Origin of the sequence: Streptomyces sp. NPDC047869 (assembly GCF_040704065.1) — a bacterium.
Taxonomy (GTDB): domain Bacteria; phylum Actinomycetota; class Actinomycetes; order Streptomycetales; family Streptomycetaceae; genus Streptomyces.
Window position 1 is genome coordinate 1 of the sequence record NZ_JBEYRK010000050.1, and the last position, 40417, is coordinate 40417.

General features: G+C 69.8%; 39 protein-coding genes and 4 pseudogenes. 16 read left to right on the forward strand and 27 right to left on the reverse strand.

Going from position 1 to position 40417, the window contains the following annotated elements; genetic code table 11:
- The 3 genes from AB0924_RS37100 to AB0924_RS37110 all read right to left on the reverse strand — a co-directional run.
- Nucleotides 1-903, reverse strand: a 903-nt coding sequence (locus tag AB0924_RS37100; RefSeq protein ID WP_366913830.1) for a hypothetical protein, incomplete at its 3' end; no start/stop codon positions are given.
- Between the two features lie 457 nt (nucleotides 904-1360).
- Nucleotides 1361-1699: a hypothetical protein gene (locus AB0924_RS37105; protein ID WP_366913831.1), complete on the reverse strand. Its 339-nt coding sequence runs from the start codon at nucleotides 1697-1699 to the stop codon at nucleotides 1361-1363.
- A gap of 577 nt (nucleotides 1700-2276) precedes the next feature.
- The gene (locus AB0924_RS37110) at nucleotides 2277-5012 is read right to left on the reverse strand and encodes an AAA family ATPase (RefSeq protein WP_366913832.1); all 2736 of its coding nucleotides are present in this window, start codon (nucleotides 5010-5012) and stop codon (nucleotides 2277-2279) included.
- Between the two features lie 482 nt (nucleotides 5013-5494).
- Here AB0924_RS37110 and AB0924_RS37115 point away from each other — a divergent pair, with 482 nt between their 5' ends.
- The 3 genes from AB0924_RS37115 to AB0924_RS37125 all read left to right on the forward strand — a co-directional run bounded on the left by AB0924_RS37115 (nucleotide 5495) and on the right by AB0924_RS37125 (nucleotide 7277).
- Nucleotides 5495-6244: a hypothetical protein gene (locus AB0924_RS37115; protein WP_366913833.1), complete on the forward strand. Its 750-nt coding sequence runs from the start codon at nucleotides 5495-5497 to the stop codon at nucleotides 6242-6244.
- 317 nt (nucleotides 6245-6561) lie between these two features.
- Nucleotides 6562-6795, forward strand: a complete 234-nt coding sequence (locus AB0924_RS37120; protein ID WP_366913834.1) for a heavy metal-associated domain-containing protein — start codon at nucleotides 6562-6564, stop codon at nucleotides 6793-6795.
- Nucleotides 6796-6821: 26 nt separating this feature from the next.
- Nucleotides 6822-7277, forward strand: coding sequence for a hypothetical protein (locus tag AB0924_RS37125; RefSeq protein ID WP_366913835.1), 456 nt, complete (start codon nucleotides 6822-6824; stop codon nucleotides 7275-7277).
- Nucleotides 7278-7504: 227 nt separating this feature from the next.
- Here the strand turns inward: AB0924_RS37125 and AB0924_RS37130 are convergent, their stop codons facing one another.
- Nucleotides 7505-7849 (reverse strand): hypothetical protein, encoded by a 345-nt coding sequence (locus tag AB0924_RS37130; RefSeq protein ID WP_366913836.1) that lies wholly within the window; start codon nucleotides 7847-7849, stop codon nucleotides 7505-7507.
- Nucleotides 7850-8296: 447 nt separating this feature from the next.
- On the opposite strand from AB0924_RS37130, the pseudogene AB0924_RS37135 reads away from it, so the two are divergent.
- The 3 genes and pseudogenes from AB0924_RS37135 to tgmC all read left to right on the forward strand — a co-directional run.
- A pseudogene (locus AB0924_RS37135) lies at nucleotides 8297-8395 on the forward strand (transposase); the annotation flags it as partial.
- A 101-nt stretch (nucleotides 8396-8496) separates the two neighbouring features.
- Nucleotides 8497-9303 carry an aminoglycoside phosphotransferase gene (locus AB0924_RS37140; protein ID WP_366913857.1) on the forward strand — a complete coding sequence of 269 codons (807 nt, stop codon included), beginning with the start codon at nucleotides 8497-8499 and terminating at the stop codon, nucleotides 9301-9303.
- Nucleotides 9304-9534: 231 nt separating this feature from the next.
- A complete protein-coding gene (gene tgmC, locus AB0924_RS37145; protein WP_366913837.1) occupies nucleotides 9535-10677 on the forward strand; it encodes an ATP-grasp peptide maturase system methyltransferase in 1143 nt (380 codons plus the stop codon).
- A 1180-nt stretch (nucleotides 10678-11857) separates the two neighbouring features.
- Here tgmC and AB0924_RS37150 read toward each other — a convergent pair.
- Nucleotides 11858-12238, reverse strand: a complete 381-nt coding sequence (locus tag AB0924_RS37150; protein ID WP_366913838.1) for a hypothetical protein — start codon at nucleotides 12236-12238, stop codon at nucleotides 11858-11860.
- 204 nt (nucleotides 12239-12442) lie between these two features.
- Here AB0924_RS37150 and AB0924_RS37155 point away from each other — a divergent pair, with 204 nt between their 5' ends.
- The 3 genes and pseudogenes from AB0924_RS37155 to AB0924_RS37165 all read left to right on the forward strand — a co-directional run.
- Entirely contained in the window at nucleotides 12443-12745 is a 303-nt protein-coding gene (locus tag AB0924_RS37155; RefSeq protein WP_366913839.1) for a hypothetical protein, read from the forward strand.
- A 10-nt stretch (nucleotides 12746-12755) separates the two neighbouring features.
- Nucleotides 12756-13364 (forward strand): annotated as a pseudogene (locus AB0924_RS37160) (restriction endonuclease); the annotation flags it as partial.
- 454 nt (nucleotides 13365-13818) lie between these two features.
- Nucleotides 13819-14322, forward strand: a pseudogene (locus AB0924_RS37165) (ATP-binding protein); the annotation flags it as partial.
- 84 nt (nucleotides 14323-14406) lie between these two features.
- Here the strand turns inward: AB0924_RS37165 and AB0924_RS37170 are convergent.
- From AB0924_RS37170 to AB0924_RS37195, 6 genes are all read right to left on the reverse strand, one after another.
- Nucleotides 14407-14934 carry a DinB family protein gene (locus tag AB0924_RS37170; protein ID WP_366913840.1) on the reverse strand — a complete coding sequence of 176 codons (528 nt, stop codon included), beginning with the start codon at nucleotides 14932-14934 and terminating at the stop codon, nucleotides 14407-14409.
- A 357-nt stretch (nucleotides 14935-15291) separates the two neighbouring features.
- Nucleotides 15292-16662: an MFS transporter gene (locus tag AB0924_RS37175; protein WP_366913841.1), complete on the reverse strand. Its 1371-nt coding sequence runs from the start codon at nucleotides 16660-16662 to the stop codon at nucleotides 15292-15294.
- A gap of 23 nt (nucleotides 16663-16685) precedes the next feature.
- Nucleotides 16686-17693 (reverse strand): 2Fe-2S iron-sulfur cluster-binding protein, encoded by a 1008-nt coding sequence (locus AB0924_RS37180; protein ID WP_366913842.1) that lies wholly within the window; start codon nucleotides 17691-17693, stop codon nucleotides 16686-16688.
- Between the two features lies 1 nt (nucleotide 17694).
- The gene (locus AB0924_RS37185; protein ID WP_358940196.1) at nucleotides 17695-18669 is read right to left on the reverse strand and encodes a 4-hydroxythreonine-4-phosphate dehydrogenase PdxA; all 975 of its coding nucleotides are present in this window, start codon (nucleotides 18667-18669) and stop codon (nucleotides 17695-17697) included.
- Nucleotides 18666-19130 (reverse strand): aromatic-ring-hydroxylating dioxygenase subunit beta, encoded by a 465-nt coding sequence (locus AB0924_RS37190; RefSeq protein WP_366913843.1) that lies wholly within the window; start codon nucleotides 19128-19130, stop codon nucleotides 18666-18668. Before AB0924_RS37190 ends, AB0924_RS37185 begins: the two co-directional genes overlap by 4 nt.
- Complete coding sequence (locus AB0924_RS37195) at nucleotides 19130-20428, reverse strand: aromatic ring-hydroxylating dioxygenase subunit alpha (RefSeq protein ID WP_366913844.1); 1299 nt, start codon at nucleotides 20426-20428, stop codon at nucleotides 19130-19132. The genes AB0924_RS37190 and AB0924_RS37195 overlap by 1 nt, the downstream gene beginning before the upstream one ends.
- Before the next feature lie 113 nt (nucleotides 20429-20541).
- Between AB0924_RS37195 and AB0924_RS37200 the strand changes: the two genes are divergently transcribed.
- The 3 genes from AB0924_RS37200 to AB0924_RS37210 all read left to right on the forward strand — a co-directional run bounded on the left by AB0924_RS37200 (nucleotide 20542) and on the right by AB0924_RS37210 (nucleotide 23385).
- Nucleotides 20542-21291, forward strand: a complete 750-nt coding sequence (locus tag AB0924_RS37200; RefSeq protein WP_358940199.1) for an IclR family transcriptional regulator C-terminal domain-containing protein — start codon at nucleotides 20542-20544, stop codon at nucleotides 21289-21291.
- An 80-nt stretch (nucleotides 21292-21371) separates the two neighbouring features.
- Nucleotides 21372-21746, forward strand: coding sequence for a hypothetical protein (locus AB0924_RS37205; RefSeq protein ID WP_366913845.1), 375 nt, complete (start codon nucleotides 21372-21374; stop codon nucleotides 21744-21746).
- Nucleotides 21747-22209: 463 nt separating this feature from the next.
- Nucleotides 22210-23385, forward strand: coding sequence for a hypothetical protein (locus tag AB0924_RS37210; RefSeq protein WP_366913846.1), 1176 nt, complete (start codon nucleotides 22210-22212; stop codon nucleotides 23383-23385).
- Between the two features lie 810 nt (nucleotides 23386-24195).
- Here the strand turns inward: AB0924_RS37210 and AB0924_RS37215 are convergent.
- The 4 genes from AB0924_RS37215 to AB0924_RS37230 form a co-directional block, all read right to left on the reverse strand.
- On the reverse strand, nucleotides 24196-24366 hold the full coding sequence (locus tag AB0924_RS37215) for a hydrophobic protein (protein ID WP_070029835.1): 171 nt from the start codon (nucleotides 24364-24366) through the stop codon (nucleotides 24196-24198).
- 171 nt (nucleotides 24367-24537) lie between these two features.
- Nucleotides 24538-24834 (reverse strand): hypothetical protein, encoded by a 297-nt coding sequence (locus tag AB0924_RS37220; RefSeq protein ID WP_366913847.1) that lies wholly within the window; start codon nucleotides 24832-24834, stop codon nucleotides 24538-24540.
- A 106-nt stretch (nucleotides 24835-24940) separates the two neighbouring features.
- Nucleotides 24941-25093: a hypothetical protein gene (locus AB0924_RS37225; RefSeq protein WP_366913848.1), complete on the reverse strand. Its 153-nt coding sequence runs from the start codon at nucleotides 25091-25093 to the stop codon at nucleotides 24941-24943.
- A 106-nt stretch (nucleotides 25094-25199) separates the two neighbouring features.
- A complete protein-coding gene (locus tag AB0924_RS37230; RefSeq protein ID WP_358940203.1) occupies nucleotides 25200-25598 on the reverse strand; it encodes a VOC family protein in 399 nt (132 codons plus the stop codon).
- 94 nt (nucleotides 25599-25692) lie between these two features.
- On the opposite strand from AB0924_RS37230, the gene AB0924_RS37235 reads away from it, so the two are divergent.
- From AB0924_RS37235 to AB0924_RS37245, 3 genes and pseudogenes are all read left to right on the forward strand, one after another.
- On the forward strand, nucleotides 25693-26691 hold the full coding sequence (locus tag AB0924_RS37235) for a YafY family protein (RefSeq protein ID WP_366913849.1): 999 nt from the start codon (nucleotides 25693-25695) through the stop codon (nucleotides 26689-26691).
- A 377-nt stretch (nucleotides 26692-27068) separates the two neighbouring features.
- On the forward strand, nucleotides 27069-27440 hold the full coding sequence (locus AB0924_RS37240) for a VOC family protein (RefSeq protein WP_366913850.1): 372 nt from the start codon (nucleotides 27069-27071) through the stop codon (nucleotides 27438-27440).
- An 860-nt stretch (nucleotides 27441-28300) separates the two neighbouring features.
- Nucleotides 28301-28425: pseudogene (locus tag AB0924_RS37245) on the forward strand (IS630 family transposase); the annotation flags it as partial.
- 29 nt (nucleotides 28426-28454) lie between these two features.
- On the opposite strand, the gene AB0924_RS37250 reads toward AB0924_RS37245, so the two are convergent.
- Together AB0924_RS37250 and AB0924_RS37255 are read right to left on the reverse strand one after the other, a co-directional pair.
- A complete protein-coding gene (locus AB0924_RS37250; protein ID WP_366913859.1) occupies nucleotides 28455-29177 on the reverse strand; it encodes a hypothetical protein in 723 nt (240 codons plus the stop codon).
- 132 nt (nucleotides 29178-29309) lie between these two features.
- Complete coding sequence (locus AB0924_RS37255; protein WP_366913860.1) at nucleotides 29310-29474, reverse strand: hypothetical protein; 165 nt, start codon at nucleotides 29472-29474, stop codon at nucleotides 29310-29312.
- Between AB0924_RS37255 and AB0924_RS37260 the strand changes: the two genes are divergently transcribed.
- The gene (locus AB0924_RS37260; RefSeq protein WP_366913851.1) at nucleotides 29424-29933 is read left to right on the forward strand and encodes an FG-GAP repeat protein; all 510 of its coding nucleotides are present in this window, start codon (nucleotides 29424-29426) and stop codon (nucleotides 29931-29933) included. The two genes, AB0924_RS37255 and AB0924_RS37260, sit on opposite strands and share 51 nt — an antisense overlap.
- Before the next feature lie 317 nt (nucleotides 29934-30250).
- Here AB0924_RS37260 and AB0924_RS37265 read toward each other — a convergent pair whose 3' ends face one another.
- The 10 genes from AB0924_RS37265 to AB0924_RS37310 all read right to left on the reverse strand — a co-directional run bounded on the left by AB0924_RS37265 (nucleotide 30251) and on the right by AB0924_RS37310 (nucleotide 40277).
- On the reverse strand, nucleotides 30251-31870 hold the full coding sequence (locus tag AB0924_RS37265) for a fused response regulator/phosphatase (protein ID WP_366913852.1): 1620 nt from the start codon (nucleotides 31868-31870) through the stop codon (nucleotides 30251-30253).
- Between the two features lie 78 nt (nucleotides 31871-31948).
- Entirely contained in the window at nucleotides 31949-33814 is a 1866-nt protein-coding gene (locus AB0924_RS37270) for an ATP-binding protein (RefSeq protein ID WP_366913853.1), read from the reverse strand.
- On the reverse strand, nucleotides 33811-34851 hold the full coding sequence (locus tag AB0924_RS37275; protein ID WP_366913854.1) for an ATP-binding SpoIIE family protein phosphatase: 1041 nt from the start codon (nucleotides 34849-34851) through the stop codon (nucleotides 33811-33813). Before AB0924_RS37275 ends, AB0924_RS37270 begins: the two co-directional genes overlap by 4 nt.
- Nucleotides 34848-35264 (reverse strand): anti-sigma regulatory factor, encoded by a 417-nt coding sequence (locus AB0924_RS37280; RefSeq protein WP_358940329.1) that lies wholly within the window; start codon nucleotides 35262-35264, stop codon nucleotides 34848-34850. The genes AB0924_RS37275 and AB0924_RS37280 overlap by 4 nt, the downstream gene beginning before the upstream one ends.
- Nucleotides 35261-35629, reverse strand: coding sequence for an STAS domain-containing protein (locus tag AB0924_RS37285; RefSeq protein WP_358940330.1), 369 nt, complete (start codon nucleotides 35627-35629; stop codon nucleotides 35261-35263). The genes AB0924_RS37280 and AB0924_RS37285 overlap by 4 nt, the downstream gene beginning before the upstream one ends.
- Nucleotides 35626-36474: an STAS domain-containing protein gene (locus tag AB0924_RS37290; protein WP_366913858.1), complete on the reverse strand. Its 849-nt coding sequence runs from the start codon at nucleotides 36472-36474 to the stop codon at nucleotides 35626-35628. Before AB0924_RS37290 ends, AB0924_RS37285 begins: the two co-directional genes overlap by 4 nt.
- Nucleotides 36475-37053: 579 nt before the next feature.
- Entirely contained in the window at nucleotides 37054-37533 is a 480-nt protein-coding gene (locus tag AB0924_RS37295; RefSeq protein WP_366913855.1) for an ATP-binding protein, read from the reverse strand.
- A gap of 327 nt (nucleotides 37534-37860) precedes the next feature.
- Entirely contained in the window at nucleotides 37861-38250 is a 390-nt protein-coding gene (locus tag AB0924_RS37300) for an STAS domain-containing protein (protein ID WP_358940332.1), read from the reverse strand.
- Between the two features lie 62 nt (nucleotides 38251-38312).
- Nucleotides 38313-39545, reverse strand: a complete 1233-nt coding sequence (locus AB0924_RS37305) for a GAF domain-containing SpoIIE family protein phosphatase (RefSeq protein ID WP_366913856.1) — start codon at nucleotides 39543-39545, stop codon at nucleotides 38313-38315.
- 387 nt (nucleotides 39546-39932) lie between these two features.
- A complete protein-coding gene (locus tag AB0924_RS37310) occupies nucleotides 39933-40277 on the reverse strand; it encodes a MerR family transcriptional regulator (protein ID WP_358940334.1) in 345 nt (114 codons plus the stop codon).
- Nucleotides 40278-40417: the final 140 nt, after the last annotated feature.

A 40417-nucleotide genomic window follows, 5' to 3' on the forward strand; every position in this document is an offset into this window, starting at 1 on the left:
GTGGCCGAAGTCCGCGTAGTAGCACAGGCCTTCGGTCTCGTCGAAGATCACGGCGACGGTGTCCGCGTCGCAGAGTTCTTCGGGCAGACGGCTGAGCTCGTCGAGGGAGGGCCTGCCGTTGATCGCCTGCGCGGGGGTTTCATCGCCGAGTTCGGCCAGGGCCTTGTCCTGCCGGTGACGGTGGTACTCCCGCATCCGTACGGGCGCCTCACCGGGATTCAGAACGAGCACGTCGGTGCCGAACACCTCGATGAAGTCGGCGCGGGCTTCGGCCTGCATCTCCCAGGCCTTGCGCAGCATCTCGGGATTGCGGCGCAGCAGCTGCGGATGGGCGGTGAGCGTCTGGACGGCGAGTTGCGCCAACTGCGGCCCGTCGCCGGGTGGGTAGGTGGTGAGGTTGCCGGTGACCAGCCAGGCGTCCGTGTCGGGGTGGACGGGCACGATGCGGCCGGCCACGAACATCCCTGTGCTCAGTTTGCCAAGGGCACGCCGCCCCAGGTTGGAATGGACCCGGTACAGGAGGTCATCGAGCAGGTTGTGCAGAACGACGGCATCCCCTTCGCAGTCCTGTACTTCGAAGACTGCCTCCACCACCTCGCGCCAGCCGAGCAGCATCGCCCGCTCGTCCTCGCTCAGCGGCGGCCGCCGCTGAGCCGTAAACCGCTCGAGAACACTCGAGCCGTCCGCCAGCCGGTGCTGCAGCACGAAGTGGTCGATGGTCTCGATGACCAGCGCCTCGTCCAGGAAGCCGAGCCGGTCCGCTGCCTCCTCGATCCGGGCATCCAACCGCCGGGCAAAGCGCGGACTGTGCGCGAAGGCCACCAGCTCGCTCTTGAGGTCCCCGCTGCGTGCCACCAGCCGGGCGACCTGGGGCAGCACCTTGGGGGAATCGCTGTGTTCCACTGCTGCTTCCTCCTGCCTGTTCTTGCTGTGTGGGGTGCGTTGTCGCGAGCCGCTGCCCCAGGGGGACGGCGCGGTCTGTGCCTGGATCGGGAGTTGCACCGAAGACCGTACAGACTCGCAATTGGTGCGGCAGCGGGTGCGGCAACTCCTGCGCCGGGCATCGGGGCAGCCCGGATTCTGCAGGCGGCTCGAGCGGAGCAGAGGTGCCGAGTCAGCCGAGATGCTCGCGCAGTTTTGTCCACATCGGTCGTGCAGGGCGAGCGTGGCCGCGGCGTCGTCGTAGTCGCGGGTGCGCGCGGCGGCGAGTTGCTGAAAGGAGGCTCGCGGCGTCCAGCTGGCTCGGACTCAGTTCGCTGGATCTGACCCGCTGGTGATAGGCGCCCGGATCAGCCGGCCATAGCCACACACACTGGAACTCCGGGCCCTGGTGTACAGGGCCCGGAGTTCGGGTGCGGGTTTAGCTACAGACCGAGGCAATGCAGACGTTGATGTTCTTGATCGTGACGTTCGGGTTGAAAGACTTGTAGGTATTGACCGTCACGTTCTTCAGAGCTGTCACGTTGACGGCGGTGTTGTTGAGGTTGTTCTCCAGCACGCTGAGCTCGTTGTCGGTGAGCGTCCGGTTTCCCGTGATCTTCAGGCTCACCGGTCCCGTGTTCGTGTTGTTACAGGTGACGACGTTGGCGAGGCCGTTGCTGCAGCTGTAGTGGCCGCCTGTAGCGGACGCCGTGGAGGCACCACCCAGCAGAGCGGGGACCAGGCCCATGAACACAGCGACGGGGACAAGCTTCTTCACGATGGTTGTCTTCCTCTCGAGTTACCGCCCCCCTGAAGTTTCCGTCGCCCTGGACCTCTTGGCCACAAGCCGCAGGAGAACCTCAGGAGCTTTCAAGAGCTTGGCCTTACCGCTGACATGCCGCTCACACGCGGCGTCCCCCAGATAGGCGCACTTCAGTTCACCTGTTCGGAGGGCAGCCTCCACGTGAGGTCTGCATTCGTCAGGGCTCCCGAGCCCGAGTCATCCCGTCATCCACACCGTCACCGGCGGGGACGTTCCAGCCTGCGGGCCGCGTTCCGCAGGCCGGGGCGAGACAGGCAGGTATCAGCCGGTCGTCGGCCTTGCGGCACAGCTGCCGTTGGCGTCGTTGAGCAGGTTGACGATTCCGAGGGTGGCGCCGGGCGGGGCTGCGGGCGTCCGACACCGAGGTGTCCTGTGCCGATCCCGAGTGCGCGGCGCGCGAGATGTACCTGACGAGTGACGGCAGCGGCAGTGTGCCGGCGTCCGGTCGGCTGCCCGCGTTCGCCCGGCGCGACGGCTTCGGCTACTTCGAGTACACGACTGGACGACCCGTTCACCTGCGGGGCCGTACCGGTCACAGGTCGAGCGGGAGAGCAGTGAGCTCGGCGCGTGAGCTGACGCCCAACTTGGAGTAGCAGTTCCGCAAGTGGAACTCGACGGTGCGTGAACTGACGAACAGCTGCGCGGCCACGTCCCTGTTTGACAGGCCCTGCCGGACCAGGGCGGCGACCTGGCACTCCTGCGGGGTCAGCTCGGTGGCGGTGGTGGCGTCGCGGCGACGGGCGGTCTCCCCGGAGGCGCGCAGCTGCTGCGCGGCCCGCTCGGCCCAGGGGGTGGCGCCGAGGTCCTCGAAGAGCGCCAGCGCGGTGCGCAGGTGCTCGCGGGCGTCGACCCGGCGGCGGGAGCGCCGCAGGTGCTCGCCGAAGGCCAGGTGGGTGCGGGCCCGGTCGGGCAGCCGACGCGAATCGGCGTGCGCGGCGAGTGCCCGCTGGAAGTGCGTCTCGGCGTCGCCGTCGTCGGCGAGCAGGGCGCGGCCGTGCTCGACGACCGCGGTCGCGGCCGGCAGACCGGTGCCCGCGGCGAACCGCTCCAGCTCGGTCAGCCAGGCGTAGGCGAGGTCGGGGCGGTCGCCGCGCACGGCGGCGTCGAACAGGTCGAGGGCGGCCAGGCGGCGCCACGCCAGCCCTTCGATCTGTTCGAGGTGGTGCAGCGCGGTCGTCGGCTGCGCGGCCGCGCGCAACCCGCGGCCCCAGAGCGCCAGGTCGGCGACGAGGCTGTCGCTGATGCCGACCGGGTGGTTCTTGCGAATCTCGGTGACCCTCTCCAAGTGCCGGTCGGCGGCGTCGTCTCCGCGCAGCGCCGCGATCAGGGCGAGCTGCGCGGTGGGCAGCGCGGTCAACCCCGGGTGGCCGGTGCCGGCGGCCAGCGGCAGTGCCTCGGCGGCGGCACCGGCGGCCTTCGACCAGGCCCCGGTCGCGATCTGGAAGTGGAAGCCTCGGGTGAGGGCGTGCTCCACCATGTTCAGCGCCCCGGCACGGCGGGCGGTGGTCAACTGCTGCTCGTGCAGCCGCAGTCCGCGCTCGTCGTCGTCGATCAGCATCGCGGCTATGCCCAGGTTGGGTTGCAGCAGGTGGTCGCCGACCGGGTCGGCGTCCGTGAGGACGAACGCGCTCCGGAAGTCTTCCGCGGCAGCCGTCCAGTCGCTGCGTACGACAGCTTGGAACCCGTGCAGCAGGTACCAGGCGGCCCGCACGCGGGACGGCGCGTCCGGTGTGGGCGTGGCCACCAGCGCCGTCGGGTTCACCGCGCGCGGGGATCGGGCGCCGAACGCCGCCAGCGACGCGGCGAGCATCGCCAGTTGAGCCGTCAGCGCCGTGTCCACGCCGGAGGCGACCTCGGCGGCCTGCAGAATGAGGTCGTAGCCGTCGTTCAGCGAGTGGGTGTTCCACTCGATCTGCCCCTGCAGCGCGAGCAGTTGGGCCCGTGGCAATGGATCGGTCACGTCCGCCCTGGCGGCGTTGGCCAGTGCCGAGGCACGCATGGGGTGCGCGCCCAGCCAGGCCGAGGACGCGGCCAGGTACAGCCGCCGACCTCGCGCGCCACCGTCGGCGGTGAGCTCGGCGGCGCGGGCCCACGCGGCGGCCGCCGCCTCGTGGCCACCGCGGGCCGCGGCTCGCTCGGCCACCCCGTCGAGGGCGGCGACGACGTTCTCGTCGGGCCGGTCGGTAGCGGCGGCCAGGTGCCAGGCCCGCCGCTCGGGGTCGCCGGTCAGCACCTCGGCGAGCACACGGTGCGCGGCGCGGCGCTGTGCGCTGGTGGCCGCCCGGTAGACCGTCGAGCGCACCAGCGGGTGGTAGAGGGCGACGGTAGCGCCGTCCACGCGCAGCAACCCGGACCGCTCCACCGCGTCCAGGGCGGTATCGGCGGCGTCGAGGCGCTCGGCGGCGTCGCGGACCACGGTCAGCCGGGCGGTGTCGTCGGCCGCGGCGACCAGCAGGAGCCGCTGCTCGGGTTCGTCCAGGCGGCGGTATCGGTCGAGGAAGGCGCGCTCCACGCCGTCGGTCAGCGGCAGCGGGGCGGGCAGCGGCTCCCGGCCGGTCAGTTGGTCGGTGGTGAGCACTCCGGCCAGCTCGACCAGCGCGAGCGGGTTGCCGCCGGTACCCGTGACCAGTTGGTCGCGCACCGCCGGGTCGATACCGGTCCCGGCATGGGCGGACAGCAGCGTGTCGGCATCCGCGCCGCTCACGCCGCCCAGCGTGACGGTGGGCAAGTCTCTGGCGTCGAAGCGGCGGGCGTCGCCGTCGCGTGCGGCGAACAGCAACGCCACGCGCTCGGCTTGCATCCGGCGTGCGGCGAACAGCAGCGCCGCGGCCGACGCGTCGTCGAGCCAGTGGGCGTCGTCGACGATGACCAGCAGCGGCGCCTGTTCGGCGGCGTCGGCGAGCAGGCTCAGCGTGCCGAGGAACGCGAGGAAGCGGTCGCCCTCGTTCTCGGCCTCGCCCATCGCCGCGCGCAGTGCCGCGGCCTGCGGCGCCGGCAGGTTGTCGATACAGGTGCGCAGCGGCCACAGCAGCCGTTGCAGCGCGGCGAAGGCCAGCGGCGATTCGGACTCCACGCCGGAGGTGCGTAGCACTCGCAGATCCGAGGCGGTTACCAGGGCGTCGGCCAGCAGCGTCGACTTGCCGACCCCGGCGACGCCGCGCACCACCAGCGAGCCGCCGCTGCCGGCACGGGCGGCGTCGAGCAGGGCGGCGATCGCCGCGCGTTCGGGTTCCCGTCCGACCAGCACGGCTCCGATGCTATCGAACACGTGCCGGAAGAGTCCGGGATCAGGAGCAGCATCAGCATCAGGACCGGGACAGGTACCGGCCTCAAGACGCGCATCAAGACCCTCATCAGGACCGGGAGAGATGACCGCGTGTGTGATCACGCACGCGGCGAGCGTGGCAGCCGACCACCGCCCCGGCCTCCAGCCAGGGGCCATGTCGGCCCACCCCGCCGCCGAACCGGCGGCTTCCACCGACGGGCATCGGCCCCCCCATGCGCCGGCCGCGCACAACCCCGTCGCCCCGGCGCCCGCACCCTGATCCAGGGGCGGCCCCGTCGTCGTGGTCGCGGCGTGCTGCTGCCCGGGCCGACCCGGCGGAAAACCCGGCGATTTCCCCAGTGAGAGGCACTGACTTCGGCGCCCACTCTTGCTTCTGACGGCGTCGGCACCGCCGCCGTCGACGACGCGGGCTGTGCCCTCGTCCCGTAGCACCGTCCATTCCGCACGTCACCCGGAGGTCTGCCGTGTCCAGTCCATCGCCCGCCCTCAGCACCACCCCCGAGCACACCGAACCCCTGGCCCTTCGTACGTCGCTGCGCCTGTCCGCCACTCTGCTGCTCGCGGGACAACTCCTCTACATCGGCGTCACCCAGTTCCACACCGGCGGGGACGCGAACAACCACCGCGCCGTGTTCGGCGAGTACGCCGGCAGCGGGAGCTGGACGGTCGTGCACCTCGGCCAGTTCGCAGGCATGGCGGTCTTCCTCGCGGGCCTGTTCGCCCTGTTCTCCGCCCTGGACCTTCGGGCGGCAACGGCGAGATGGGCGGGCCGATTCGGTGCCGCTTCGGCGGTGGCGGCGCTGGCGCTGTACGGCGTCCTCCAGGCGGTGGACGGGGTCGCCCTCAAGGAGGCCGTGAACGCGTGGGTGAGCGCCCCGAGTGCCGAGAAGACGGCACGCTTCGCGAGCGCCGAGGCAATCCGCTGGCTCGAGTGGGGAGTGAGGAGCTACCACGACTTCGCTCTCGGTCTCGCATTGCTCCTATTCGCGGTCGCGGCCGCGCGGACGGCCTGGGTCCCGGGGCCGATACCCCACCTGATGGGGCTTTCCGGCCTCGCCTACCTTGTGCAGGGCTGGGTGGTCGGCACCGGGGGTTTCTCGCAAACGGAGACCATCGCCATCGTGCTGGCGTTCGTCCTGGACGTGGCATGGATGATCTGGCTGGTCGTGACCGCGTGGCGAATGCCGGATTCGGAGGCCCCGTCGCCCAGTTGATGAACGCAGGGGCCCCGCGGCGCCGCTCCCCTTCGACATCGCCGGCGACAGCGCCGAATCGTGAACGACGTGTCGAATCGCCGACGACCGCGCAGACGCGGAGGCGAAGACCGCCGGCCACCCATCCTCACCCCGTTCGCCGTACCTGGTGGCAGGCCCGGCAGTGGCGCCACCGGGCGCGGTCCCGACGCCCAGGACCACTGACCGGGCCGGACCCGGCGAAGAACCCGGCGATTTCCCCGGTAAGACGGACCCGCCCCCGGACCGACTCTGCTGTCCGACCGCACCACCACCGACTACACATCGAGGAGTTCCCCTTGCTCTCCAGTACACCCCGCACCTTCATCGGCTCGACCACCTTCGAAGTCACCGGCGTGACCTGCGCACATTGCGTCCGCTCTGTCACCGAGGAGGTCTCGAGGGTCGCCGGCGTCGAGTCCGTCACCGTCGACCTCGCCACCGGCAGCGTCACCGTCACCGCCTCCCAGCCAGTCGACCGCGCCGACATCGCCGCCGCGGTCGACGAGGCCGGCTACGCCCTCGTCCCGTGACCCGCGCCCTGCCCCGGAGACATGCCATGCACAGCGAATCCGCCACCCCGAGCACAGCCCCCGCGCCCGCCGACACCATGGCGCAGGGCGGCTACCGCCCGAGCGTCAAGAAGTTCGCCCTGCACTATGCCGAGATGGTCGCGGCCATGGCCGTCGGCATGGTGGTCCTGCATCCGGTGTGGATGTTCGTCCTCGACGTTCTCGGCGCCGCCGGACTGATGCGCAACCCGTACTCCGGCGCGCTGATCATGGCGACGAACGTGACGGTGGCCATGTCCGCGTGGATGAGGTTTCGTGGCCACCGTTGGCGGCCCATCGCCGAGATGGGCGCGGCCATGTACGTGCCCTTCCTGGTGCTGTTCGTGCCACTGGCGCTCGACCTCATCGACACCGGCGCCCTGATGCTGTGGGGCCACCTGCTCATGGTCCCGGCGATGGCCGTGGCCATGCTGCTGCGCCCGCGCGAGTACGCCCACTGCTGAGGCTCCCACCCCGGCGACGCAGTGGTACCTGCGGCCTCACCGAACCCGACACGGGCGGCGGGAGCCGCTGTAGGCGCTCTCACGGATGGCGGTGTCCAACCGGTAGGTCGAGCTCCCACCCGGCCGCCGTGCAGTCTTCCCGGTGCTCGGGGGCGGTGTAGTCCAGGTGCGCGGCGAGCGCGGACAGGCCGGTCACTGGTCGTCGCCCCCGATGCCGCGGGTCCGTGTCAGCCGCCGACGTGGATGCCGGGGCGGCGTTCCGGGGCGGGCTCGTGCTTGCGGATGATCTCGCGGGTGACTGGTGCGGTGTCGCCGCGGCCGAGGAGGAAGTAGCGGAACATGTGCCGCAACGGGCTGCCCTCGGCCCACGCGAAGTAGCAGTGCGGCTGGACACCGGTGGCGTCGCGCAGGGCGAGCAGGATCGCGGCGATGGCGTTCGGAGCGGCTGGGGCGTCCGCGCGCAGGATCCGGTAGTCGCCGACCTCGACGCCGTGCACGGTGAGGGTGTCGCTGAAGTCGGAGGGGTCGACCACGTCGATCTCCAGGAACAGCACGTCGGCGGGGGCGGGCACCGGGTTGGTGCCGCGCTGTTCGCGTTCCTTGGCGCTGTACTCGGCGACGTCGCCCGCTTGACGGCGGTTGGCGATGATGTTGATGGAGTTGTCGTAGGCGAGGGTGTCGGTGACGAACCGGCGGGCGGCCTCGTCGAGGACGATGCGGTCGGCGCGCAGCTCGGTGGTGCGGGAGACCCGGGAGATCAGCGACACCGCGATGATGCCGGCGATGAAGAAGCCGGAGATGGCGATGCCGTCCGGTTTGTCGACGATGTTGTAGACCAGGGCGTAGGCCAGCACCAGGGTCAGCAGGGCGAAGCCCCCGGCGCTCATGCGTCGGCCGCGGCGCACGGCGGAGACGGTGACGGCGAAGGCGCCGGAGACCATCATGGCCAGGATGCCGGTGGCGTAGGCGCCTGCCTGGGCGTTGACGTCGGCGTTGAAGGCGATGGTGATGGCGATGCACAGCAGGGCAGCCTGATCCGCCGCTACATCATCTGGCGGAACAAGCGTGCCGTCGGCGCAGGCCTGCGCGGGGTGGTCGGCAGGGCGAACGCTGCTTGATACAGCACTAGGCCAGAAACCGCTCCACACGACTGCCCCGACCGTACGCTGGCCGGGGCAGTCCCGTCTCACCACCCCCACGAGGAACAAGCGCCGTGCCCATGCTCCGCCGCCACTTCCACGACCTCCCCTCCGAAGCGCGCCAGGTCATCGCCGACAAGGCAGGACCCGTCCGCGCCGCCCGCACCGCCGAGGGAGGCCTGAACTCGGGGGTCGCAGCGTTCATCGACACCGACGACGGCCCTGTATTCGTCAAGGGCATCCCCTCCGATCATCCCCAGGCGCCGGCGCAGCGCCGCGAGGCCGCCATCGCGCCGCACCTCCCCCGCTCCTGCCCTCGCCTGTACTGGCACATCGAGACAGCCGGCTGGGACCTCCTCGGGTACGAAGTCCTCCAGGGGCGGCACGCCGACTACGCGCCAGGCTCCGCCGACCTGCCGATGGTCGTCGACGCGGTCCAGGAGCTGCAGGAGATCACCGCCCCGACCGACATCGCAATCAAGACCGCAGAGCAGCGTTGGGCCATGTACGCCCCGCCCGGCACCGCCGACCTGCTCGCCGGGCACACCCTGCTGCACACCGACCTCGCCCCGCACAACGTCCTCATCGACAACCGGGCGCACCTCATCGACTGGGCGTGGCCCACGCGCGGCGCAGCATGGATCGACCCAGCCGTACTCATCCTGCGCCTGCTCGAGGCCGGTCACTCGCTCACCTCAGCAGCCAGCGTCGCCCACCAGTTCCCGTCCTGGCGCAACGCGCCCGGGCCGGCCGTTCAGGCTTTCACCGCCGCCAACGCGGCCGCCTGGGCGGAAATCTCCCGCGCAGACAGCGCCCCGTGGAAGGCGGCTATGGCCCGCCACGCCAGCGCCTTCGAGACCTGGGCGAAGACCTTTCCGGCCAGGTGAGGGTGGGGGGACGCGGACCAGCGGCGGAGACGGCACCAGAATAATCGCCATCGGATGGATTGACCTGCGCGAATGCGGCCTGCTGTATGGGGCGTTCGACTTCGCTGTCACCAGCCGGGGCCGCTGGACGTTCCTCGAATGCAACTCCAACGGCCAGTGGGCGTGGTTCCCCGAGGACATCCGCGAACCGATCGCGCAGGCGCTAGCCGACCAACTGCAGAAAGGTCTGTCGTGACCTCACCACAAACCCTGCGGAACGCCTTGGCCGACCGGCTCAAGGCGGCCGGTGATCTCGACGACCCGGCGTGGGAACGCGCCGCCCGGGACGTGCCCCGTGAGGCGTTCCTGTCCGACGGCTTCATGCGGGCCCTGCCCGCAACCCACCCCACCCTGTACGAGCCCGTCACACCGGCCGACAAGGGCTGGTTGGAGGGCGTGTACGACGACACCACACTGATCACCCAACTCGACGGGCATGTACACGCGGTCGACCTCACCGCGCCGAGGGGCGGCGAGCCCACATCGTCGTCGACGCTGCCCTCGCTCGTGCTGCGCATGTGGCAGCAGCTCGGCGTCACCAGCGGGCAGCGGGTGCTGGAGATCGGCACCGGCACCGGCTACTCCACCGCGCTGGGCTGCCACCGGCTCGGCGACGCCAACGTCACCTCGGTCGAGGTCGACGAGGGCAACGCCGAGCGGGCAGCCGCCGCGCTGAAGCAGCTCGGTTACGCGCCCACCCTGATCGTCGGTGACGGCCTGGACGCGACGGTCATCGACGGCGACTACGACGCGCTGATCGCCACTTGCTCGGTGCGGCACATCCCCTACGGCTGGCTGGACCAGGTCGGCGACGGCGGCACCGTGCTGGTCACCCTCGGCGGGTGGATGGGCGCGTACGGCCTGGTGAAGCTGACGGTCACCGGCCGCGGGCACGCCACCGGACGGTTCCTGCCCGGCACCACCTCGTTCATGATCGCCCGTCCGCACGGCCGGCCCCCGCGGCCGCCGCTGGTCCTGCTGCCCGGCCAGACCAAGACCACCCAGATGCCTCCGGTACTCCTCGATGACTGGACAGGCCGGTGGGTGGCGCAGCTCGCCGCGCCCTCCGCCGAGCGGCTCGGCGGAGGGGAGATCCAGGTGCTGTCCGATGTCGCTACCGGCTCCCTGGCCTACTTCGGTGCGGACGAGAAGGGACGGATACAGGTGACTCAGCGCGGCCCGATCCCGCTGTGGGACCAGGTGACGGATGCCCTGGCCAAGTGGAAGGCAGCCGGCACCCCCCACCAATCCTGCTTCGGCATCACCATCACGCCCGATGCCCAGACGGTGTGGATCGGGAGCGAAGAAGGACCCTCGTGGCGGTTGCCGGTATGACCGGAGTGGAAGTTCCGGACGTTCCTGCACGGCCGGGCGTGGACGCACGCAGAGGAGCCGGTCGCGCTGCTCAACCAGGCGGTGGGCTTGCTGCGGGTACGCGCGTACGGGTGGCGGCCGGCTGACCGGCTGCCACTCGTCGCCCGGTTCCCTACGCTTCGGCCGCGGCCGGCACCGGGGGGCTCGGCTCCGGTGCCGGCGCCGGTCGCGGGGGGGCGCAGGTCGGGGATGAGGCGCAGCCCCGGGCTCAGTGTGCTGTAGCAGGCGAGCGCGAGGAGCAGCGCGGAGTCGGCGAGCAGGACGGTGCCGGGGCTCGTGCGGGTCATCAGCGCGCTGGTGACCAGTGGGCCGTCGGAAACCATCGCCTTTGGAGGCCCGGTGGGGATGGCGATCGCCGAGAAGCTCTTCCATGTCGACAGCGCCAGGTTGAGGCCAAGCGCCCGCTACCCGTTGACGTGTCCCCGACAAAGGTCAGCAATGTGGTGGAAGCGATGGTTAAGCTCCTCGCGTTCGACCCTGCGCCCGCACTCGCCGCCGACCCACTCGCGCCCCTAGCGGACTGGGCCGCAGGCCTGGAACACGGTGGCAGGAGCCTTGCGGAGGCCGCCGAGGCCGCTTGATCGTTTGGCCTTGTCGGGATCGAACGGCCGAGCTTCGGTGTTTGGCGCCGGGCACCCGCTTGTCGATGCGCAAGTCGAAGGTGTACTCCCCGCTGCCTTCGTAGAGCGACCGCATGCCGCAGACGTACGCTCCATCCTCGGCCCGGCAGAAGGTGGCGCGCTTGACGACCGATGTCCCGGGGGGACGGCGCCGATGCACTTGCTGCTGACCGTCGACAATTCGGAATGGGACGGCGGCAGCGGCAGCTGGAAGCCACTGAAGGAACAGGGCCTCGCCACCCACCAGTCCGCTGAGCCGACCGAGGTCGCCGTGGGGCGCTGGGGCCGAGTCGACATCTTGGCCTGCCCGGATGAACCCGGCCACCCCGCACCGCTGGAGCATGCAGTAGGCCGCTCGGCCAGGACCGGTACCCGTGCTAACGCGGCCCTGTACAGCCGCCGAGGAGAGATGCAATGGGCAGTCCGACAACGGAACCGGCCGTCAGGTGGGTAAGCCACCACGCGCGGAGCAGCAGGCAGCCGTTGACCAACGGCTGCCTACTGCCGACACGTTGGGACCGTTAGCCGGCCCAGACGCCGGAGCTATACGCGTCCGAGGCGAAGTAGAACTGGAACTGGGTGCCGTCCTTGACACCAGTGGCTACCACGGTCCACTGACCCGCCGGCGCGTACTTGTAGGAGTTGCATGTACTGCCCCCTGACGTCGGGTAGAAGCACACCTCCACATAGGCGGACTGGTTGGTCTTGATGTTGATGTCGGCGCAGTTGCTCGTCGTGGTGAGTCGGCCAGTGGTGGGGTACCACCTGGCACCTGTCGGTTTCGTGTACGACTTCGCGCTGCCGTAGCAGGACGTGACTGCGGCCTGGGCGGTCGGCGCGACTATCAGAGTGCTGCCGATGAACGCAGCGGAGAGCAGGCCTACGGTCAAGTGCTTGCGCAACTTCACGTCTCCCTTTCTGACATGCGGAAGTGAGCCAGTTTGCCCGTTGGTTTCCGTATCGCCATAGGTGGCTCCATCGGCCACTGAACGGTGAGCCATCAGCCTGCGCTCATCGGGCGCACCACCGCGACGTCTTGTGCCACGATTCGATGAGGTTCGAAGGGTTGTGGTCGCGGGACCGCGCGTCCGGACAGCGGGGGGGGCATGATCGAGCTCACCGTGAACGCCGTCGGGCTCGCCCGTTCCCGCTTCGCCGTCTCGCCGCTGCATGAGGTCGTCGCGACGCTGCTGCCCTGGGGTCTGCAACTGGCCCCTGAGGCCGATCCGTGGATTGCCCGCGCCCGGCGCGTGCTGCGCAGGACCCGGCTGCCGCTGCTGTCCGAACTCGGCCTGGACGGGTCCGGGTATGTGCCCGACTTCCTCAGTCCGCACCCCTGCGGGTCCTCGCCCACCGTCGACGAGGAACTGGAGCGGGTCCGGTCCGCGCCGCCCGAGCATGTGCTCTAGACCTACCTCCATGACTCCCGCCGCCGCCCCCGAGGCGCATGTCGCCTTCGAGGACTTGGAGACCGCCGACCTGGCGGTAGACGCCCTCTACGCCGGCGGGTCCAGTGGGGGCACTGCAGACGACCCGATAGCGCGCCTGTTCAAGGGCGTTGGCAATCAAGGAGGGTTCCGCTACAAGGGCTGGCCGACGAGGAAGAACGTGCGTCTTGCCGTCCTCTACGCCACCGGTGCCGATGCCGACTGGCCCTACCACCTGGACGTAGAGACAGGCACGTTCACCTACTACGGCGGCAACAAGCGCCCTGGCCAGGATCTGCACGGCACCCCACGCGGGGGCAATGTCCTGCTGTGCGACGCCTTCGCCGCCTCCCACGGCACCGAAGCCGACCGGCTCGCCGCAGTACCGCCCTTCCTCCTGTTCGAGAAGGCGGCCAGCTCCGGCCGGGCTATCCGGTTCCGCGGTCTGCTAGCCCCCAGCGGGTCGGCCCTGTCATCGGACGACGAACTCGCCGCGATCTGGCGCACCAACCCCGGCCAGCGCTTCCAGAACTACCGGGCGCGCTTCACCGTTCTAGACCACGCTCGCACCAGCCGGACCTGGATCCAGCACGTCCTCGACGGAGGCAGCTCCCTGGAGGGCGTCTGCCCTCCAGCTTGGGCGCACTGGGTCACGGGCCGCACCTACATGCCGCTGCTCGCGCCGGCAACGACTGTCATCCGGTCCAGAGCCGACCAGCTGCCCGGCGACCGGGAAGACGAAGCCGTCCTCGACGCCATCCGCGAGCACTTCCGCGGTCGGGAAAGCGACTTCGAGAGCTGCGCTGTCGCCATCTGGCGCCTGATCGCACCGCGAACCGGTGCCTGCGACGTCACCCGTCCCAGCCGCGACGGCGGGCGGACGCTGTCGGCAACTACATTCTCGGCCCGACGGCGAGCACGATCACGAGCCCTCGGCAGGGCGGGTGGCCCTCCTGCTTGTGGTGGAGGCGCGCGGGCGTCGAGCGGGTCTCGGCACGCGAACTGGCCGATGAAAGGCCTGCTCAGAAGGCGGCAGCGCCGTCGTGGCAGGCGCTTTCGACTTCGACGCCGATCCCAACGTCGACCCGGCCACCGTCAACACGCTCGCGACCTGCGAGTAGGTGAAGAAGGGCGAGCCTCTCTGCCTGATCGGCGACTGCGGCACCGGCAAGTCTCACCTGCTGATCGCGCTGGGCACCGAGGCCGCCATGCAGGGCTTCCGGGTGCGTTACGTGCTGGCCGCCAAGCTCGTGAACGAGCTGGTCGAGGCCGCCGACGAGAAGCAGTTGTCGAAGACGATCGCCCGCTACGGCCGCGTCGACCTTCTCTGCATCGACGAACTCGGCTACATGGAACTCGATCGGTGGGGTGCTGAGCTGCTGTTGCAGGTCCTGACCGGACGCGAGGAGAAGGACAGGGTCGCCATCGCTTCCAACGAGTCCTTCAGCGGCTGGACGAAGACCTTCACAGACCCCCGTCTCTGCGCGGCGGTCGTCGACCGTCTCACCTTCAACGGCGCGATCATCCAGACCGGCACCGAGTCCTACCGCCTGGCCACACCAAGGCCCTGGCCGAGCAGGCCGCCGCCGGCTGAGAGCGGGAGCCGGCCGCTTGCGGGGTCCTTCCGACCGCGCAAGCCCGTCTCATGCGCCGGTAACTCCGTCGATCTGCTCGCGGATGAGGTCGGCATGACCGTTGTGACGTGCGTATTCCTCGATCATGTGCACCATGATCCAACGCAGGGAGACTCCCCGATCACCGACGTGACCCGCTTCCTGCTCGGACAGGCGGCCTGAGTCGTTCAGCGATGCTTCAGCGATCAGCTCACGGCCTCGAGCGACCTCCGCTTGCCACGCAGCCATCGCCTCGTCCAGCCCACGTTCCGGCTGAAGGGCAAAGCCGTCGACGTTGTTCTCCCCGAAGACAGGATGCACGTGCTGACCTGCGAATACACGCTGGAACCAGTTGCGCTCCACCTCAGCCATGTGCTGAACGAGACCGAGCAGCGTCATCGACGAGGGCGACGCCGCAGCAAGCCGTAATTGATCATCTTTGAGGCCCGAACACTTCAGGGCGAGCGTCGCACGGTGAAAGTCCAGCCATGCTTCCAGCATGGCGCGCTCGTCGGCATGCGCGGGAGGGATAGGCCGTCCATCCGGTGTCGTATTCATGAGCACACCCTGGCAGCAGCAGCCGTGGCCCACGACCGTCTTCGCTGGCGACGAACACGCTTCTCGCCCATCTCCCAGCGAGCCAGTGACATCAAAACTCACTGACATTGATCTTGCTGAGCCCTACGAGGTGACTCCCGAAATCGCCTCCGAATGACTCCCTCACAAGCTGACACAGCCACCCGGCCGACTCGACCAGCCGGACATCCATCGACGTGATCGACTCGGCGGCGTCCCTTCACGAGTCCACACACGCGGCCCGACCTGCCCGGGCGTAATAATCGGCACGCACACCGTGTGCGGGGGACGGCACAGGCCAGCACGGCCTCCCGGCCCCCGCAGCGCCGGTTTCCGGGATCAGGCTGTCTTGAGTCGCTTCGCGCGGTGTCCGAGGTACAGGACGATCAGACCGCACAGGGCGGTGGGGCCCGCGAGGATCAGGAACAGCTGCTCGTGGCCCATGCCGCCGGCCAGCATGCCTCCGACGATCAGCGGGCCGACGATGCCGCCGACGCGGCCGATGCCCAACGCCCAGCCGACACCGGTGGAGCGTACTTCTTCGGGATAGAAGGCCGCAGCGAGTGCGATGACGCTCTTCTGGCCGCCGCTGACGGCGCAGCCGACCAGGAAGATCGCCGCCAGGACCATCCAGACCGGCGAGCCCAGCGCCAGGCCCATGAGGACCAGGAAGCCGCAGCCGACGAAGTAGAGGGTGCCCAGGGAGCCGTAGGCGCCGAGCCGGTCCATCGCGGGCCCGACCACGAAGGCGATCACGATGCCGCCGATGGTCGTCATGGACGCGGCGGTCGCCAGGGTGCCGGCGGAGTAGCCGCGATCGGCAAGGATGGTCGGCATCCAGCTCTGCAGGCCGTAGAACAACGCCAGGTTGATCGCGAAGACGACCCACAGCAGGACCGTGCCGAGCAGCTGGCGGCCCGAGAGCAGCTCGGTGACCTTGACCCGCTTGCCGGGGCCGGCGCTTTCCGCCTCGATGTGCGCCTTGTCCGTCTCCGGCAGCGTCCGGTCGATCCGGCGGCACAGGGCGTACGCCTTGGCGTTTTCCCCGCGGCGCAGCAGATAGGAGATCGACTCGGGCAGCTGCCGGATCAGTACGAGGAGCAGGGCCAGGGGCAGCACGGCGCCGGCGACGAAGACCGAGCGCCATCCGTGGGCGGGGATGAGCCAGTCGGCGGCGTAGTTGGCGGCCACGAACCCGAGCGAGAAGCCGCAGTAGATCGCCAGGACCAGGCTGGCCCGCAGCCGCTTGGGGCTGTACTCGGCGGTGAGTGCGATGGTGCTCGGGGTGGCTGCGCCGAGGCCTATTCCGGTGATCACTCGCATGATCATGAGCTGGTCGGGGCTCTGCGCCCACACCGAGGCCAGCGTGGAGAGCGAGAAGACTGCGACTCCCGCCATGACGAGCCGCTTGTGGCCGAACTTGTCGGAGAGCGGGGCCAGCAGCAGATAGCCGATCATCAGGCCGACCAGTGCGGCTGAGAAGATCGTGGCCATGGTGCCCTTGGACACACCCCAGTCCTGGGTGATGGCCGGGGCCATGTAGTTGATCGCCTGGGTGTCGAACCCGTCGAGCAGCATGACCAGCCCGCACAGCAGCACGGTACGTAGTTGGAAACCGCCCGGGCGGCGTCCGTCGATGAAGCCGGGGAGCTTGAGCGGCCCCGGCGGGTCCGATACGGCGGCGGACGGGGATGACGTGGTTTTGGACATAATGCACTCCACATGGAGAAGGGTTACTCGACTCTGGCGAGGGCTCCCAGGGCCGGGACGAACGCATCGGAGTGGAACCGGTCGGAAGCCACATCGCGCTCGCGCGCCAGCTCCTGGGCGGCGGTTCGGGTCATCGCTTCGCTGCCACAGGCGTAGATGTGGTGGCTGCTCAGGTCGGGATGGTCCGCGATCGCGGCTGCTTGTACCCAACCGGCGGCGCCTTCCCAGCCGGTGTGCGGCTGGGAGAGCACGGGGGTGAACCGGAACCACGGGTAGCGCCGGGTCCAGGCTTGGAGGGTGGTGCGGGCGTAGAGATCCTCGAGGGTGCGGGCGCCCCAGTACAGGTGGATCGGGCGGGTCAGGCGCCGGGCGATGTGGTCGAGGATGATCGACCGCATGGGTGCGAACCCGGTGCCGGTGGCGAGCAGGAGGAGGGGCCCGTCGCCGTCCTCGACGAAGAACTCGCCGAAGGGCGCCTCGATTTCCACGGTGTCGTGGAACTCCAGCTGCTGCAGGATCCGGGCTGAGAACACGCCGTTTGGTTCGTGCCGGACGTGCAGCTGGGCGAGGTCGTTGTGCTGGGGTGCATTGGCCAGCGAGTACGACCGGGTATCGCCGTCGTCGAGGATGACGTTGAGGAACTGGCCGGCCTGGAAGGGCGTCCGCCGGCCGATGGGGTAGCGCAGCTCGAGAACGGTGACGCCGGGGGCGACCTGGCGGCGCCGGAACACCGTTGTGGTCAGCCGCTTGCGCACCGGCGGGGTCCGTGCCGCGATCCGGCGCGGCGCGATCTCGATATCGCCGGTTGGCTGTGCCCGGCAGAGCCGGACCTCGGCCGGGCCGCAGACGGAACCACTGCCTGGCATGTCCAGCGGGCCTTGGGTCACCGAGCCGAGGCAGGTGTCGCACACGCCCTTGCGGCAGGAGTACGGAATCGCCCAGCCGGCCGCCTCGGCGGCGTCCAGGACGTTCTGCCCCGGCTCGCAGCCGAAGGCGATATCAGAGCCGCGGACACTGATGGTGAAGGTCATCTCAGCCTTCCTGAACGGTCGGAGCGAGCAGCCGGAGAGCTGCGAGCACGGCGCCCGGGTCGGCATTGCCCTGCCCGGCGATGTCGAAGGCGGGGCCATGGCCCACGCTGGCGAACGGCGCACCGGCACCGATGGTGACTGCGGCCGCGGTACGTCCGGCCAGGACCTTGACCGGGATGTGCCCCTGGTCGTGGTACATCGCCAGGTAGGCGTCGTGGTGGCGGGCGCCGCCGAGCAGGATGTCGGCTCCGACCGGGCCCTCGGCGGAGACGCCGAGCTCGCGGAGAGCAGCCACCGCAGGTTCGGTGACCAGCTTGTCGTCGTCGCCGAACAGGCCGTTTTCACCGGCGTGCGGATTGAGCCCGAAGACGCCGATCCGGGGATCGGCGATGCCAGTTGCCCGCAGCGCCCGGTGCAGCGCCAGCCCGGCGTTGGTGACCAGCTCGGGGGTGAGCCGGGCCAGCGAGTCGGCCAGCCGCTCGTGCAGTGTGACGTGCGCGATGCGCAGACCGCCGCCGACCAGCATCAGGAAGACCTTCTCAAGCGGGGTTCCGGTGAGCTCCGCGATCAGCGGCGGGTAGCCGGCGAAGGCGATTCCGGCCCGGTGGACGGCCGTCTCCGAGTGCGGGCAGGCGACCACACCGGCGTAACTGCCGTCCATCGCCAGCCGTACCGCTGCGGCGGTGTACGCGATGGTGGCGGCGCCCGCGGGCGCGGTGACCTGACCGACCGCCAGGTCACCGGGGGCCAGAGCGCCGACGTCGACCAGGTCGCACACGCCGCGCTCGGCGGCCGCACCCGGCTGCGCCGCGCGCAGCGCGAGCCCCGCGCGCTCGGCGTACGGTTGGAGTACATGACGGTCGCCCACCACGACCGGCGCCTGGTCATCAAGCTCGGCGACCGCCGCGAGCGCGATCTCGGGCCCGATCCCGTTCGGATCGCCGGTGGTGAGCAGCAGTCTGGGTATCCCGGTCACAGCGGCAGTACCAGCAGTGTGTCGATACGGGAGCTGTCGCAGACCACGATCCGCTTCTTGATCAGGGCTCTGCCGTCCTCGAAGACGTATTCGTCGAGGTAGCGGCCGCTGGCGAACACATCGGTCGGCCCGTTCCCGGTGATGCGGATGACCAGGAACGAGGTCTCGCTGGTCGCGCCGGCCTCGCTCTCCTGAAGCACCGCGGGCTGGCCGAGCATGTGCCGGTAGGCGTGCGGCTCGTAGATGTTGGCCTCCTTCAGCGCAGAGACCCGGTCCTTGAGCATCGCCTTGTTGTTCGCCCAGATGATCCCGGCCGGCAGCCCGCGCCGGTGGTTGTCCGCCGTGGTGACCTTGTAGAAGGCGTCGTCGGCGAAGAACTCCGGCCAGTCCTCGATCGGGCCGTCGTCGATGGCGCGGACGTAGTGCCCCTGGGCCCGGCTGATCAGGTTGTGCGCATCCATCAGGCCTGTGCTCCCTTGCCCGCGCCGACGGCGAAACCCATGGCTTCGCGGTAGACCTTCCAAAAGCCGCGGATCGAAGCCTCGGTGACCCGGCTCTCGCTGGAGACCGCCTGGTCACCGCCCATCTGAACGGTCGCGAACTCCTTGCTCGCCCCGGTGATGCCCCGCTGCACGAAGCCGCCGATGGCGCCGTCCTCCATGGAGACATAGCCGGCCGGACCGACCAGGTTGGACTGCTTGAGGCGGATCAGCTGCTGCTCCTCGGTGTCGTCCTCGAAGCCGAGGTAGGTCCAGTGGAGGTCGGTGGAGTCGACCCCGGTCGGCAGCACCTGGCGTACGGCGACGGAGTTCTGGATCTGCTGGAGTACGAAGCCGGGCGAGACCGAGAGGATCTGCAGCGTGATGTCGTCCCCGACTTCGCTGAAGCTGTCGACCAGCGACGGGTCTTCGAGCTGGTACTCGGAGTCGGAGCGGATCTTCTGGTCCTTGTAGTGCGCCGCGGCCTCCGCCTCTGAATTGATGGCCGCCCAGCTCACGTGGTGGCCACCGTTCTCCGAGACGATGATGCCGCCCTTCTGGTTCAGCTTGTTGAGCCCGAAGGTCGTGAAGAACAGGTGCAGGATGCTGGCGTGGTAGGAGTCCTTGACGTTCTCCATGTACAGCTTCCAGTTGTTCGGCAGGCTCTGGGTGAACCGGCCCAGCACGACCGGCTTGCGGCCGCCGAGGACCCGCTCGATCCGGTCGAGGATCTCCTGGCCGAGGTACTCCTCGATCTCCGGCACGTCGTTGTCCAGGCTGCCGAAGACCAAGCCGTGCACATTGGCCAGCCGCAGCCGCCGGGGGCTGTGGGCGGCCTTGCAGAACTCCGGCGACATGCCGCCCTTGCCGTTGATGCCCTCTTCGAAGGCGACACCGGTGAGGTCACCCTGAAGGTTGTACGTCCAGGCGTGGTAGACGCAGGTGAAGTCCTTGGTGTGGCCGTAGTGCTCCATGGCGATCAGCGAGCCGCGGTGGGCGCACCGGTTTTCGAAGGCGTAGATCTGGCCGTCGTGGTCGCGGGTCACGAGCACCGGCTGCTCGCCGATGAAGGTGGCGCAGAAGTCGCCCGGTTCGGCCAGCTCGGCCTCGAGGCAGAGGTAGTTCCACATCGGGCCGTGGAATATCCGCTCCTGCTCGGCCCGGTAGACGTCCTCGTCCTGGAAGACCCAGTACGGCACCTCGGTCAGGGACTCGGGCCAGCGGCGCTCCGAAATCCCGGCCGGGGCCGGAGCACCCGCCCCCGTGTTCCGTGCGCTCATGCGTGCACCTCCAGTGCTTGACAACCCTCGTTCGCTATGCGAACGTTTGCTCGCTATCCGAACAGAGCGCCAGTAGATTTGCCAGCAGTCACATCTGTCAAGGGGGAGGCCGCATGGCCGTCGAAGGAATGGCAGGACTTGCCAAGGGACTCGCGGTCCTCGAGGCATTCGGGGACAGCACTCCCCGGCTCACCATCAGCGATGCGTCCCGCGCCACCGGCCTGAGCCGGGCAACGGCACGCCGCTGCCTGAACACGCTCACCGAGCTCGGCTACGTCACCTTCGACGGGAAGTTCTTCGCGCCCACTCCCCGCGTACTGCGCATCGGCGCCACCTACGGCGAGTCCGCCGCGCTTCCCCAACTCGCCCAGCCGCACCTCGCCGCCATCCGCGACGCAACCGACGAGTCCGCCTCATTGGCCGTGCGCTACGACAACGAATCACTGTTCATCGCGCGCAGCGAAGGCACCCGGCTCATCGACAACGGCATACGTGTCGGCGCCCGGCTCCCCCTCTACGCCTCCTCCACCGGACAGGTTCTGCTCGGCGCCCTGGACTCAACCGAGTTGACCGGCTACCTCGCCGCCGCTCCGTTTCCCGCACGCACCCCAGGGACCCCCACCACGGCCGCCGAAGTCGAAGACCGCGTCCGGGCTGTCCGCGCCGCAGGCATGGCGATCAACTCCGAGGAACTCGAACTCGGGCTGCTCTCCATCGCTGTACCGGTCCACGATCCGGCCGGCCAACTGGTCGGCGCCATCTCGCTCAGCGCCGCAAGCTCCCGCGTCACCGTCGATGAACTCCGCGACCGGGTCGCCCCGGTGATGCAGCAGCACGCGGCAGCGCTCGGCCGGAAGCTGTAGGAGACGGGATCCGGGCAACCTGTCACGGCGGAGGCGGCACCTACTTCTTCTGCGGGGCCGGTGATGGCGAGGATCGGCCCGTGCTGTTCGCCGACTCCAAGGGCTCCGCGGGGATCGTCGGCGCCAACCTCCGTGACGCGCTGTTGTTGCTGGCCGCGCTGCCATGCGCGGGACAGGCGCTGCACCTGGAGAGGCAGGGGCGCATCGTGGGTGAGGCGATGCTGTTGGCGCTGCGGGAGGAGGAGGACGAAGAGCTCAGTGAGGGCGCCGACATGGATGACCTGCCCCCGTCCTCGTTGAGGAGGACGTATGAAGGCTCCAGGCCTGCGGCCACGCGTACCAACAGGGTTGACCTGCTGGTCAGGGGGTCGGGCTCGCCTGCGCATGGCATTGGCAGCTGTTTTCCCAAAGCTTCTCCTGTAACCGCGGGATCAGAATCTGTTGCGGTCAGCTGAGGCGGTGTACTGCAGCCACTTGTCCACCACGTCGTCGAAGTCATCGAGAGCGGGATCGCGGCTTCCACCGGGCGCGTAGGCCGGAGACCGGGCGGCGCGGGTGGTGCATACCCATGCTCGCGGCTGACGTGGCGGCCCGTGCGCCCGTGCGCCGGTACCCGGAGGGCGATGCGCGGCCAGGCGGCACGACGGGCGGGCCAGACCCGCCTGACTGACCCCCTGCAGCCTCACGCAAACGCGCACGCTCCACCAAAGGCGGCAGCGCCGACGGGCTGGCAGCGGTTGCCCTGCGCCGGATGGGCAACCGTTCGCGATCGGCAGGAGTCTAGCGAGCGGGGACTGTCCCCTCGGAGACACCGTCCGTTCACTCGCGCCCCCAGCAAAGGATTTCTCCGTGCCGGCACCCTCACCAGCCCGTCGCACCTTCCGGTCTTCTGTCGCCGCCCTCGGCGCAGCAGGTCTTATGGCACTGGCCACCGCACCTGCGGCCTACGGCGAAGAGAACACCCCCGACCTGGTCGTCGGGGGCATCGCGCCGGTCAGCGGGCTGAGGCCGGGAGACGGCATCGACGTTGCGGCCACCGTGGCGAACAAGGGCGCGGTGACGGCCGAGAAGGTGTGGGTCGCCTACTCCGTCACCCGAGGACTCGACTTCGCCCAGGTGCCCTCCAACTGCCAGGTGCAGCACGTGCGGCCCTACGACGAGATGCCCGAGCGGTGGACCGCGGTGTGCGCGTTCGACCAGGCGGTGGAACCCGGCGCCGTCTACACGACCGACAGGCCCCTGCGCGTCACGGCTCTGGACCGCGCGCTCAACGACGAACTGCGCCTGCGTGTCGAGAGTGCTGATCCGGGAGCTGATGACAACGGCAGTGACCCGGTGGCGGGAACCGCATCGCCTGTGAAGCTCGTTGCGGCGGAGGCCGGGGGCGTGGGGTCGGCGCGCATCGTCGACGTGCCCGTCACCACCGTGAACACGGCCGACTACCAGGTGACGGGTGCCGCACTGAGGGGGAGCGTCGGGGACACGGTCACGATGAAGGTGAAGTTCACCAACGCCGGACCCGCCTGGGTGTGGCCCAGGGAAGGGGACAAGGCCGTCCGTGTGGTGATCACTCCTCCCCCCGGAACGTCGGTCGTCAAGCGCGGCGCCTTCTGCCGGGCCGAGGAGGGAGCGTACGTCTGCGGCATGCGGTCGCTCTACGAAGGCAGCGGGGAGACCTACACCTTCGACTTGCGCATCGACAAGCGGGTGCCCGGCGCCAAAGGGTCGATAGCTCTGAGCACCGAAGCCCGGCCGTTCGATCCCGACAAGGCCAACGACCAGGCCGACATCACCCTGGACGTCGCGGGCGGTGGCTCCTCCGGCTCGGCAGGTGGCTCGGACGGGTCGGGCGGCTCCGACGGATCGACAGGCGGCTCGAACGGCTCGACGGGCACCTCGACCAACGGCTCGGACGGCGGATCGTCCTCCACGGTCACCGGCGGGACGGCGAACAGCGGGACGACGAGCGGCGGCAACCTCGCGGAGACCGGCTCCTCGGCGCTGCCGGCCGCCGGCGTGGCTGCTGCGGCGGTAGCGGTGGGAGCCGGCGTGCTGCTCATCCAGCGCCGTCGCCGCGCCCAGCGGCCCGACTGACCTCCTGCCGATCTGCCCGTGGGCGCCTGGCCCGGTCCGGGGGCGATGAGCCGGTGCGGGTGCCCGCGTCGAGGCGTCGGCCGTCTGCCGCGGGACATCATCACGACGCGGGACATCGTCACGACGCGGGGATCGCGTACAGGTGCTCGCCCTGTGGTGCAGCGGCGATCGGCACCGTTCGCGTCGCGCCCGCTGGCGGACAGAGTGTCGGTGACCGTCGGCGACCTCGCCCGCGAACACCTGCTTCAGGACCCGGACGCCGTTCCGGAATGGCGTGACGGGGCATGGGAGCGTCACCGCCACCGAACTGCTGCGCTTCGGGCACTCCTGGGCCGCCGTCCACGCCATCCACGCCGCCCGCCTCTCCCCCGCCCACCCCACCGGCCGGTTCCTCCTCGCCCTGACCCCCAAGGCCTACGCCGGCACCGGCGGCCAAGCCGTCCATGGCCGGCCCGGCCGGCCGGGAGCTGCTGATGCGCCGGTACGACGCGTTCAGGGACGCGATCGGGCAGAGCGCCGGCCAGGGTGCGGGTCCCTGGGCCGGGATTCGGAAGCTGAGCCCGACCTGCACAGGGACGGCCGTCCAGACGCCGAGACCGTGCACAGCGGCCCCGCAGACAGGAGGAGCAGGGTTCCACTGCTGGGTCTGCGAGGCCGGTGCATGCCCTCACGTACCCCGCGATGCGTCCGATACGCCCGATCCCTCCCAACCGCCCGCGCAGAAAGTCTTCTTACGTGAGTGGGGCCCGGCCGTATCCGGCCGGGCCCCACTCACGCGTGGCGCGCTCATCGCGCCAGGTGCCTTCTCGTCTACCAGCGGTACCAGCGGCCCTTGCGGCCGGTGCCGTCCGCGGACCGGACGACGAAGCCCAGCAGCCACACGACCAGCACGATCACCGCGATCCACCACAGCGCCTTCAGCGCGAAACCCGCACCGAAGAGGATCAGAGCCAGCAGAAGAACCAGAAGCAGGGGAACCATAGCTATCAACCTCCTGGCCACCGGATGCCCTTACCTCACCCCTACAAGCACACAAAATGTGAGTTACTTCTGCGAAGTACCGGGCATATGCGCGCCACTGCATGGTTCCCCCAGCCCTGCCCCTCACGCACCGCAGCACCGACTCTCGAACTGCCGTCCGCGGGCCTGTGGTCAGGGTGCGTCGCCGGAATAGTAGAAACGACAGGCCGCTCCTGGGCCCGGTGCGCGCGGTCCATCGGCGCTCGGGTCGTACAGGGCGCGGCCGCCGGGCCACCGCGACAGCTCGGTGGCCAAGGCGACGCCTCCGTCGACTTCCTCCGGCGTCCACCCGGTGATGTCCAGCAGCAGACCGTCCAAGGGTCCGCCGACGAGCGTGACGTACGTCCGTGCGGGAAGTGGCCCTGGATCGGGGTCGTCGTGGTCGCAGCCGTAGACCCGGCCGCGCAGCAACTGCTCATCGCCGTTCATACGACCAGCGTTCCAGTCACCACCGACAACGAGTTCTTCGCCGCTGTCCGGCTGGCCCACGGCACCGCCGGCCAGCGGTCCGAGGGGCAAGAGGCGTGTGATGACGTCAGACGTCCCTGGGGCCGAGGACCCTCGTCTCGGTCTCCAGCTCCGGGATCATGCCGCGCGCGAAGCGAGCCGACGGGAAGGGTGCCACGATGGTCCTGGCCACCAGGTCGGCGGCACGCCCTCGCAGCTGAAGCGGGGTGAGTGAAGCCACCGGACACCTCGGTTCTCACGTCCGCCGTCTGTCGCACCCATTGCACCGTGCAGCGGCGGTAGGGCATGTGCGGAACGGGCTGCCGCGAGAGCGCCTGCGTGTGACGTCAGCGCGCGAACTTCTCCATGGCCGCTGGGGTGACGGGGGTGAAGAAGTTGATGAGGTTGCCGTCGGGGTCCCGGAACAGCAGCGACCGGTTGCCCCAGGGCATCGTGGTGGGCTCGTTGACGAAGTCGGTGACGAAGCCGGTCAGGTTCTGGTGCACGCGGTCCACGTCGTCGACGAGGAACTCGGTGATGACGCTGTGGTTGTCCGCCGGGCGAGCAGAGCCTGGGGCGAACAGTGGGACAGTGCGGGTGCCGGCGATCGCGAGGGTGGCGCCCGCGGTCCTGAGTTCGGCGAAGTCCTCGGTGGCCCATATCGCCTGCGTCTGTGTGGCTCGCTCGTAGAACGCGACGAGGCGTGCCACGTCGCTGGTGATGATGCGGATCGAGATGAAGTCCACGGAAGTCTCCTTGGCTGCGCTGTAGGCGTGCATGTCGCAGGCTAGGAGGAATAGTGGACAGAATCGGTCCTGTATTCGCGCTAGGTTTGCGAACATGCCTCGACCCACCGGCCGCGTGCTGACACTCCTGGAGCTGCTGCAGTCGGGCGGCACCCGGACCGTGGCCGAACTCGCCGACCGGCTGGGCGTGGAGGGGCGAACGGTGCGGCGGTATGTGGGCCAGCTGACCGACCTGGACGTGCCCGTGGAATCGGTGCGGGGCCGTTACGGCGGGTACCGGCTCGCCCCCGGGTACCGCTTGCCTCCGCTCATGCTCAGCGACGACGAGGCGCTGGCCGTGCTGCTCGCTCTGGTCGCAGGCCGTCGAGCGGGCTTGACGACGGCGGAGCGCACGGCAAGCGAGACGGCGTCGGCGAAGATCCGGCGGGTGCTGCCCAGGCACATCGCCCGTCGGCTCGACACACTCGTGGAGGCTCTCGCCTTCACGGAACAGTCCGGCGGGTTCGAAACCCTGGACACCCCGGACGCTGAGGTCCTGCTCACCATCGCCGATGCGGTACGCCGCCGCCGGCCGGTGGCGATCCGCTACATCGACCGCGACGGACGGCGTAGCGAGCGGACGCTGCACGCGTACGGGATCGTCGCTCATGCGGGCCGGTGGTACGTCACGGGCAAGGACGCCCAGATCGGCGAGGACCGGACCTTCCGGCTCGATCGCATCGCAGACCCGAGGACCCTGCCCGGCTCATTCGAAGCGCCCGCGGGTCCCGGTCCGGCGCAGCGGGTGTTGTCAGCGTTCGCCACGGCCGAGTACCGGCATCAAGTGACCTTGCGAATCCAGGGGACGGTTGAGCAGATCCGCGCCCACCTTCCCGCCAGCGTCGCGCGCCTGGAAGAGTACGCGCCCCTGGCAGGCGAGGAGCGGGCGACCGAGCGCTGGCTACGCGTCGAGCTGCGAGTGGAGCGGCTCGACTGGCTGCCTCTCGTACTCGCCTCACTCGACCGGCCTTTCGTCATCGAGCGCCCCGATGAGCTGCGCGACCTGGTCATCGCGCTCGCCGATCGCCTCACGTCCTCCGCCCGCCAGGCCTGACAGTGAGGGAGTGAGTGGAAAGTGTCCGAGGCCGGCGTCCTTGATCGCTTCTGCCACCTCGACCAGCACCCCGCTGTTCGGTCTTCCCGTAACCGAGTTACCGGCGAAGCTCCCCCGGGCGTCGCCTTCGTCAGCCCACCCGGGAAGCGAAGGAAGCCGGCAGACCCGCCGGAGACACGTCACAGCCGAAACAACCGCGTCACTGATCAGCCGGGCGGCTGCCCGCTACGGTCTGACCGCCCTGGTGCGTGCCGGGGCAGTGGACAGGGGCCTGGCGCCGGCGTTCCCTCCCGGCGGCCACGCGCGAGTTCAGCCCGGTCTGCGGTGGCCCTTTAGTGTTTGACATCGCGAGAGTCCTCGACAGGCCCGGAGTTGCCATGCCACCGCAGATGAAGCTGTCCGCGATCACGCTCGACTGCTCGGACCCGCTGGCGCTGGCGGCGTTCTACCAGCAGGCCACCGGCCTCGAACGGCATCCGAAGTCCGACGCCGACTTCGCCGGTCTCAACCGCGAGGACGGACTCTTCATCGGTTTCCAGCGGGTCGACGACTACCGGGCTCCCCGCTGGCCCGACCAAACCGTTCCCCAGCAGTTCCACCTCGACTTCGACGTCGACGACCTGGACGAGGCCGAGGCGTGGCTCCTGGAACTGGGCGCAAGCAAGCCGGAGTACCAGCCCAATGAGAAGCGTTGGCGGGTCCTCATCGATCCCGCTGGTCATCCTTTCTGTCTGACGGCCAAAGGCTGATCTCACTGCGCGTGGCCTCGCAGCCGAGGACACCCGTGGGGTCGTCGGATATGCGATGGCCGACCAGAATTCCCCCGGCGCGCAACTGTGCCTCGCCGCTGGCACCTCCAGGGCGAGGCGCACACCGTCCAGGACGCTTCCCGACCAGCCAGCGATGCCACGCTCGCCGGTGGCACTGGCACCCACTGCATGTAGTCAGTGCTCGGCTGATCGCCTGTGAACATCGTGCCCGCAGGCAACGGCAGCAGACGATCCCGGAGGGCAGGACTCACGCGGTGCAGGGCCGCGCCGTCACAGAATCCGAGGCTCGGGACGTGGGCCGGTGGGTCCGGCTACCTATGCGCAGCACCGTCGGCAGGGGGCGGCAGGTTGCCCGGGAACGCTGCGGCCCACCACACGTCGTGCACGGTTGCCTTCGTCTTGAGCACGAGTCGTTCGCGGCGTCCTGGGCTCGTACGTGCCTGCGTGTGGCGGCTGGCCCCCGCGGACGGCGCCCAGCCGCGGGCCTGTGCAGTCGCCCCCGCCTCACGGCCGTCGCCCCGCTCCCGCAGACAGCCCCCATACCTCGACGAGGGTCTGATCTTGAACGCGTGCGCACTGCGGCCGACCTACGCGTCTTCAAGCGCTCGACCAACGGTCGCGGCCCCTCGTAGCCATACCGCTCCTCCCCACTCCGTGCGCCTTGCGCCCCGGGAAGGAGCCCTGAAGGGCGTCTGACGCCGGCGGTCCCGTGCCTTTGTGGCGTGCAGTGGTTTCCCTGTGAGGCGGCGCAACACAGCGCGGGATTGCCGGTTCGGCTAACCGGCAATCCCGCGGATCAGCAATGGCCCCCCGCCAATAGCTGCTCACGGATAGGCCTTGTGGTCGACGACATCAGCCACGAGGGCTGCGCATCCTGCTCCGCGAGGAAGGCGTCACCTTTCAACGCCTGGCGACCTGGAAGACCTGGAAGGATTCCGACTACGCGGTCGAGGAGGCCCGGGTCGGGTTCGGAGCGTGTGATGGTTCCAGAGCTCAGAAATCGGGCTGCACACGAAGTTCGGCAAGCGCGGCGGGGGCACGGTCCTTCGCGAAGGACCACCCGGGCATGCTTCCCCAGGAGATGGACCATCGCAGATATTCGACCAAGGTGATACCGGGACGCCGATCCACTCCTTCAAGAATGGGATCCGCTACCGTGTGTGCCATCCTGATGTCATACGTGGAGCCGCTCACATTGGCCTTGTGGAGTGCATCCGGAGAGAATTCAAAAATGAACTCCCCCTGATCCGATTCTGGGTCGTCTTCGAGCAGTTCGCAATACGTGTCCCAGTCGGCTCGAAGGCTCCCGGCATCCGGGATGATCAAGGGGTCGGGATAGAAGTCGACTTCTCGGGACTGAAATCCGGACGCATACTGGCCGAGCTCGGGAAGATTCCCCGAGAACCAGACTCCCCCGGCATATCTCAGGCAAGCGTCGAGGGCCAGAGGGATTCCGCCGATTCGCCCAGCAAGATCATCCAACTCCGCTGCATCGGCAGGCGTGGGCGGACTCAGCATAGCGCCGCTCACCTCCAGGCCGAGCGCAGTCAACTGTTCCGCAAGGCGGCTGATATGTGACGACACTCGCCGCATGGTCTCGGCGGCGACAGCGGAGCAGTCCTCGAACAGATTTTCAGGCACCGGCCCGAGGAGTCGCAAATCAGCCCATACTCCCTCTCGGTCACCGGCCATATAGCGCCGCGCATAAGAAGCCATGCGTACATACTGTCGGGGCATCGAGAAGACATCAAGCGAAGAATCTTCCTGCTCTCGGTCCCGCAACGGATGCGGCGTCCTCCGGATGCCACTACCGGAGGACGCCACATTCACACATTCACTACCGCAGCTTCAGATCACCGGTCCCACGGGGTTGCTGGGCCCGCACGCTGTACGCGAGGAGGCGATGATGCCAGAACCCGGGATATTGCCGTTCTCGATGACATTCACGAAGGTTTGCTCGGCATGGGTTTCCAGGCCGGGGGTGATGAGCTCACCCTTGTCGCCCCGTTTCATGAGGCGCTCGTAGCCCAATTCGGGGCCTCACTGGCCGCGGTCGACGTGGACGACGACGGCTACGCGGACGTCCTCGCCGGGGCGCCCGGCACCGACGTGACGGCTTCCGGCGCGCTCGCCGCCGACGCAGGCGCCGCCGTACTGCTGCACGGCAGCGCGGACGGACTTGCGGCCGCCGCTGCCAAGGAGTACGACACCGAGCACGCCGGCGTGCTCGGTGCCGCCGAGGCGGGCGACCGGCTGGGCAGCGCGGTCGCGGTCGCCGACCTCACCGGCGACGCAGTCTTGGACCTCGCGATCGGCTCGGACGGCGAGAACGCGGGCGACGGCACCGTGCTCACGCTCAACGGCGGTTCGGACGGGACGCCCGTGCCGGAGAGCGGCAGCTATTACGGACCCGTAGCCCTCGGCCTGAGCACCGGTTCGCACCTGAAAGTGGGTGCCGTACTGGCCCGATGAGGGGCGTGCTCCGGTCGGATCGGCTCCCGGACCGAGATCCGCGCCCTGTGCGGGCCGGCGGCCCGCCCCTCGACCCGCCCGCCACCACTTCAGCTGATCGGCAACGCGCGAGCCCTGTGCCACCAGCAGACGCAGAACCCTCCTGGTGGCGCGGCGAAGAAGCCCGGCTTCTTCGGCGCGGAGAAGGAAAGGGGGCGCCCGGCCGGGGCAGTGCCCGCCGGGCGCCCTTGCGCGGTCCCGGGTGGGATCCGCGGCAGGGCTCGCGCCGGAAGCGATCGGTCCGGCCGTTTTCGTCGGCCGCGGCCGGAGGGGTGCCGTCAGCCGGTGGCGGCGGGGTTGAGGCGTACGGCCATGAGGGCCACGTCGTCGTTTCCGTCGGGGGACAGCCGCTCCAGCAGGCGCGTGCAGGTTTCCTCGGGGTCGGTGGAGCCTTCGCCGGCCACTTCGGCCAGGGACTTCAGGGATGTCTGGAGGTCCTCGTGGCGGCGCTCGATGAGGCCGTCCGTGACCAGCAGCAGGAGTGTCCCGGGTGGTGCGGTGACCTGGTGTGCCGGCGGGTGGGGCAGGCCGAGGCCGAGCAGGGGGCCGTGCTGGGTGACGTACGCGGTGGTGCCGTCGGGGGCGCGCAGCAGGGGTGGCAGGTGGCCGGCGTTGGCGATGTGGAGGGTGTCGCCGTGGTGTGCGACGAGGACCACGCACAGGGTGACGGTGGCTCCGGGTTCGACGGTTGTCAGGAGGCGGTCCAGGCGCGAGAGGATCACCTCGGGCGGGTGGCCCTCGGTGGCGTAGGCCCGCAGTGCGTGCCGGATCTGTCCCATCACCATGGCGGCGTCCAGGGAGTGGCCGGCGACGTCGCCGACGGCCACGACCAGGCCGGCCGGTGTGTCGATGGCCTCGTAGAAGTCGCCGCCGATCTCGGTGTGGTCGCTGGCCGGGAGGTAGCGCACGGCCAGGTGGGCGCGTGCGGTCTTCGGCAGGCTTTCGGGGAGGAAGCTGCGTTGCAGGGTGAGGGCCAGGGCGTGCTCCTCGCTGTAGCTGCGCAGCGCCTCCAGGGCCAGCGCGCAGGCCTGGGTGAGCTGGGTGAGCAGCCGTTCGTCGTCCTGTGTCGTCAGGGCGCCCGCGGGGACGAGGAGCGCCACCGGGGGCCGTTCGGTCTTGGCGCGGCCTATGACGACGCGGCGGTTCGCCGGGTCCTTCAGTTCGGTGGGCAGGCAGGGCAGGGGGATGGTCTGCCCGCTGGTGGCCCATGCCTTGACCCGTTCGCTCTCTTGTCCCCAGCCGGGTGCGGGGTGCGCCTGCGGCTGGGCGGCCTGTGTGTCCGCGGGAGTGTCGTGCCAGGTGTGGGCGACCACCGGGTTGCCCTGGGGGGTGGTGAGGATCGCGGCGGCGTCGCAGCGGAAGATGGCCGCCGCACCCTGCGCTGTCGCGTGGACCAGTTGGTTGGCGTCGGGGGCGCTGTAGAGGGCGAGGGTCACTTCGTTGAGCAGGTGCAGTCGTTCCGCCAGTCGCTCGGCTCGGCGGCGGGCGCGGGCGTAGCGCAGGCTCGCGGTGATCGTGGCGAGCAGTTCGTCCGGGGCGATCGGCTCGACGAGGTAGGCGTCCGCGCCGCGGTAGAGGCCCTGGGTGCGGTCCTGGACGGTGATCGCGGACGCCGAGATGTTGATCACCGGGATGGATGCGGTGAGCGGGTCGCTCTTGATGCGTTCGCAGACCTCGAGGCCGGTCATGTCGGGAAGCCGGACGTCCACGACGGCGGCCTCCGGTGGCTCGCCGCCGTGCGGTGCGAGCAGTTCCAGGGCCCGGGTTCCGTCCTCGGCCTCGATGACCTGGTGTCCGGCGCGGCGCAGGGTGGTGGCCAGGACGTAGCGGTTGGTGGGGTTGTCGTCCACGACGAGGATCCGGGCCGGAGATCTGTCCTGTTCCAGTGCGTGGCTCATGGGTGTTCCTCGGCGCGGCGGTCTTGGGTGGGGTTGTTGGCCTGGAAGGGTTGCGGGGCGCTGTCAGGGCCTGTCGGTTCAGGGGTCGGCGCCGGCCGGTGTGGCGGCGGGGGGGTGTTCCGGCCGGGTCGACGGGTGGGGTGGGTCGGTCATGGCCGCGGCGATGCGCTCGGCTGTGAGGTGTGACTTGTTCAGGACGGCGCGGGCGTGGACGAGGCGGGGTGGGTCGACGTGCGCGGGGTCGAGCGCGGTCAGCACCGCCACGGGGATCGGGGCCGTGGCCGGGTCGGCGGCCAGCAGGCGAAGGACCTCGTAGCCGTCGAGGTCGGGCATGTTCAGGTCCACAAGGACGGCGTCCGGGCGCTCGCGTTTGACGGTCTGCAGGGCCTGGGTGCTGTCCGTGAGGACCGTGCTGGATGCGGCGAGCCGTTCGAGCACGGGGCGCAGGCCGGTCAGGAAGGCCTCGTCGTCGTCGACGACCACCACCGACCGCCAGATCGGTGTCGGCCGTCCGCTCTGGTGCTCGGTTTCGGCGGACCCCGTCGCAGCGGGGCCGGGTGGCTTCGCGGTCCGGGGCGCGGCGGGGACGCGGCCGGGCAGCTGAACGGTGACGCGGGTGCCGCGCCCCACTTCGCTGTGCAGGGTGAGGGTTCCCCCGAGTAGTTCGGTGAGTTTGCGGGCGTAGGGCAGTCCCAGCCCGGTGCCGGCCCGTCCGCGCTGGTGCGGGCCGCGCACCTGGTAGAACTCCTCGAACACGCGGTCCAGCTCGTCCGGGGGGATGCCCACACCGGTGTCGAGGATGGTGAAGACGAACCAGTCGGCGCCGTCGCGGTCCTGTTCGGTGACGTCCAGGCTGACGGAGCCGTCGACGGTGAATTTCAGCGCGTTCGACAGGATGTTGCGCAGGACCCGGGTCAGCATGGTCTCGTCGGTGTGCAGGACGGCCCGCTGGTGGTGGTCGGGGATGTCCAGGCTCACGGTGGGGTGCGCGGTGCTCTGGAGGGTGCCGCGCAGTTGGTGCAGGACGGACCGCAGGTCGGTGTCGACCGGGTGCGGCTCCAGCCTGCCCGACTCGGCCTTGGCGACGTCGAGGAGTTCGTCCACGAGCGCCAGGAGGGTGCTGCCGGAGGACTGCACGAGGGCCACCTGCTGGCGCTGCTCGGGGGTCAGGGAGTCCGCGGCGGGATCCAGCAGGAGCCGGGTGAGCGCGATGACGGAGTTCACCGGGGAGCGCAGCTCATGGCTGACGTTGGCCCAGAACCGGGTCTTGTACTCGTCGGCCAGCTCGAGCTGGCGGGATTTGTCTTCCAGTTCCGCGTACAGGGCGACGACGCCGCTGTTGGTCTTCTCCAGCTCGCCGGCCAGCTCGGAGTAGAGCGCGACCACTCCGGCGTTGGTCTCCTCGAGTTCGGCGTTGAGCTGCTGCAGTTCCTCCTGCTGTTGCTGGGACTCCTCCAGGGCGGCCAGGAGCTGGCTGTTCTGCACGCGCAGCGTGTCGATCAGGTCCAGGCCGTCCGTCCGGTTGAGCCTGGTGACGATGTCGGCGGCGAGCTCGGCCAGGGGCAGGGTGGAGGCGGGGGCGTGCAGGGCGAAGGTCAGCTCGTGGCCGCCGCCGTCGTGCGGGGGAAGGTAGCGGCACGCGTCGAGCAGGCGGGTGGCGGACTTCAGCATCTCGGGCCGGGGAGCCGTCGGTCCGTGCCAGCGGAAACGCACGGACAGCACGGTGTGGCCGGTGTCCTCCATGAACAGTCGTGCGGTCAGCCGCGGGGCGCCCAGGAGGTGTTCGCCCGCCGCGCTCACCACGGTGGCGAGGCGGACGAGAGGGGGGCCTGTGACGCCCATGACCCGGCACGCGGACTGGCTGAACCGGCGCAGGGCGAAGACGTCCCGATCCTCCCGCAGGGCGATCGTGACCAGCTCCTGGGCGATCGGCCGGCTGCTCACGGCCGCCTGTGCCCGGCCACGACGATGCCGGCGTCGTCCCGGCGGACGCCGGCCTGGTTGAGGAGCTGAGCGGCGATCAGGGAGGGATGGTGGGCGAACAGACCGGGGAAGTCGGCGGGCTTCCACCGGTCGCTGAGGCCGTCGGAGTGCAGGATCAGCACGGCGTCGGGGGGAAACGCCGCGTCGAACGTGCGGAGACGCGGGAGCTGGAGGCCGACGATGCCGGGCAGGGACAGCAGTCCCGTGCGGCCTCCCCCGGCGGTGACCAGGGCGCTGATGTTGCCGACGCCCATGAGTTCCACACGGTGGCGCCGCGCGTCGATGAGCGCGAGCGCCACCGCGGCGCCGCGGGTTCCCTTCAGCGCGCGGTGCACGTCCTGCATGACGGCGCCGGGGGTCGTGCCCTTGCTCTCGCGGAAGGCGCTGCGGGCCAACTCCGAGACGCGGGCGGCCAGGGGCCCGTGCCCCAGCCCGTCACACATCAGCACGAGCGTGGCCTCACCGTCGCCTGGTGCCACCGTGCGCACGGCCCAGGTGTCCCCGCAGACCTGTTCGCCGCCGATCGGGCGGGTCAGACCACCGACCTCGACGGGGCCCGTGCCCGGCGGCGGGCCGTCGGCGGTCCAGAAACGGGTGTGGACGACCGACCCGCGCCCCGGCAGGGTGTGCACGCCGAAGCTGTCGGCCGCCCGCGCGATGGCGCCCAGGCCGATGCCCAGCGTTCCGGCCCCTGACGTTCCGTCGCGCAGGGCCGTGCCGACGTCGTGGATGCCGGGCCCGGTGTCCAGGGCCAGGCATTCCACGGCGGCGCGGTCGCGGGAACGGACCACGTGCAGGGCAAGGGCGCCGTCCTCAGCGTGCCGGAGAATGTTCGTGGCCATTTCGGTCACGCACAGTTCGACCTGCGCGACGCGTTCCTCCCCCAGGCCGATACTGCGGGCGAGCCGTCCGCCCGTCCGGCGCGCGGCCGCCGCGAGCGCCACGTCCGCCCGCAGCCATGTGACCTCACCGGCTTCACAGACCGAAGTGCCGTTCACCGACCCCACTTCACAATGCGCACCGTGGTGCCCGTCGGTCCCGTCTCGATGTCGAACTCGTCGACGAGCCGCCTGGCTCCGCTCAGCCCGAGCCCCATGCCGTTGCCGGACGTCCAGCCGTCCGTCAGGGCCAGTTCGACGTCCGGGATACCGGGCCCCTGGTCGGCGAACTCTACGAAGATCCCCGTGCGCCCCGCTTCGTTGACGGTCGTCGCCCGTACGACACCGCCTTGGCCGTAAATGAGCATGTTGCGGCCGAGTTCGCTCGCCGCCGTGACCAGTTTGGTCTGGTGCACCAGCGACAGGCGGCTGCGCTGCGCGAGGGTGCGGACCATCTGGCGCGCGGTGACGACATCACCGCTGCTGGCGACCGGCACACTCTCCAGCGCGGCTTCCTGCGCGTAGTTCCTCATGCGCGGCCCGCGGTCAGACGCCGCAGGAGCCTCAGTCCGCGCTCGAGGTTGAGTGCCGTGCGCACCCCGTTCAGGGAGAGGCCGAGTTCGACGAGCGTCATGGCGACGGCGGGCCGCATGCCGACGACGATCGTCTCGGCCCCGAGGATGCGGGAGATGGACGCGTTGGTGGCGAGCATCCGTCCGACGAAGGAGTCGACGATCTCCAGCGCGGAGATGTCGATGACCACGCCTCTGGCGCTCGTCTCGACGATCCGGCTGGACAGGTCCTCCTGAAGATCCATCACCATCTGGTCCTCCAGATCGGTCTGGATGGAGACCAGCAGTGTGTCACCGATCTTCAGTACGGGAACGCGGTCGGTCACAGCAGAGCACCCGCGTTCTCTTCGGCGTCCCGGGCGATCTCCTTGAGCGCCTGACGCAGGGCGTCGGACAGCGAGGCGTTCGTGGGAATGTCTCCGAACTCGATACCGAGGGCGACAATCGTCTGCGCGATCTGCGGCCGGATCCCCGAGATCGTGCACTGCGCTCCCATCATGCGAGCGGCGACGACGGTCTTGAGCAGGTGCTGCGCGACCTGGGTGTCGACGGTCGGAACGCCCGTGATGTCGATGATCGCGTGCGTGGAGTCGGTGTCGACCAGGGTCTGCAGGAGCTTCTCCATCACGACCTGGGTACGGGCCGAGTCGAGGGTGCCGACCAGGGGCACGCCAACGACGCCTTCCCACAGCTTCACCACGGGCGTGGCAAGCTCGAGCAGCTGCTCGGCCTGCGCCGTGATGATCTCCTCGCGCGTCCTGACGTACGCCTCCGTCGTCAGCAGGGCGAGGTCGTCGAGCAGTTGGGCCAGCCTGAGGTATACCCGGACGCCGTCTTCGCCGTTCACCAGTTCCGGCTCGAGGACTTCCTTGAGCGCCAGCACGCTGCGTGCGGTCTCGCTGGGCGTGAAGCCCTGCCGGGCCCGGTTGCGGGAGAGCTCGATCAGGAGGCTGCGCACCTCGCCGAAGTGCTCGCCCTGATCGCTCAGACCGCCGGCCTCCAGCGCTGCGCAGATCGCCGCGTACAGGTCCGCCAGCTCGCGCTCCATCTCGACCGTGCTCAGCCGTCCCTGCAGCGAATCGCTCACGGTCCTGGTCCAGCGCGCGGTGAAGTCGTCACGACGGGCCACCAGCGTCTCGACCAGCCGCTGCGCGTTGTCCTCGTTAACCACGTAACCCGCCAAGTGTTCGATTGAATATGCCGCACCGACAATACGGCAACGGAAAGCGCTGCCGACGCCGAGCCCGAGTCGGCCGTTGGGGCCGGTCAACGAGGGCCGCCGCCCTCAAGGCGGCGGCCCGGGCGCGCGGGCCCCGAGGAACCGGGAGCGGGTGGCCGTCAGGGCCTGAAAGGGGGCAGCTGCGGGGGCGGGTGGCCGTCACCGGCTCACGGCCTATGCGGACCGGCACCGGCACCAACCCGGCACGGCCGGCGCGACGATCGCCCAGATACCCCTCGCGCAGCCGGCAGACACCGCCTCACCCGGGGCTTCGGCGCAGTGAAAGGCCCCGCCCCTGCGCCCCGGGGAGTGCACCGGGAGCGGGGCCGCCTGAAGGCCTACCACCGGGGCGTCCGCCCCTCGCGGGTGATGAAGGGTGCCCTCCTCAAGTGGTGGGGCGCCGCAGGCGCGCCGGCGTCCCGGTAGGCAGCGGTTCGGGGACCCGGCGCGGCAGGGCCCCGGCATGCTGCCATCCCTGGCCCGCCCCGCCGTCGCCGTACGCCCCGGCTGAGCGTGTTCAGCCGGGGCGTTTCACAGGGGACAGCGTCCGAAGACGGCACCGCCGGGGTCGTCGGCCAGCGCGATGCGGGCGGTGATGCGTTTGCCGACCGGCTCGCGTTGTGCTTCGAAGCCCTGGCAGACGGCCATCACGATCTCCAGGCCGTGCTGGCCCACCCGGCCGGCGTCCGCGGCCCGGGCGATGGGCAGTACAGGGTCGGAGTCCCACACCGCGACCTCGACCACGTCGCCGGCGATCCGCAGATCCAGCAGCACCGGACCGGGCGCGTACTTGCGGGCGTTGGTGACCAGCTCGCTGACGACCAGCTGGGTGAGGTCCATGGCGCGCTGCGAGACGGGCAGACCGTGGTCTGCCTGGACGCGGGTGAGGAAGTCGGCGGCCATATGGCGGGACTGGGCGATGACGGTGCCGTCGCCGTGCAGCGCCGTCGTGGTCTGGATGGCCTGTCCGCCCGGCGTGCGGCTGTCCTCTCCTACGGGCGCTGGTTCCATCGCAGCCGCCTTCGCTATGCGGTTCACCCCGCGCGCATACCCCCGCCGATGAGGGCGACACCTGCTGCCCGGCCGCCAGTTCCGTCTCACCGGGGCACCACCTGCTGCTTGCAGGTCAGCAATTCCTGACGAGCATCCGGCCGAGCCCGGGATCACCGACATGGCTCGTGGTGTGGCTGACACGCGTGTCACCAACGTCCCGGGACAGCACACCCAGGGAACAACGTGACGACGGCGATGTCGGCGAGGCCGGCCCGGCGGTCTTCTCCGCCTGAGGCCCCTCTTTTCTGTCCCTGAGTGCGCTTGCCGGGGTAGGGCGGCGTGCGGTCATGTCCGCTGCCTGTGCGCGGCTTGCGCGGTGGAGCGGTCGGGGTGGATGGGGAAGACCTGGTTGATGCCGGTGAGGTCCAGCAGGTGCTGCACGGGTGGGCCGGGCGCGATGAGGTCGATGGTGCCGTCGACGTCGTGGAGGGCTCGCCTGGCCTGGAGCAGGCAGGTCAGGCCGGTGGAGTCGATGAAGGACAGCCCGGACAGGTCCAGCAGGACCACCGGCCGGGTGGGGCGCAGCAGTGTGTGCAGAGTCTGAGTGAGCTGGGCGCTGGTGTGGTGGTCGAGAGCGCCTCGCAGGGTGAGCAGGACAGTCTGGTCAGGCAGAACCTCGGTGTGCACGGTGAGCGCGGCTGCGGAGCCCGGCGAGTTGGCCTGGTGGTCGGGCATGGTCTGCTGCCTCCTTCTCCGCCGCGTGTCCCTGTGTCTCGTCATGCGCGGGGGCGCCGGCGTCAGGGGGTGAGGCGGTCCTGATCGGGGTCCCGCCATTCGGCGAGCAGGATGGTGGCGTCGTCGTTGAGGTGCCCATCGTGGTGGTCGAGGACGGAGTGGATGAGCCGGCGCAGCGTCTCGTGGACGGTGAGGCGGTCGGCGTGGTGGCGTACGAGGTAATCGGTGAACCGTTTGAGACCGAACTCCCGGCCCTGCGCGTCGCGGGCTTCGATGACGCCGTCGGTGTAGAGGACGAGCCGGTCACCGGGGTGCATCTGGTCCTGGCAGACGGCCACCGGCAGTCCCAGAGCGACGCCCATGGGCCCGGCCGGCGGGCAGTGCAGCTCACTGGGCCAGCGTCCCGAGCGCAACAGCATGGGCAGGTGGTGACCGCGGTTGATCCAGGTCAGCCGCCCGGTCCTCATGTCGAGATCGGCGAGGATTCCGGTGATGTAGCGGCTGGTGCCGAACTGCTCGATCAGAGCGTCTTCGACCGCCTGGGAGGTCTGCACGAGGTCGGCGCCCTGGCGGCGGGCGTTGCGGCAGGTGGCCACGGCCATGTTGGCGGTCAGGCCCGCTCTGGCGTCGTGGCCCATGGCGTCGAACATGAACAGATGCAGCACGTTGTCGGATACTGCGTAGTCGAAGGCGTCGCCGCCGACCTCGTAGGCCGGCTCCGAGACCGCGGCGACGGTGGTACGGCGGCCCGCGAAGGCCGAGGGCGGGGTCAGGTGCCACTGCATCTCGGCGGCGACGCTCATCGGTGCGGTGCGGATCAAGCGTGCGTAGGAATCGCTGAAGTTCCGCTTGCTGAGCAGTAGCAACGCCACCATCGACGCCAGTACGCGTAGCGCGTCCCGGGTGGCCTGATCGTCTTGGCCGGTGTCCACGCGCAGCACTCCGAGCCGTTCCACCCCATCGGTGACGGGCACCCACCAGCGGCAGCGATCACGCCTGGATGAGGCTGAAGGCTCGGTGACCAGGTCCACCCGTCGGAAGGCCAACCCGGCCAGGGTCGTGTCGACGGCCAGCTCCACACCATCCCTACCGGCGTCGGCACCCCGGCCGGTGACCTCGCGCAACACCTTCCCCTGCACGTCCACGAGGAAGAACGCCACATCGTGCAGGCCTACCGGCTCGACGCTGTCGACCACCATGCGGGGCAGCTCCTCCAACGCCGCCACATGGCTGGCCTGCATCAGATCGGTCAGCGCACTGCTCACCTTCACCGGGTCGATCACAAGACGACTCATCCCTCCCGGGCGTCTTCCCGCAGCCCTCTCGCAGGGCCGGGTGTCTACCGACTACCCCGTACCGGGAAGCGGAGCACGCCGGCGTTCCCCTCCACACGCGGTCGTCCGCGGTCGAAGAAGGCACCGGGAAGGCCCATCCAGCGTCACCGCCGCCCGCTTTTCGCCGGGCACCACATCACCGTCGGCGGTGTCATCGAACCCGATGAGGTGGATGGTGACGCGTTCGGCTACGCCATCGCCGACCACACCGCACACATGACCGTCTTGGACACGATGGGTCACGGCATCAAGGCGGGGAACGCGCAACCTCGCCGTGCCCGCCTGTCTGCCGTGACGGGCGCCGGGTCCGCTCCGGCGCCATGTTCAAGGCCGGGCCCGGCGCTCTTGTCAGGTTGAGGTGTTCTCCTGCGGCTGACCGCCCTGGGTGCGCAGTTGCTCGTTGATGCGCTGGGCTTCTGCGAGTTGGTCTTCGAGGATGATGATGCGGCAGGCGGCCTCGATGGGGGTGCCCTGGTCGACGAGTTCACGGGCCCGGGCGGCGATGCGCAGCTGGTAGCGGGAGTAGCGGCGGTGGCCGCCTTCGGAGCGCAGGGGGGTTATCAGGCGGTGCTCGCCGAGGGCGCGGAGGAAGGCGGGGGTGGTGCCGAGCATCTCGGCGGCCCGGCCCATGGTGTAGGCGGGGTAGTCGGCGTCGTCGAGGTTGTCGACGGGTCGGGTACTGGCAGGGGGCATAGACCTCTTCTTTCACGGACGCGTCGGGGGGCCCGGGGGGGGGGGGGGCCCCCCCCGCCCCCCCCGGTTAAAAACCACGAAACGGGGGGGGGGGGGGGGGGGGGGGGGGGGGGGGGGCGCCGGGGGGGGGGGGGGGGCGC

What these genes read in the sequence shown, in the direction of transcription:
- AB0924_RS37125 (WP_366913835.1), top strand. Translation starts at nt 6,822, where the DNA reads ATGCACAGCGAATCCGCCACCCCGAGCACAGCCCCCGCGCCCGCCGAC.
- AB0924_RS37140 (WP_366913857.1), top strand. Translation starts at nt 8,497, where the DNA reads ATGCTCCGCCGCCACTTCCACGACCTCCCCTCCGAAGCGCGCCAGGTC.
- AB0924_RS37155 (WP_366913839.1), top strand. Translation starts at nt 12,443, where the DNA reads ATGATCGAGCTCACCGTGAACGCCGTCGGGCTCGCCCGTTCCCGCTTC.
- AB0924_RS37170 (WP_366913840.1), bottom strand. Translation starts at nt 14,934, where the DNA reads ATGAATACGACACCGGATGGACGGCCTATCCCTCCCGCGCATGCCGAC.
- AB0924_RS37175 (WP_366913841.1), bottom strand. Translation starts at nt 16,662, where the DNA reads ATGTCCAAAACCACGTCATCCCCGTCCGCCGCCGTATCGGACCCGCCG.
- AB0924_RS37180 (WP_366913842.1), bottom strand. Translation starts at nt 17,693, where the DNA reads ATGACCTTCACCATCAGTGTCCGCGGCTCTGATATCGCCTTCGGCTGC.
- AB0924_RS37190 (WP_366913843.1), bottom strand. Translation starts at nt 19,130, where the DNA reads ATGGATGCGCACAACCTGATCAGCCGGGCCCAGGGGCACTACGTCCGC.
- AB0924_RS37195 (WP_366913844.1), bottom strand. Translation starts at nt 20,428, where the DNA reads ATGAGCGCACGGAACACGGGGGCGGGTGCTCCGGCCCCGGCCGGGATT.
- AB0924_RS37200 (WP_358940199.1), top strand. Translation starts at nt 20,542, where the DNA reads ATGGCCGTCGAAGGAATGGCAGGACTTGCCAAGGGACTCGCGGTCCTC.
- AB0924_RS37210 (WP_366913846.1), top strand. Translation starts at nt 22,210, where the DNA reads ATGGCACTGGCCACCGCACCTGCGGCCTACGGCGAAGAGAACACCCCC.
- AB0924_RS37215 (WP_070029835.1), bottom strand. Translation starts at nt 24,366, where the DNA reads ATGGTTCCCCTGCTTCTGGTTCTTCTGCTGGCTCTGATCCTCTTCGGT.
- AB0924_RS37220 (WP_366913847.1), bottom strand. Translation starts at nt 24,834, where the DNA reads ATGAACGGCGATGAGCAGTTGCTGCGCGGCCGGGTCTACGGCTGCGAC.
- AB0924_RS37235 (WP_366913849.1), top strand. Translation starts at nt 25,693, where the DNA reads ATGCCTCGACCCACCGGCCGCGTGCTGACACTCCTGGAGCTGCTGCAG.
- AB0924_RS37240 (WP_366913850.1), top strand. Translation starts at nt 27,069, where the DNA reads ATGCCACCGCAGATGAAGCTGTCCGCGATCACGCTCGACTGCTCGGAC.
- AB0924_RS37250 (WP_366913859.1), bottom strand. Translation starts at nt 29,177, where the DNA reads ATGGCTTCTTATGCGCGGCGCTATATGGCCGGTGACCGAGAGGGAGTA.
- AB0924_RS37260 (WP_366913851.1), top strand. Translation starts at nt 29,424, where the DNA reads ATGGGTTTCCAGGCCGGGGGTGATGAGCTCACCCTTGTCGCCCCGTTT.
- AB0924_RS37255 (WP_366913860.1), bottom strand. Translation starts at nt 29,474, where the DNA reads ATGAAACGGGGCGACAAGGGTGAGCTCATCACCCCCGGCCTGGAAACC.
- AB0924_RS37265 (WP_366913852.1), bottom strand. Translation starts at nt 31,870, where the DNA reads ATGAGCCACGCACTGGAACAGGACAGATCTCCGGCCCGGATCCTCGTC.
- AB0924_RS37280 (WP_358940329.1), bottom strand. Translation starts at nt 35,264, where the DNA reads ATGAGGAACTACGCGCAGGAAGCCGCGCTGGAGAGTGTGCCGGTCGCC.
- AB0924_RS37295 (WP_366913855.1), bottom strand. Translation starts at nt 37,533, where the DNA reads ATGGAACCAGCGCCCGTAGGAGAGGACAGCCGCACGCCGGGCGGACAG.
- AB0924_RS37300 (WP_358940332.1), bottom strand. Translation starts at nt 38,250, where the DNA reads ATGCCCGACCACCAGGCCAACTCGCCGGGCTCCGCAGCCGCGCTCACC.
- AB0924_RS37305 (WP_366913856.1), bottom strand. Translation starts at nt 39,545, where the DNA reads ATGAGTCGTCTTGTGATCGACCCGGTGAAGGTGAGCAGTGCGCTGACC.
- AB0924_RS37310 (WP_358940334.1), bottom strand. Translation starts at nt 40,277, where the DNA reads ATGCCCCCTGCCAGTACCCGACCCGTCGACAACCTCGACGACGCCGAC.